39 protein-coding genes are annotated in these 47,921 nt (G+C 73.8%); 23 read left to right on the top strand and 16 right to left on the bottom strand.

From position 1 onward, the window contains the following. A partial coding sequence (locus tag ABD317_RS06305) for an AAA family ATPase (RefSeq protein ID WP_344288652.1) occupies positions 1 to 1,665 on the bottom strand: 1,665 nt, incomplete at its 3' end. Positions 1,666 to 1,912: 247 nt separating this feature from the next. On the opposite strand from ABD317_RS06305, the gene ABD317_RS06300 reads away from it, so the two are divergent. After that, positions 1,913 to 2,803: an aromatic prenyltransferase gene (locus ABD317_RS06300; RefSeq protein WP_027752515.1), complete on the top strand. Its 891-nt coding sequence runs from the start codon at positions 1,913 to 1,915 to the stop codon at positions 2,801 to 2,803. A gap of 24 nt (positions 2,804 to 2,827) precedes the next feature. Here ABD317_RS06300 and ABD317_RS06295 read toward each other — a convergent pair whose 3' ends face one another. Together ABD317_RS06295 and ABD317_RS06290 are read right to left on the bottom strand one after the other, a co-directional pair. Next, positions 2,828 to 3,493: a response regulator gene (locus ABD317_RS06295; protein ID WP_344288650.1), complete on the bottom strand. Its 666-nt coding sequence runs from the start codon at positions 3,491 to 3,493 to the stop codon at positions 2,828 to 2,830. Then, positions 3,490 to 4,617 (bottom strand): sensor histidine kinase, encoded by a 1,128-nt coding sequence (locus ABD317_RS06290; RefSeq protein ID WP_344288649.1) that lies wholly within the window; start codon positions 4,615 to 4,617, stop codon positions 3,490 to 3,492. Before ABD317_RS06290 ends, ABD317_RS06295 begins: the two co-directional genes overlap by 4 nt. A gap of 288 nt (positions 4,618 to 4,905) precedes the next feature. Between ABD317_RS06290 and ABD317_RS06285 the strand changes: the two genes are divergently transcribed. The 11 genes from ABD317_RS06285 to ABD317_RS06235 all read left to right on the top strand — a co-directional run bounded on the left by ABD317_RS06285 (position 4,906) and on the right by ABD317_RS06235 (position 17,021). Beyond that, positions 4,906 to 6,177 carry an aspartate kinase gene (locus ABD317_RS06285; RefSeq protein ID WP_344288648.1) on the top strand — a complete coding sequence of 424 codons (1,272 nt, stop codon included), beginning with the start codon at positions 4,906 to 4,908 and terminating at the stop codon, positions 6,175 to 6,177. A 16-nt stretch (positions 6,178 to 6,193) separates the two neighbouring features. After that, positions 6,194 to 7,084 (top strand): 2-amino-3,7-dideoxy-D-threo-hept-6-ulosonate synthase, encoded by an 891-nt coding sequence (locus ABD317_RS06280; protein WP_234019836.1) that lies wholly within the window; start codon positions 6,194 to 6,196, stop codon positions 7,082 to 7,084. Positions 7,085 to 7,138: 54 nt separating this feature from the next. After that, a complete protein-coding gene (locus ABD317_RS06275; protein ID WP_027752511.1) occupies positions 7,139 to 8,242 on the top strand; it encodes a 3-dehydroquinate synthase II family protein in 1,104 nt (367 codons plus the stop codon). 11 nt (positions 8,243 to 8,253) lie between these two features. Then, on the top strand, positions 8,254 to 9,048 hold the full coding sequence (locus ABD317_RS06270) for an amidohydrolase family protein (RefSeq protein ID WP_344288646.1): 795 nt from the start codon (positions 8,254 to 8,256) through the stop codon (positions 9,046 to 9,048). Further along, positions 9,045 to 10,364, top strand: a complete 1,320-nt coding sequence (locus ABD317_RS06265; protein ID WP_344288645.1) for a phenylacetate--CoA ligase family protein — start codon at positions 9,045 to 9,047, stop codon at positions 10,362 to 10,364. The genes ABD317_RS06270 and ABD317_RS06265 overlap by 4 nt, the downstream gene beginning before the upstream one ends. Positions 10,365 to 10,374: 10 nt before the next feature. Next, on the top strand, positions 10,375 to 11,580 hold the full coding sequence (locus ABD317_RS06260) for an FAD-dependent monooxygenase (protein ID WP_344288644.1): 1,206 nt from the start codon (positions 10,375 to 10,377) through the stop codon (positions 11,578 to 11,580). Further along, positions 11,580 to 12,365 carry a 2,3-dihydro-2,3-dihydroxybenzoate dehydrogenase gene (locus ABD317_RS06255; RefSeq protein WP_027752507.1) on the top strand — a complete coding sequence of 262 codons (786 nt, stop codon included), beginning with the start codon at positions 11,580 to 11,582 and terminating at the stop codon, positions 12,363 to 12,365. Before ABD317_RS06260 ends, ABD317_RS06255 begins: the two co-directional genes overlap by 1 nt. A 49-nt stretch (positions 12,366 to 12,414) precedes the next feature. Beyond that, positions 12,415 to 13,116, top strand: a complete 702-nt coding sequence (locus ABD317_RS06250) for an SDR family oxidoreductase (protein ID WP_027752506.1) — start codon at positions 12,415 to 12,417, stop codon at positions 13,114 to 13,116. A 221-nt stretch (positions 13,117 to 13,337) separates the two neighbouring features. Next, the gene (locus ABD317_RS06245; protein ID WP_027752505.1) at positions 13,338 to 13,673 is read left to right on the top strand and encodes a DUF485 domain-containing protein; all 336 of its coding nucleotides are present in this window, start codon (positions 13,338 to 13,340) and stop codon (positions 13,671 to 13,673) included. Then, positions 13,670 to 15,334: a solute symporter family protein gene (locus tag ABD317_RS06240; RefSeq protein WP_344288643.1), complete on the top strand. Its 1,665-nt coding sequence runs from the start codon at positions 13,670 to 13,672 to the stop codon at positions 15,332 to 15,334. Before ABD317_RS06245 ends, ABD317_RS06240 begins: the two co-directional genes overlap by 4 nt. Positions 15,335 to 15,404: 70 nt before the next feature. Beyond that, positions 15,405 to 17,021: an FAD-dependent monooxygenase gene (locus tag ABD317_RS06235; RefSeq protein ID WP_344288642.1), complete on the top strand. Its 1,617-nt coding sequence runs from the start codon at positions 15,405 to 15,407 to the stop codon at positions 17,019 to 17,021. A gap of 98 nt (positions 17,022 to 17,119) precedes the next feature. Here the strand turns inward: ABD317_RS06235 and ABD317_RS06230 are convergent, their stop codons facing one another. After that, complete coding sequence (locus ABD317_RS06230; RefSeq protein ID WP_344288641.1) at positions 17,120 to 18,607, bottom strand: vanadium-dependent haloperoxidase; 1,488 nt, start codon at positions 18,605 to 18,607, stop codon at positions 17,120 to 17,122. Positions 18,608 to 18,853: 246 nt separating this feature from the next. Between ABD317_RS06230 and ABD317_RS06225 the strand changes: the two genes are divergently transcribed. Beyond that, positions 18,854 to 19,819 (top strand): ParB/RepB/Spo0J family partition protein, encoded by a 966-nt coding sequence (locus ABD317_RS06225; protein WP_344288640.1) that lies wholly within the window; start codon positions 18,854 to 18,856, stop codon positions 19,817 to 19,819. An 85-nt stretch (positions 19,820 to 19,904) separates the two neighbouring features. Here ABD317_RS06225 and ABD317_RS06220 read toward each other — a convergent pair whose 3' ends face one another. Both ABD317_RS06220 and ABD317_RS06215 read right to left on the bottom strand, forming a co-directional pair. Further along, on the bottom strand, positions 19,905 to 21,410 hold the full coding sequence (locus ABD317_RS06220; RefSeq protein WP_344288639.1) for a PQQ-dependent sugar dehydrogenase: 1,506 nt from the start codon (positions 21,408 to 21,410) through the stop codon (positions 19,905 to 19,907). A 154-nt stretch (positions 21,411 to 21,564) separates the two neighbouring features. After that, positions 21,565 to 22,560: a hypothetical protein gene (locus ABD317_RS06215; protein WP_344288637.1), complete on the bottom strand. Its 996-nt coding sequence runs from the start codon at positions 22,558 to 22,560 to the stop codon at positions 21,565 to 21,567. Between the two features lie 266 nt (positions 22,561 to 22,826). Between ABD317_RS06215 and ABD317_RS06210 the strand changes: the two genes are divergently transcribed. Next, on the top strand, positions 22,827 to 23,300 hold the full coding sequence (locus ABD317_RS06210) for a TIGR02611 family protein (RefSeq protein WP_425582285.1): 474 nt from the start codon (positions 22,827 to 22,829) through the stop codon (positions 23,298 to 23,300). Between the two features lie 67 nt (positions 23,301 to 23,367). Here the strand turns inward: ABD317_RS06210 and recQ are convergent, their stop codons facing one another. Further along, entirely contained in the window at positions 23,368 to 25,218 is a 1,851-nt protein-coding gene (recQ, locus tag ABD317_RS06205) for a DNA helicase RecQ (protein ID WP_344288636.1), read from the bottom strand. Between the two features lie 377 nt (positions 25,219 to 25,595). Here recQ and ABD317_RS06200 point away from each other — a divergent pair, with 377 nt between their 5' ends. Beyond that, on the top strand, positions 25,596 to 26,705 hold the full coding sequence (locus ABD317_RS06200) for a peptidoglycan recognition protein family protein (RefSeq protein ID WP_344288635.1): 1,110 nt from the start codon (positions 25,596 to 25,598) through the stop codon (positions 26,703 to 26,705). 143 nt (positions 26,706 to 26,848) lie between these two features. On the opposite strand, the gene ABD317_RS06195 is transcribed toward ABD317_RS06200, so the two are convergent. Continuing rightward, a complete protein-coding gene (locus tag ABD317_RS06195; RefSeq protein WP_344288634.1) occupies positions 26,849 to 27,553 on the bottom strand; it encodes a hypothetical protein in 705 nt (234 codons plus the stop codon). 185 nt (positions 27,554 to 27,738) lie between these two features. Between ABD317_RS06195 and ABD317_RS06190 the strand changes: the two genes are divergently transcribed. The 5 genes from ABD317_RS06190 (at position 27,739) to ABD317_RS06170 (ending at position 35,349) form a co-directional block, all read left to right on the top strand. Further along, positions 27,739 to 30,330 (top strand): serine/threonine-protein kinase, encoded by a 2,592-nt coding sequence (locus ABD317_RS06190; protein WP_344288633.1) that lies wholly within the window; start codon positions 27,739 to 27,741, stop codon positions 30,328 to 30,330. 552 nt (positions 30,331 to 30,882) lie between these two features. Beyond that, positions 30,883 to 32,343, top strand: a complete 1,461-nt coding sequence (locus tag ABD317_RS06185; protein ID WP_344288632.1) for a multicopper oxidase family protein — start codon at positions 30,883 to 30,885, stop codon at positions 32,341 to 32,343. Between the two features lie 324 nt (positions 32,344 to 32,667). Next, positions 32,668 to 33,561 (top strand): universal stress protein, encoded by an 894-nt coding sequence (locus ABD317_RS06180; protein ID WP_344288630.1) that lies wholly within the window; start codon positions 32,668 to 32,670, stop codon positions 33,559 to 33,561. A gap of 15 nt (positions 33,562 to 33,576) precedes the next feature. After that, on the top strand, positions 33,577 to 34,674 hold the full coding sequence (locus ABD317_RS06175; protein WP_344288628.1) for a baeRF3 domain-containing protein: 1,098 nt from the start codon (positions 33,577 to 33,579) through the stop codon (positions 34,672 to 34,674). A gap of 102 nt (positions 34,675 to 34,776) precedes the next feature. Beyond that, positions 34,777 to 35,349: a dihydrofolate reductase family protein gene (locus ABD317_RS06170; protein WP_344288626.1), complete on the top strand. Its 573-nt coding sequence runs from the start codon at positions 34,777 to 34,779 to the stop codon at positions 35,347 to 35,349. Positions 35,350 to 35,368: 19 nt separating this feature from the next. Here ABD317_RS06170 and ABD317_RS06165 read toward each other — a convergent pair whose 3' ends face one another. Then, positions 35,369 to 36,379, bottom strand: coding sequence for a DUF5937 family protein (locus ABD317_RS06165; protein ID WP_344288623.1), 1,011 nt, complete (start codon positions 36,377 to 36,379; stop codon positions 35,369 to 35,371). Between the two features lie 63 nt (positions 36,380 to 36,442). Between ABD317_RS06165 and ABD317_RS06160 the strand changes: the two genes are divergently transcribed. Next, positions 36,443 to 37,732: an MFS transporter gene (locus ABD317_RS06160; protein ID WP_344288621.1), complete on the top strand. Its 1,290-nt coding sequence runs from the start codon at positions 36,443 to 36,445 to the stop codon at positions 37,730 to 37,732. A gap of 15 nt (positions 37,733 to 37,747) precedes the next feature. Here the strand turns inward: ABD317_RS06160 and ABD317_RS06155 are convergent, their stop codons facing one another. The 3 genes from ABD317_RS06155 to ABD317_RS06145 all read right to left on the bottom strand — a co-directional run bounded on the left by ABD317_RS06155 (position 37,748) and on the right by ABD317_RS06145 (position 39,896). Continuing rightward, positions 37,748 to 37,939 carry a DUF397 domain-containing protein gene (locus ABD317_RS06155; protein WP_344288619.1) on the bottom strand — a complete coding sequence of 64 codons (192 nt, stop codon included), beginning with the start codon at positions 37,937 to 37,939 and terminating at the stop codon, positions 37,748 to 37,750. After that, the gene (locus ABD317_RS06150) at positions 37,936 to 38,784 is read right to left on the bottom strand and encodes a helix-turn-helix domain-containing protein (RefSeq protein ID WP_344288656.1); all 849 of its coding nucleotides are present in this window, start codon (positions 38,782 to 38,784) and stop codon (positions 37,936 to 37,938) included. Before ABD317_RS06150 ends, ABD317_RS06155 begins: the two co-directional genes overlap by 4 nt. A gap of 203 nt (positions 38,785 to 38,987) precedes the next feature. Then, positions 38,988 to 39,896 carry a LysR family transcriptional regulator gene (locus ABD317_RS06145; protein ID WP_344288617.1) on the bottom strand — a complete coding sequence of 303 codons (909 nt, stop codon included), beginning with the start codon at positions 39,894 to 39,896 and terminating at the stop codon, positions 38,988 to 38,990. A 73-nt stretch (positions 39,897 to 39,969) separates the two neighbouring features. Here ABD317_RS06145 and ABD317_RS06140 point away from each other — a divergent pair, with 73 nt between their 5' ends. Both ABD317_RS06140 and ABD317_RS06135 read left to right on the top strand, forming a co-directional pair. Then, positions 39,970 to 40,860 carry an EamA family transporter gene (locus ABD317_RS06140; protein ID WP_344288615.1) on the top strand — a complete coding sequence of 297 codons (891 nt, stop codon included), beginning with the start codon at positions 39,970 to 39,972 and terminating at the stop codon, positions 40,858 to 40,860. Positions 40,861 to 41,047: 187 nt separating this feature from the next. After that, complete coding sequence (locus tag ABD317_RS06135; protein ID WP_344288613.1) at positions 41,048 to 41,506, top strand: GtrA domain-containing protein; 459 nt, start codon at positions 41,048 to 41,050, stop codon at positions 41,504 to 41,506. 9 nt (positions 41,507 to 41,515) lie between these two features. On the opposite strand, the gene ABD317_RS06130 is transcribed toward ABD317_RS06135, so the two are convergent. The 4 genes from ABD317_RS06130 to ABD317_RS06115 form a co-directional block, all read right to left on the bottom strand. After that, positions 41,516 to 42,742, bottom strand: coding sequence for an MFS transporter (locus tag ABD317_RS06130; protein ID WP_344288611.1), 1,227 nt, complete (start codon positions 42,740 to 42,742; stop codon positions 41,516 to 41,518). A gap of 228 nt (positions 42,743 to 42,970) precedes the next feature. After that, positions 42,971 to 45,202, bottom strand: a complete 2,232-nt coding sequence (katG, locus tag ABD317_RS06125; RefSeq protein ID WP_344288609.1) for a catalase/peroxidase HPI — start codon at positions 45,200 to 45,202, stop codon at positions 42,971 to 42,973. Between the two features lie 351 nt (positions 45,203 to 45,553). Then, a complete protein-coding gene (locus ABD317_RS06120; protein WP_344288654.1) occupies positions 45,554 to 46,639 on the bottom strand; it encodes a magnesium and cobalt transport protein CorA in 1,086 nt (361 codons plus the stop codon). A gap of 129 nt (positions 46,640 to 46,768) precedes the next feature. Continuing rightward, the coding region (locus ABD317_RS06115; RefSeq protein ID WP_344288607.1) for a family 43 glycosylhydrolase at positions 46,769 to 47,921 on the bottom strand (1,153 nt) is incomplete at its 5' end.

The following is a 47,921-nucleotide window of genomic DNA, read 5'->3' as shown; positions in this document are numbered from 1 at the left end:
CAGGGCCCGCGCCAGGGCGCGCGGCGCCGCGCCGGAACGGTCCGCCAGCGCCGCCACGGCGGCGGCCACCGTGCCCTCGCAACCGCACACGGCCGCCGGCGGCGGCACGGCGGGGGAGTCCTCCGGCGGCAGGGGGCGCGGCTGTCGGCGGTACGCGTCCGGTACGCGGTCCGGCGCGGCGCCGGATGCCGACGCCTGAGCGTAGGCCGGTGCCGGGCCGGTCGCCTGCGGGGTGCCGGATGCCGCTGCCGGGCCGGCGGTGGGTACCGGGCCGGAGGCTTGCGCGGGGCCGGGGGTCGGTACGGGGTCGTGTGTCTGCGGGGAGCCGGATGCCGCTGCCGCGCCGGAGGTTGGCACCGGGCCGGACGGTTGCGCAAGGCCGTAGGCCGGCAGCGGTCCGGTCGCCTGCCGGGTGCCGGGTGCCGCTGCCGGGGCGGCGGTCGGTACCGGGGCGGACGCTTGCGCAAGGTCGTAGGCCGGTGTCGGTCCGGTCGCCTGCGGGGCGCCGGATGCCGCCGCCGGGCCGTTGGCCGGCACCTGGCCGGGGGCCATGACCGGGCCGGGCGGCTGCGCGGAGCCGCCCGTCTCTGGCGTGCCGGACGCCTGCGCCGGACCCGGGAGCGCCTCCCCGGCCGCCGTCGGCCGGCCGGGCACCGGGCCGGTCCGCCGGAGTGCCGGGTGGCGCAACGCCTCCGCGACCACCCCGTGAGCGAACGCCAGCTCCTCGCCGTGCCGTTGCAGCAGCCCCGTCCGTACGGCCTCGTCCGCACTCGCGGCCGGGGCCGCCGCCTGCGCGGCGGTGAACGCCTCCCCGATGCCCGCGCCGGCGACGAGCAGCCGCGCCATCGCGGTCGGCAACCCGTCCACCAGCTTCCGCACGGTGTCGAGCACGGCGTCGGGAAGCTGCTCGCCCAGCACCGCGGCCGTACCGTCCACGAACACCACCCGGCCCGCCGTGACCAGCGCGTCGAACACCCTCGTCAGCAGCCACGGGTTGCCCCCGCAGCGGGCCGCCCAGCCGAGCACGGACGAGTCCGGCTTCGCGCCGAGCAGGCCCGTGCACAGCTCGGCCACCGCCTCGTTGTCCAGCGCGCCGAGGTGGAGCCGCACCGCCGCGCCGTCGATCAGCCGGTCGACGGCGTGCTGGGTGAGCGACCGCGTCGGCACCGGCCTGCGGGTGAGCAGCCACAGCACCGGGGACCCGGCGAGCGACTGCACCAGCCCGCGCAGCGCCAGCCCGCCCATGTCGTCGACCCGGTGCACGTCGTCCAGGAGGACCACGAGCGGATGCCGGCGCGCCGCGGTCTCCACCAGCTCGCCGACCCGGTCCATCAGCCGGAAGGGGTTGCCGTCCGGCCGGACCAGGTCGTCCACGTCCGTCGCCAGCACCCGGCGCAGGTAGTTCGTCAACAGGTCTACGGGCAACGGCCGTCCCCCACCGGCTACGCCCTCACTGGCGGGGGTACCCCTATTCCCGCCGGCGCGTCCCCCGACCACGGTCAGGCCGCGCTCGGCGCCCTCCCGGGCGGTCGCCCGCAGCAGCCGGCTGCGGCCGATGCCCAGCGGGCCCTCGACGACGACGCAGCCGCCGCGGCCCTGCGCCGCGGCGTCCAGATGCCCGCCCAGCACGGACAGCGTGCCCGCACGCCCTACGAGTGGTGCCATGATCGCCCCCGCGTTGCCGTGGAGAATTCTCGAACACGTGCCATGAGCCCTGCCGTTAATGGTCATCGAGCGGCAATGGCCGGTCAATGAAAGCGGTCGCGACAACTCGGGTAGCCGCCACTACTCGGCCGGGTAGTAGGCAGGGCCGGGCGGCGGGATTACTTTTTTACGTACCCGATAAACCGTGCATTCGCAGCAGCCCCCGACACGTACCGCAACACATTCCTCGCCGAACAAGGGGTTTCGCATGTCCGCAACCGCCGAGATGGACGAGCTGTACGCAGTCATCGAGCAGTCGGCCCGGACGCTGGGCGTGCCGTGCGCGCCCGAGAAGGTCCGCCCCGTCCTGGCCGCGTACGAGGACGCCTTCGGACACGCCGCGACCGTCGTCGCCTTCCGGGTGGCGACCAGCATCCGGCACGCGGGGGAGCTGGACTGCCGCTTCACCACGCACCCGGACGAGCGCGACCCGTACGCCACCGCGCTCGCGGCCGGCCTCGCCGGGCGGACGGACCATCCCGTCGGTGCGGTGCTCGCACAGCTGCAGGGGCGCTGCCACGTCGACAGCCACGGCATCGACTTCGGCGTCGTCGGCGGCTTCAAGAAGGTCTACGCCTTCTTCACCCCCGACGACCTGCAGGAGGTCGCGAAGTTCGCCGACCTGCCGGCCATGCCCCGCGCCCTCGCCGAGCACACCGGCTTCTTCGCCCGCCACGGTCTCGCCGACCGCGTGGGCGTCGTCGGCGTCGACTACGGCCACCGCACCCTCAACGTCTACTTCAACGACGTGCCCGCGCAGCTCTTCGAGCCCGGTACCATCACCGCGACGCTCCGCGAGCTGGGGATGGCGCGGCCGAGCGAGCAGATGCTGAAGCTCGGCCGCGAGGCGTTCGGCCTGTACGTCACGCTCGGCTGGGACTCGCCGCGGATCGAGCGGATCTGCTACGCCGTGACCACCGCGGACCTGGCCGCGCTGCCGGTGCCGGTGGAGCCGGAGATCGAGCGGTTCGTCCGCGGCGTCCCCGCCGACGACGGCGACCGCAAGTTCGTCTACGGCGTCGCGGTGGCGCCCGAGGGCGAGTACTACAAGCTCGAATCGCACTACCGCTGGAAGCCCGGCACGATGGACTTCATCTGACGGACCGCGTCCGGCGGGCTCTCCTCACCGGCCGCGCGGGGTCACCAGCCCGGACTCGTAGGCGATGACCACCAGCTGGGCGCGGTCGCGCGCGTGCAGCTTGAACATGGCCCGGTTGATGTGGGTCTTCGCGGTCAGCGGGCTGATCACCATGCGGCCGGCGATCTGGTCGTTGGACAGCCCCTGCGCGGCCAGCGCCACCGCCTCGCGCTCGCGGTTGGTCAGCTCCTCCAGACCGCTGACTGCCGACGGGTCGAGCGGCGGCTGCGACACGTACTTGTTGATCAGCCTGCGGGTGATCGACGGCGCCAGCAGCGCGTCGCCGCGCGCGGCGACGCGCACCGCGTGCAGCAGGTCCTCCGGCAGGATGTCCTTGACCAGGAACCCGGCGGCGCCGGCGCGCAGCGCGTTGAACACGTTCTCGTCCAGGCCGTAGTTGGTCAGGATCACCACGTGGATGTGGGTCAGCGCCGGGTCCGCGGCGATGTGCCGCGTCGTCTCGATGCCGTCCATCACCGGCATCGACAGGTCCACGAGCGCGAGGTCCGGCAGGTGCTCCCGGGCCAGGGCCAGCCCTTCTTTGCCGTCGCCCGCCTCGGCCACGACCTCGATGTCGTCCTCGGCGTCGAGCAGCGCGCGGAACCCGCTGCGCAGCAGCGGCTGGTCGTCGAGCATCAGCACACGGATCACGGGATCCTCGCCACCGGGAGTTCGGCCTGGACGGTGAAGCCGCCCTCGGTGCGCGGCTCCGCGCGGAGGCTGCCGCCGAGTGCGGTGACGCGCTCGCGCATCCCCAGCAGGCCGACGCCGGGCTTGGCCGCCGCGCCGGGCAGGGCCTTCCCGTTGTCGTCGATGCGGATGCCGAGGGCGCCGGGGAGGTAGGAGATGCGGATCGACGCGGTGGAGGCCGCGGCGTGCCGGGCGGTGTTGGTGAGCGACTCCTGCACGATCCGGTAGGCGGTGCGGTCCACCGCCTCGGGCACGTCGTGGCGCTGCCCCTCGATCGTCAGCGTCGTGTGCAGCCCTATGCCGTGGGTCCGCTCCACCAGCTCGGGCACGTGGTCGAGCCCGTGCGCCGGGGCGTCCTCGCCCTCGTCGCGCAGCGTCTCCAGCGTCGCCCGCAGCTCCCGGGTGGCCTCCCGGCCGGCCTCCTGGATCGCGAGCAGCGACTCGGGGACGTCCTGGCCGCGCTTGCGGGCCAGATGGACGGCGACCTCGGACTGCACCTTGATGATCGAGATCTGGTGGGTGAGCGAGTCGTGCAGCTCCCGCGCTATGTGCAGCCGTTCCTCGCTGGCGCGCAGCCGCGCGGTCTCCTCGCGGGTGCGCTCGGCCTCGTCCGCCCGCCGCTCGGCCTGCCGCAGCGCCTCGCCGGCGGCGCCGGCGGCGATCAGCCAGGCCAGTTCGAGCACGCCGCGGGCCTGCGCGAAGGCGTCCGCGGGGCCGTCGGGGGAGGCCATCACGGCGTACGGGAGGGTGAGCACCAGCACCACGCTCACGCCGACCGCGACGATCCGGTGCCCGGAGCGTACGGCGGCGTAGACGGCGAACAGGTAGGCGACGGCGGGCACGTCGAAGCCGGCGGCGTTGTAGCCGACGACGCACAGCCCCGTCACGGCGAGGATCGGGACGGGGGCCCGCGCGCTGCCGGCCAGCGCCAGGCCGCTGGTCACCAGCAGCCCGTAGCCGAGCAGGTCGAGACCCGAGGCGGTGTGCTCCCCGGCCAGGCCGGTGATCAGCAGCACGGCCGCCACGCAGACAGCGATCACCAAAGTCTTGACCCGGGCCCAGACCTGGGACAGCCGTGTGCTCATACGAGCACCATAACGGCAGTCCCGGGTATCCGAGTACCACTTGCGGAGGAGTATCCGACTACCGCGCCCACAGTAGTCCGGCCGCGACTACGGTGGCCGCGGCGCTCCCGGGGAATTGCGGGGCCGGAATTCCGAACGGCCCGGCGCCCCATCGCGTGTTCGCGGTAACGCCCGCCGCGATGGCGTGTCCCACTGAATTCGGCCCACTACCCGGGCGAGTAGTGGGCCGGGCAGAAAGCCGCGCCTACTGTCGAGCCGTAGCTGGTCGACGAAGGCGGTGAAACGACTGTGGCTGTGCTCGTCCAGAAATACGGCGGTACCTCGTTGCAGACGCTCGACCGCGTGCGTCGCGCCGCCCTGCGTATCGAGGCGGCGTGGCGGCGCAGCCCGTCGGTGGCCGTGGTCGTCTCCGCCCGCGGCGGCCGGACCGACGAACTGCTGCGGCTGGCGGCCGACGTCGGCGCCAGCGGGCAGTCCCGGGAGCTGGACCAGCTGCTGGCCGTCGGCGAGGGGGAGTCGGCGGCGCTGATGGCCCTGACGCTGAACGCCATGGGCGTGCCGGCGGTCTCGTTCACCGGCCGGCAGGCGGGCATCCGCACCACCGACCGGCACGGCGACGCCCTCGTCTCGGGCATCGGCGCCGAGCGGGTGCGGGCCGCGCTGGCCGCCGGGCAGGTGGCCGTGGTCACCGGGTTCCAGGGCGTCGACCGCGCCGGGGACGTCGCCACCCTCGGCCGCGGCGGCTCCGACACCAGCGCCGTGGCGCTCGCGGCGCGGCTGCGCGCGGCGACCTGCGAGATCTACACCGACGTGGACGGCGTGTTCACCGCCGACCCCCGCGTGCTGCCCGCCGCCCGCTGCCTGCCGTGGGTCGACCCCGGCGTGATGGCGGAGATGGCGTTCGCGGGCGCCCGCGTCCTGCACACCCGCTGCATCGAGCTGGCCGCCATGGAAGGGGTCGAAGTGCGCGTGAGGAACGTGTCGTCGCAGGCACCGGGTACGACGGTCGCCGAGCGGCAGGACGACCGCCCGCTGGAGACCCGGCGGGCGGTCGTGGCGGTGACCCACGACACCGACGTCGCGCGGGTGCTCGTGCACTGCCGGGACAGCCGCCGGGACCTCGCTCCCGACGTGTTCGACGTGATGGCCGCCCGGGGGACCGTGGTCGACCTGGTGGCCAGGTCGGGACCGTACGAGAACGAGTTCCGCATGGGCTTCACGATCCGCCGCAGCGAGGCGGACCGGGTCCGCGAGGCGCTGCACGAGGTCGCGGCCTCCTTCGGCGGCGGCGTGCACTTCGACACGGACGTCGGCAAGGTCTCCGTGGTCGGCATGGGCCTGCTCAGCCGCCCGGAGTACGCCGCGCGGCTGATGGGGGCGCTGGCCGCCGCCGGGATCCCGACGAGCTGGATCTCCACCTCCCAGATGCGGCTGTCCGTGATCGTGCCGCGGGAGCGCACGGCCGACGCGGTGGAGACCCTGCACCGCGAGTTCTCGCTCGCGGCGGCGCCGCCCGGCGACGCCGTGCCGCCGGCCCCCGGCCGCTCCGCCACCGTTTGAGAGAGGCAGGACACAAGTGGCTGTACTCAACGCTTCGTTCGGCCGCGGGCTGCGCCTGCGACGCCTCTTCCGGGAGGGCGACGGGCGGCTGCTCGTCGTCCCCCTCGACCACTCGGTCACCGACGGGCCGCTGCGCCCCGGCGAGCTGGACCCGCTGCTGGGCGAGCTGGCCGGCACCGGCGTCGACGCCGTCGTCCTGCACAAGGGCACGCTGCGCCACGTTGACCACGGCTGGTTCGGCGGCATGTCGCTGATCCTGCACCTGAACGCGAGCACCCGGCACGCCCCGGACCCGGACGCCAAGTACCTGGTGGCGCACGTCGAGGAGGCGGTGCGGGCGGGTGCCGACGCCGTCAGCGTGCACGTCAACCTGGGCTCCCGCCAGGAGGCCCGGCAGGTGGCCGACCTGGCCGCCGTGGCCGGGGAGTGCGACCGCTGGAACGTGCCGCTGCTGGCCATGGTCTACGCCCGCGGGCCGGGGATCGCGGACTCGCACGCGGCCGAACTGGTGGCGCACGCCGCGCTGCTCGCCGCCGACCTCGGCGCCGACGTCGTCAAGACCGACTACGCGGGCACCCCCGAGGAGATGGCCGACGTCGTACGGGCCTGCCCCATCCCCGTGATCGTCGCCGGCGGTCCGCGTGCGGCCGACCCCGAGGCCGTGCTGTCGTTCGTCTCCGACGCGCTGCGCGGCGGCGCGGCCGGGGTGGCGATGGGCCGCAACGTCTTCCAGGCCGAGAAGCCCGGGCGCACGGCCGCGGCGATCGCCCGGCTGGTCCACCCGCCCGGGCACCCCCCGGGCCGAAATGGGGGCACCCCCGCCAATGAGGGCGTAGCCGGTGGGGGAGGGGGCACCGCCAACGGGGGTGTGGCCGGTGGGGGAGACCGGCTCGCCCTCACCTCGTGACGCCCGTTCCGCCACGACCCCGTCCCTACCGTCATCCGCTCTGAGGAGTGATCCGTGAAGCTGTGCTGGCTGGACATCCGAAACGCTGACGGGGCCAAGGAGGCCATCGTCGAAGAAGCCATCCACCAGCGGGTCGACGCCATCGTGGCCGCCGACCCGGCCGACCTGGCGCCGCTGCCCCCGACGGTGAAGAAAGTGCTCTTCCCGCAGGGCCGGCCGCTGCCGGAGCAGCTGGAGCCCGCCGACCTCGTCATCGTCGACCCCGTCCGGCACGGCGACCCGGCCGAGCTGGCGCTCGCGCACGCCGGCGTGGAGTTCGGCCGCTACGTCGAGATCACCGACGCCGACAGCCTGGACGACGCCTGCCGCGCCGCCCGCTACGACCGGTGGAGCCTGCTGGACTTCCGCGACCCCACCAAGATCCCGCTGGAGATCGTGCTCGCCGCCGCGGCCGGCGCCGACGGCAGCATCGTCACCCGGGTCGCCGACGTGGAGGAGGCGGAGATCGTCTTCGGCGTCCTCGAACACGGCTCGGACGGCGTGATGCTCGCCCCCCGGGCACCCGGCGAGGCCACGGACCTGCGGGCCGCCGCGGTCAGCCGCGCCGCGGACCTGTCGCTGGTGGAGCTGGAGGTCACCGGCATCCGCCGGGTCGGCATGGGCGAGCGGGCGTGCGTGGACACGTGCACCAACTTCGGCCTGGACGAGGGCATCCTCGTCGGCTCGCACTCCACCGGCATGATCCTGTGCTGCAGCGAGACCCACCCGCTGCCGTACATGCCGACCCGCCCGTTCCGCGTCAACGCCGGCGCGCTGCACTCGTACACGCTCTCCGCCGAGGGCCGCACCAACTACCTCAGCGAGCTGACCTCCGGTGGCAAGGTGCTCGCCGTCGACTCCGCGGGCAAGTCCCGTGTCGTCACCGTGGGCCGGGTCAAGATCGAGACCCGGCCGCTGCTCGCGATCGACGCGGTCGCGCCGTCCGGGGTGACGGTCAACCTCATCGTCCAGGACGACTGGCACGTACGGGTCCTCGGGCCCGGTGGCGAGGTGCTCAACGTCACGGACCTGAAGGCCGGGACGAAGGTCCTCGGCTACCTGCCCGTCGAGCAGCGGCACGTCGGCTACCCCATCGACGAGTTCTGCATCGAGAAGTGAGCGGTGGCCCGATGACCGCGCCGACCGCGCCGACCATGCCGACCGCGCAGCCCGTGCTGGACTTCCACGTGCGCCTCGCGCCCCGGCCCGGCGCCGCCGGACGGCTGCTCGCGGCGATGGACGAGCACGGCCTGACGCGCGCGGTGGTGTGCGCGGGCGGCACGGTCGACCTCGACACCCTCGCCCGGCAGCTCGTCGAGGGCGGGCACGTCGAGACCGACGCCGACAACGACGCCGTGCTGGCGGCCTGTTCGGGTCCGGACGGCAAGGGGCGGCTGGTGCCGTTCTGGTTCGCCAACCCGCACCGCCCGCCCGGGGTGTACCGCGAGCGGGCCGCGGAGTTCCGCGGCCTGGAGGTCTCGCCGGCGGTGCACGGCGTCGCGCTGACCGACCCGCGCGTCGCCGCGCTCGTCGAGGTGGCCGCGGACTTCGGCCACCCCGTCTACACCGTGTGCCTCGACCGCCCCGGCGCGGGCGTGGCCGACCTCGTCGCCCTGGCCCGCCGGTTCCCCCGGACGGACTTCGTGCTCGGGCACAGCGGCATCGGCAACATCGACTTCCACGCCCTCGCACTGATCCGCGACGAGCCCCGCATCCGGCTGGAGACCTCCGGGGGCTACACCTGCGTGGCCGAGGCGGCGATCGACCGCCTCGGCGCCGCGCGGGTGGTGTTCGGCACCGAGTTCCCGCTGCAGCACCCGGCCGTGGAGCTCGCCAAGTTCGCCGCGATCGGCACTCCGCCCGAGCAGTGGCGGCAGATCGCCTGGGAGAACGCCCACCGACTACTGGGGGAGGAGAAACCGTGACCGACGCCACGTCGGCCCTGCCGCACATCGGCCAGTGGAACGGCCCCGAGGAGCTGCGCGGCCTGCAGGAGAAGCAACTCCCGCAGACCGTCGCCTGGGCCGCCCGCTCGCCCTTCTACCGGCACCGGCTGACCACGTCTGCCGCCCTGCCCACGACCCCCGCCGACCTCGCCGGCCTGCCGCTGACGACCAAGCAGGACCTGCGGGACAACTACCCGTTCGGCATGCTCGGCGTCCCGCGGGAACGCCTGGCCACCTACCACGAGTCCAGCGGCACCGCGGGCCGCCCCACGCCCTCGTACTACACCCAGGAGGACTGGCTCGACCTCGCCGAGCGCTTCGCCCGCAAGTGGATCGGCATCTCCGCCGCGGACGTCTTCCTGGTCCGCACCCCGTACGCGCTGCTCCTCACCGGCCACCTCGCGCACGCCGCCGCCCGGCTGCACGGCGCCACCGTCGTGCCCGGCGACAACCGGTCGCTGGCCATGCCGTACGCGCGCGTGGTGCGCACCCTGCACGACCTCGGCGTCACCCTCACCTGGTCGGTGCCGACCGAGTGCCTCATCTGGGCCGCCGCGGCCACCGCCGCAGGACACCGCCCCGGGGCCGACTTCCCCGCGCTGCGCGCGCTGTTCGTCGGCGGCGAGCCGCTGACGACCGCGCGCCGCCAGCGGATCAGCCGGCTGTGGGGCGTGCCGGTCATCGAGGAGTACGGGTCCACGGAGACCGGCAGCCTCGCCGGGGAGTGCGCGTACGGGCGGATGCACCTGTGGGCCGACCGGGCGCTGTTCGAGGTGTACGACCCGCAGACCGGGAACGTCGCCGCGGAGGGGTCGGGGCAGCTGGTCGTCACCCCGCTGTACCGCGAGGCCATGCCGCTGCTGCGCTACAACCTGGAGGACGACGTCGAGGTCGCCTACGACGACTGCGACTGCGGCTGGCAGCTGCCCACGGTCCGGGTGCTGGGCCGGGCGGCGTTCGGCCACCGCGTCGGCGACGCGCAGGTCACCCAGCACCGGCTGGAGGAGGTCGTCTTCTCCCTCCCCGACGCCTACCAGGTGTACTTCTGGCGCGCCCGCGCCGAGCCGGTGTCGCTGCGCGTCGAGGTCGAGGTCCCCCCGGAGCACCGCGCGGACGCCGAGGCGGCGCTCGCCGCGGGCGTACGCGCCGAGTTCGGCGTCGACGCCGACGTCACCGGGCTGCCGCCGGGGGCCCTGGTCCCGCGCGACGCGCTCACGAACATGCCCGACGTGGTCAAGCCGCGCAGCCTGTTCGGCCCCGACGAGGACTGGAGCAAAGCGCTCCTCTACTACTGAGGAGGAAGGCATGTCGCAGATGAGGGTCGCCGTCGTCGGCGCCGGGATCGCCGGCCTCGCCTTCGCCGCCGCCCTGCGGCGCGGCGGGGCGGACTGCCACGTCTACGAGCAGGCGGAGAAGCTGGCCGAGGTCGGGGCGGGGGTGCAGGTGGCGCCCAACGCGACCCGGCTGCTCCACCGCCTCGGTCTGCGCGGCCGGCTGCGCGGTGCCGCCGTCGCGCCGGAGGCGATCGAGATGCGGCGCTGGGACGACGGCCTGATGCTGCAGCACACCCCGCTGGGCGACAGGTGCCTGCGCCGCTTCGGGGCCCCGTACTACACCGTGCACCGGGCGGACCTGCACGCCGCGCTGCTGTCGCAGCTGCCGCCGGACCGGCTGCACCTCGGCGCCCGCCTCGTCGCCGTCACCCAGGACGAGGGGGAGGCCCGGCTGCACCTGGCCGACGGGCGGACCGTCGCCGCGGACGTGGCGGTGGGCGCGGACGGCATCCACTCGGCGGTCCGCGAGTGGTTCGTGGCCGACTGGCCGCGCTACTCCGGGCAGACGATCTACCGCGGCCTGGTGCCCGTCGAGCGGGTGCCGCACCTGCCGGCCGAGCCGCGGGTGCGGCTGTGGTTCGGACCGGACCAGCACTGCGTGTGCTACCCGGTCTCCGGCGGCCGGCTGCTGAGCTTTGGCGCCACCGTGCCCGCGGCCTCCTGGGAGGTGGAGTCCTGGTCGGCCCGGGGCGACGTCCTCGGGCTGCAGGCGGCGTACAAGGGCTGGCACGAGGACGTCACGCGGCTGCTCGACGCGGCGCAGACGGTGAGCAGGTGGGCCCTGCACGACCGCGACAGCATCGAACGGCTCAGCTGGGGCCGGGTGGCCGTCATCGGGGACGCCGCCCACCCGATGCTCCCGTTCCAGGCGCAGGGAGCGAACCAGGCGATCGAGGACGCCGTCGTCCTCGCGCGCTGCCTCGCCGGGGCCGGCGCGGACGCCGGCCGGGACCGGCTGCGCGCGGCGCTGCACCGCTACGAGCGCATCCGCCTGCCCCGCACCACCCGGATCCAGCGCCAGTCCCGCGCCAACGCCGACACCTTCCACCTGGCCGACGGCGCCGCGCAGCGGCGCCGCGACGCCGGCGCCCTGGCCGGGCCGGGGCTGGACCGGCACCAGTGGCTGTTCGGGTACGACGCCGAGCAGGCAGTCGCCACGACCAGCAGGAGTTCATGATGGAACTGACCGGAATCGAGTCGACCGTCGCCCTGGTCACCGGCGCGGCCCAGGGCATCGGCGCCGCGGTGGCCAGGACCCTGGCCGACGCCGGAGCGCACGTCGCCGCCGCCGACCGCAACCCGGAGAAGCTCGCCACGGTCGTCGCCAAGCTGGAGGCGGACGGCACGCCGGCGCGCGGGTACGCCGTCGACGTGTGCGACAGCGCGGCGGTCGACGCGGCCGTCGCGCGCGTCGAGGAGGAGCTGGGGCCGGTCGGCATCCTCGTCAACGCCGCCGGCGTGATGCACACCGGCCGCGTGGTCGAGCTGCGGGACCGGCAGTGGGCCGAGACCCTCGCGGTGAACGCCGGCGGCGTGTTCCACGTCTCGCGCGCGGTGGCGCGGCGCATGGTGCGCCGCGGGCGCGGCGCGATCGTGACCGTGGCGTCGAACGCCGCCGGCGTGCCGCGTACGGAGATGGCCGCGTACGCCGCCTCCAAGGCCGCCTCCGCCCAGTTCACCCGCTGTCTGGGCCTGGAGCTGGCCGACCACGGCATCCGCTGCAACGTCGTCTCGCCCGGCTCGACGGACACCCCCATGCTGCGCGCCATGCACGTCGGCGACCCGGAGCTGCGGGAGGTGGTCGAGGGCATGCCCGCGGAATACCGGGTGGGCATCCCGCTGCACAAGCTCGCCCAGCCGCGGGACGTGGCGGAGGCCGTCGCCTACCTGGTGTCCGACCAGGCGGGCCACGTCACCATGCACGACCTCTACGTCGACGGCGGCGCCTCCCTGCACGTATGACGCCGCCGGCCCCCGGGCCTCCGGGCCCTTGAGGAAGGGAAACACCACCGTGTCGGAACGCACTCACGTCGTCGTGGTCGGCGGAACGTCGGGGATCGGGCGGCACTTCGCCCAGACCTGCGCGGACCGCGGCAGCGACGTCGTCATCACCGGCCGCGCCGAGGGCCGCACCAAGGCCGCCGCCGACGAGATCGGCGGCCGGACCCGCGCGGTCGCGCTGGACCTGGCCGACACCGCGGGCGTCGCCGCCGCGCTGGCCGGCGTCGAGCGCGTCGACCACCTGGTGCTCACGGCGCTCGACCGGGACTTCAACACCGTGCGCGACTACCGCCCGGACGACGCCGCCCGGCTGCTGACCGTGAAGCTCGTCGGCTACACCGCGGTCTTGCACGCGCTCGCCCCGAAGATGTCCGGGCACGGGGCCGTCGTCCTGCTCGGCGGCCTGGCCAGCCACCGCCCGTACCCCGGGTCGACCACGGTGACCACCGCCAACGGGGGGATCGGCGCGCTGGTGCGGACCCTGGCGGTCGAGCTGTCGCCGGTCCGCGTCAACGCCCTGCACCCGAGCATCGTCGCCGACACCCCGTTCTGGAGCGACAAGCCGGCCGCGCGGGCGGCGGCGGAGGAGAAGGCCCTGACCAAACGGCCGGTGACGATGCGGGACTGTACCCACGCGATCTCGTTCCTGCTGGAGAACCGCGCCATCAACGGCGTCAACCTCAACATCGACGGCGGCGACGTCCTCATCTGACCGCGCGGCACCGCCCCCTCGCATCCGTGCCCTTCCGGCCGTGCCGCCACGGAGAGGGAAAGCGCCGGGCCACGTGAATCCCGGGGCGGTCACGCCAATCCCCCGCCGCGCCCCGAGATCGCGCGAATGGGTCATGTCCACGCCGAGGCGATCCCCCAACACTGCAGTGATGACCGCACGTCCGGACGTCCTCGTCCCGACGTCCCTGCCAAGGAGGTGTCATGAGTTCGACGGACTCGTCGGCGGACGGCGACCGCTACGTCGCCGTGCACGGCAGCGCCGGGTTCAAGTCCCTGCAGCGCCAGACGAATTCCTTCCTCATCCGGGCGAGCGTGCTGTTCTTCGGCTGGTGGTTCGCCGGGACGGCGCTGGCCGCCTTCGCCCCCGGCTTCTTCCGGCAGGAGATAGGCGGCCCCGTCAACGTCGGCCTGCTGTTCATGTTCCTGACGTTCGCCGTCGTCGTGACGGTCTGCGCGACGTACCTGCGCTACGCCGCCAACCGGCTTGACCCCTTGACCGACCAGGTCCGGGCGGAACTGGAAGGAGAGCCGCGATGAGCACGACCCTCGCCGACCCGCCGCCGCCCATCGACAACACCTGGGCGGTGCCCGAGATCGCGATACCCGCGACGATAGCGGCCGCCGTCGCCGTGTACTTCGTCGTCAAGGCGGTGCGCGACAGCGTGCGCACCTCCGACGACTTCCTCGTCGCCGGCCGCCGGATCGGGCCCGTGCAGAACGCCGTCGCGCTGGCGTCCGCACCGCTCATGTACTCCACCCTGTTCATCATCACCGGGCACATCGCGCTCAACGGCTACGACGCCGCGATGCTGCTGACCGCGTTCACGACCTCGATGGTGCTCGGGGTGCTGCTCTTCGCCTCGCCCGTGCGCAACCTCGGCGGATACACGCTCGGCGACATCTTCGCGATGCGCGCCGAGGAACGTCAGGCGCGCAAGGCCGCGGCGGTCGTCACACTGCTGATCTACGGGATGTTCACGATCATCAGCCTCGCGGCGATCGCCTTCATCTTCAACCGCTGGTTCGGCCTGGACAACGTCGCGGGACTGGGCCTCTCGGTCCTCGTCGTCGGCCTCGTCACCGTCTTCTACGCGTACACGGCCGGCATGGCGGGCGTCACCCGGCTGCTGGTGTTCAAGGCGATCCTCACGCTCACCGTCGTGCTGGTGCTGACGCTCCTGGTGCTCGCGGAGTTCAACCTGAACGTCTTCGACATCCTCGACAAGGCCGAGCAGAACCGCAAGGACGTCCCCGCCGGCTACGACCTGCTCGGCCCGGGACGCGAGTTCGGCGAGGGCCAGCACCGGCTGGTCCACCTCTCCAAGCTCTTCTGCGTCGCCGTCGGCGTGGCCGCCATCCCGTTCCTGTTCCTGCGCAACTTCGCCACGACCAGCGGCCGGGACGCCCGCCGCTCCGCCGGCTGGGCGTCGATGATCGTCGTCGGCGTCTACCTGTGCATGGCGATCGTCGGCTTCGCCTCCGTGGCGGTCCTCGGCTCCGAGCGGATCGGCGTGATCAAGGCCCACCGCGACATCAGCCTGCCCAAGCTCGTGGACGAGCTGGGCGGACCGGTGATGATCGGCGTGCTCGCGCCGATCGCCCTGCTGACGATCGTCGGCGTCTACGCCGCCCTGCTCATCAACGCGGTCACCTGCGTCACCAAGGACCTCAACGTCGTACGCGGCCGCAAGCCGGACCCGGCCGGCGAACTGCGGGACATCCGGCGCAACACCCTGCGGATCGGCATCGCCTCGGTGCTCGTCGGCGTCGCGATGCTGCCGGTGCGCACCCACATCTTCATCCCGACCTCGATCGACCTGGCCGGCACCGCGGTACTCCCGGCCGTCGTCTACGCCCTGTTCTGGCGCCGGTTCAACACCGCCGGGCTGAAGTGGATCGTCTACGGCGGCACCGCGCTCCTGATGTTCCTGGTGGTGTTCTCCAACGGGGTCTCGGGGCCGGACGACGCGATCCTCGCCGGCGCCAACTTCAAGTTCATCGACATCGAACCCGGGCTGATCACCATCCCGGCCGGCTTCCTGCTCGGCTACTTCGGCTCCCTCAGCAGCAAGGAGCGCGACGACAAGGCCTTCGCCGAGATGCAGGTCCGGGCCCTGACCGGCGGCCGCGCGCCCGCGGCGGCCCGCACGGGCGCGGACGGCGACGACAGGCCCCGTACGCCCAGCGAAGCCCGCTGAAGACAACCGCAGACTGCGACGGGGTGTGGGGCGGCCGGGTGCCGCCCCACACCCCTGAGGGGAGGCAACCGTGGAACCCGCACCCGTACTCGTCGTGGGCGCCGGCCCGGTCGGCATGGCGACCGCGCTGGCGCTCGCCCGCCAGGGCGTCCGGTGCATACTCGCCGACCAGAGCTCCGAGACCTCCGCGCACCCCAAACTCGACTTCGTCAACGCCCGCAGCATGGAGTTCCTCAGGCAGCTCGGCGTCGCCGACGACGTCCGCGCCGCCGGCGTCGCGCCCGGGCACCCGGCCGACGTCGTCTGGTCCACCGGGCTCGCCGGCACGCCGATCACCACCTGGGCGCTGCCCTCCGTCGACGAGGAGCGGCGCCGCTTCGCCGCGCACAACGACGGCACCGGCTCCGCCGAGCCCGGCCAGCGGATATCCCAGACGGAGCTGGAGCCGGTGCTGCGCGCCCACTGCCGGCGCCACCACCGCGTCGACCTGCGCACCGGCCTGCGGTTCGACTCCCTCACCCAGGACGACCAGGGCGTGACCAGCCACCTGGTGGACGTCCTGACCGGCGACCGGATCCGGCTGCGGTCCCGGTACGTGATCGGCTGCGACGGCGCGTCGAGCCGCGTCCGCGCCGTCCTCGGCATCGGCGAGGACACCTTCGGCGTCCCCGGGCTGCCCGGCGCGTTCATGGTGCACTTCAAGAGCCGCGACCGCGGCTCCCTGCACCGGCACGGCCCGTTCTGGCACTACTTCGCCTTCCGCTACGTCCTCATCGCCCAGGACGAGGTCGACACCTGGACCGCGCACGTCAACGGCGTGCGCCCGGACGAGTTCGACACCCCGCCCACCGACCCCGCGGGCTTCCTGCTGGACGTCCTGGGCACCGGGCTGAAGATCGAGAAGGTGCTGCTGACCTCCCGCTGGCGCCCCGGCTTCATGCTCGCCGACCGCTACCGCGCCGGCCGCGTCCTGCTCGCCGGCGACGCCGCGCACCGCATGTTCCCGACCGGCGCGTACGGGATGAACACCGGCATCGGCGACGCGATGGACGCGGCCTGGAAGGTCGCCCTGATGGTCCGGCACCACGGCGGCCCCGCGCTGCTCGACAGCTACGAGACCGACCGCCGCCCGGTCGGCCTGCGCAACATGCGCACCTCGCACCGGCACATCGGCGTGCACATGAAGGCCGGCGCCCTGCTGCGCGACGGCGCCCCGCCGGCCGCCGTCGCGGCCTTCCTCGGCGAGGAGCGCGGCGAGAACGAGTACCGCGGCGTCGAACTGGGCTACCGCTACGACGACTCGCCCGTCGTCTGCCCCGACGACGGCGCCGCCCCCGGCTGGAGCCCGCGGGCGTACACGCCGACCACCTGGCCCGGCAGCCGCCCGCCCAGCCTGCTGCTGGGGGACGGCACCCCGCTGTACGACCTCTTCGGCCCGTCGTTCACGCTCGTCGACTTCGCCGGCGGCGGGCGCGCCGCCCCGCTGCTGAACGCCGCCGCCGCGCAGGGCGTGGCCGTCCGCCACGCGGTGGTGCCCGACGCGGCCGCGCGCGAGCTGTGGGAGCGCGACCTCGTCCTGCTCCGGCCGGACCACCATGTGGCCTGGCGCGGCAACGCCCCGCCCGCGGACCCGGACGCGGTGGTCCGGCGGGTCCGGGGCGCCGCCGGGGTGGCGGCGCGGGTGTGACGGGGCCGCGCACACCGCGGCGCCGCCCGCCGACGGGGTGGACCTCACCCGCCGGCGCCCGGCGCCGGACTGCGCGGTGCTCCCGTACCCGCCGCGGGTCAGCCGCCGTTCAGCTTGCGCTGGACGAACTCGTAGCTCCGGTCGCCGATCTCGGGCGCGTACTGCTTCGCGGCCTCGACGGAGGACCGGAAGTTCTCGCCGGCCCAGATCCGGCTCTCGCCGCAGGCGTCGGCGAACTCCGTCCAGCTGTTCCACTGCAGCGTGACGTCGTTGGCCGGGGTGACGCCCGGCTCGACCAGCGACGACCCCCGGGGGAACTCGGCCTTCACCTTGATCTGGTCGGTGCCGGTGAACTGCCGCACCTGCGCGGCGAAGGCGAGGCAGAGCGCGGAGCTGGCGGAGGGGTACTCGGGGTGGTCGGCGGAGACGGAGTCCAGGTAGCCCTCCCACTCCTCGCCCGTGATGTCGTTGACGGTGCCCTGCCCGGGGCCGCCCCAGGCGGTCAGCTTCCGGTCGCCGTACAGGTAGTCGACGGCGGTCTCCGGCCGCACCGAGTCGTACTTGCGCTTGTAGTGCCAGGTGGCGATGGTGACGTCGACGAACGCCACGTCGGACATGGTGATGTAGTGGACCGTCTGCTCGGTGTTCAGGTTGCCCGCCAGCACCACCGGGGTGCCCGCGTACTGGCCGAAGGTGAGCACCTTGTCGTTGAACAGCTCGGCGGTCATCTTCTGCTCGTCGGTCAGGTTCGCCGACGCCCTCAGCACCTCGTTCGCCTGCTGCCGGTAGGCGCGCCGGTGCCAGTGGTTGCTCTTCACCGGCGGGCGGACCCGGAACTCGGCGGGGCTGTCGTACGTGAACGGCCGTACCCGGCCGTAGTACGGCGTCGCGAACTGCTGGTCCTTGTAGACGTTCCGCACCGACGACGTGTTCGGCTGCCAGCGTGACGGGTTGCGCAGGTCGTAGACGGTGTTGACCGGCTTGTAGCCGGTGTAGTCGTAGTAGGGCCGCTTGTTGTACTTGCGGCCGCCCCGGGAGCCGTCCCGGTTGCTGCCGTCGCCCTTCCGCGCCTCCATCGCGCTCTTGGCCGCGATGATGCCGATGCCGCTCGGCGTGGTCGGGTCCTCCGCGGTGGCGTCCGGATCGAGGCCGGCCGCCTCCATCATCTCGATCCACCGGCTCTTGTACTCCGGCAGCACGGCGTTCAGAGAGGTGAACGCGGCATAGGTCACGGCGATGTTCTGGTTGCGTGTCGTGTGCTCGGATTCCGGGCGCCGCGGTATTTCAGAGAAGATTCCCTTCGCCGTGGGGTGGTAGGGCGCGATGGCGTCGAACCACGGCATTTCGATGAGCATGGCGTGGTCCACCGTCAGCGACACCGCGCGGCCCGAACTCTCGTCGCGCGACACCCGCTGGAACTTGGGATAGACGACTTCCATCAGCACGTTGTCATGGTCGATGTCGAAGCCGTCTTCCTGCGACGACGCCGGCACCGCACTGGTCAGGGTCCCCGTCAGCGCCGCCGCGGTGGCGATGGCCACCGCGTATCCCAGGCGCCGGTTCCGCAGCCGTGTCACTTTCGCCACCGGACAGTCTCCTTGTTCGTGCGTAGGGTGGATCCGCGTTGTGGCGCGCCTTATTCCGCAAGGGGGTTGCACACTGCTGAAGGACGCTAGACCTGCCGTCACAACCCGGTCCACTGCTCGATCGGGTAGTGGGCACTACCCATGCTGGAGCATTTGCGGCTGTTGCCCGCGCGGGTGCCGCCGGGAAGAATTCCGCCGGTAATACGTTTCGCTCTGGCCGCTACGGGCCGACGGGTGGGTGCACGCATGCGGGGCAGCGGGGAGAGAACGGATCCGGAGCGGCACCCGCCGGCGCGGACCCCGGCCCCGGCCGTCGCGGTGCCGGTGGCGTCGCTGCGGCCCGGCGACTCGCCCCGGCTCGCCGGGATCGACCCCGAGCACGTGCGGCTGCTCGCCGCGCTGCCCGGCCTGCCCCCGGTGCTCGTGCACCGCCGCACGATGCGCGTCGTGGACGGCATGCACCGGCTGCACGCCGCGCGGCTGCGCGGCGACACGACCATCCCCGCCGTGTTCTTCGACGGCGACGAGACGGCGGCCTTCCTGCGCGCCGTCGAGCGCAACCTCACCGGCGGGCTGCCGCTCTCCCTGCACGACCGCGAGGCGGCGGCCGTCCGCGTCCTCGCGGCGCACCGGCGCTGGTCGGACCGTGCCGTCGCCGCGGCCACCGGCCTGTCCCCGACGACGGTGGGCGCGATCCGGCGGCGCTCCTTCGCCCCGTCCGAGCGCGACGGCGGCGGGGCCCGCGCCGCGGACGGGGCCGACGCCGGGCGGCTGGGGCGGGACGGCCGGGTCCGCCCCCTGGACGCCTCCGCCGGCCGGCTGCGGGCGAGCCGGGTGATCGCCCGGCATCCCGAGGCGTCGCTGCGCGCCATCGCGCGGGCGGCCGGCGTCTCGGTGGGCACGGCCCACGACGTACGCGAACGTCTGCGCACCGGCCGCGACCCCCTCCCGCCGAGGCCGGGGCGGGCGGCGGGCGCGGGGCCCGGTGGCACGCGGTGCGGGACGGCCTGGGCCGGGACCCGTCCGTGCGGTACGCGCCGAGCGGCCGGGCCTTCCTGGCCTGGGCCGACGAGCACGTGCTGGAACCGGACGACCTGGCCGGACGGGTCGACGCGGTGCCGCCGCACTGGCGCGGCCCGGTGGCCGAGGTGGCCCGGTCGTGCGCCGCGGCGTGGCTGGAGTTCGGGCGGGTGCTGGAGCGGCGGGCGCTGACGCAGCGCGGCCCCGCGGACTGACCCCCGTCCGCGCGGCCCGGCCGCACCCCCGGCGCCGCCCGCGCCGGGGGTGCGGTCTCCGGCTACGGCAGCGCGGGGCCGCGGGTGCCGGTGACCTTCCAGACCTTGCCGTTCGCCTTCGCCAGCAGGTACAGCTCGCCCGCCGCGTCCTGCCCGAAGCGCAGGTCGACGCGGGTGTCGCCGGCCAGGTCGCGGGCCGTGACCCGCTTGCCGGTGGCCTCGTCGTAGAGCCTGAGCTGGTGGATCGTCGCCATCTGCGGGGCGCCGCGGACCATGTCGCGGGCGCGGCTGGCGAACACGCGGCCGTCGACGAGGTCGCCGAAGACGTATGTGCCGCGCAGCTTGCGCAGGTCGTCGCCGCGGTAGACGAAGCCGCCGGAGACGGCGCGGCCGATGTCGGAGGTGCAGTTCCAGTCCGGCGGCGGGTCGTGGTCGTAGGCGGCCACGGGGTAGGTGTAGCCGTACTTGTCGTCGTCGGGCGGCAGCGGCTTGTACGCGTCGCAGGGGTCGCCCGGGCTCTTGTCGAAGACGAACGGGCCCTCGCGCTCGCTCCAGCCGGAGTTGTCCCCGGCCCGCACCTCGTAGACGGACTCCACGGCGTGCTGGCCGATGTGGCCGAGGTACATCCGGTGCTCGCCGCCGCTGTCCCAGCTGAACCGGTGCGGGTCGCGGTAGCCGTAGGCGTGGATCTCGCCGAGGGCGCCCGGGCGGTCGGCGAAGGGGTTGTCGGCGGGGACGCCGTACGCGCCGTTGGCGCTGTCGTCGCCGCGGGGGTCGATCCGCAGCAGCTTGCCATGCGGCAGCGCGAGGTTCTGCGGCTCGGTGGTGCGTACGCCCGTGCCGCCGTCGCCCACGGCGATGTAGAGCTTGCCGTACTCGGCGCTGCCCCGGCGGGCGGTGGGGTTGAACGCGATCTGCTGGATGCCGTGGATCCGGCCCTGGAAGCCGAGGCGCAGCACCTCGCGGCGGGTGCCGGAGAACGTGTCGGCGGCCGGGTCGTCGGCCGTCCATTCGGTGATGATGCCGTGGTAGCCGGTGTTGGGCTGCGGGGTGAGGTCGGGCTCCTCGTCGGTGGTGGAGGCCAGTTCGGTGTGGACGGTGTAGAAGATACCGTTGCGGGCGAAGCCGGGGTGGAAGGCGGCGTAGCCGAAGCCCTGGCCGAGGCCCTGGCCGGAGAAGAACTGCGGCGCGAAGGCGGCGCCGACGTCGAGGTACGGGCGGGGCTGCCCGCCGTCCTCGACCAGGTAGAGCTTGCCGTTGAGGTCGGGCACCGCCTTGCGGCCGGAGCCGTCGGGGAGTTCGGCGAGGGCGTTGATGCGGGCGTGCCGCATCAGCCGCGGGTCGGTCGGCGGCGGCGTCGGCTCCGACTCCGGGAGCTGCGCGTACTCCGCCACGACGAGACCGAGCTGCACCGGCACCGGCTTGGGCAGGATCGCGTCCCCGGGGGCCGCGGCCGGCTCGGTGCGGGCCGCGGCGGGGGCGGTCAGGAAGGCGGTCGCGGCCACGGCCGCGGCGAGCACGGGCGCGAGGAGGCGGGGCCGGGGCTTTCGGCGGGTGGGTGTGGGCACTGCCGGGCTCCGTTTCTGGGGTGGTGCCGGTGCGCTGCGGGCCGGGGCGGCGCGGGAGCGCGGGCCGGGCGGAGGGGGCGGACGGGGACGGAAGCGGACGGACGCGGACGGACGCGGGAGGACGCGGGAGGAGGGGGACGGACGGGGGTGCGGCTCAGGGGCGCGGCCAGGCCATCAGCCGGTACTGCGCCCGCACCTGCCCGGGGGACAGCTCGCGGTCGAGGAACATCAGGCCGTCCATACGGCAGTTGCAGGGATTGCGCTCCCGCGTGTTCTGCGGGAAGCTCCCGCCGATCTTGATGCCGGCCGGGTCGGTCGGCGACGCGCGGTGCTCACCGGGCCCGCCGACCTGCCACGGGTCGCCGGGGACGGTGTAGAAGCCGTCGAGGCGTTCGCCGTTGCGGTACAGCGCCATGGAGCCGTCGGTGTAGTCGAACGTCGCGGCCAGGAACACCCACCTGTCGCGCGGCAGCAGCCGGCGCCAGTCCGCGGCGGCGGCGAACGTCTGCGAGGCACCCCCGTCGAGCCGGCGGCCCAGCGCCACGAGCCGCAGCTCGCCGTCCACCTCGATCAGCTCCAGCAGCGCCCGTACGCCGTGGCCGTCGGAGTCGCCGGAGAGCACGCCGGCCAGCCCGACGGCGTTGTAGCGGTCGTCCGGGGCCGGGGTGCCGGAGTCGGGGGCGGGGTTGTCGCCCGTCACCTTGAACCAGCCCATGACGGTGGCGGCGGCCGCCCCGTTGAACGCGCCCAGCTCCGGCACGCCCCCGGGGGCGTGGACGCCGGCCTTCCAGTCGTCGTTCCCGGCGGTGCCGGGGGAGACCTGGGCGGTCTGCAGCGCGGTGCCGGCACCCGGGTACGCGCGGTCGGGCACGCGCATCGCGGCGCCGCCGTTGACGAGGTCGATGTCGGTGCCGGAGCGGCCCCGGTCCCGCTCGCGGGCGGGGTCGCCGGGGACCGGGTGGGCGAAGTCGTAGTACGCGACGAGGTCCGGCAGCACGGCGGGGAGCACGTCGGGCGCGTCCCGCCCGGCTGCCCCCGGCCCGTCTCCGGCCCGGGCCGCCTGCACCGGCCCGGCCGCCAGCGCGGTCAGGGCCAGCGCCGCGGCGACCGCGGCCACGCGCGTGGCCGCGCTTCCTCTGTGCTTCGGCATCGCGTCGTCTCCCTGCCCGAAGAGGATCGCCAACAGGAGGTAAGCGCTTGCTATACCCGTTGCGGACCGTATCCGCGCGACGTGTGCGCGTCAAGGAAGCCGGCGCCGGTACGTGCGCCTCCCGGCCCGGCGGCCGGCCCCGGGCACCGGCCCGGCCGGCGTACTCGGGGCCGTGCGGGTGGCGTACGACCAGGGGAGGAGGCGATCCCGGCAGGACCGGCCACCGGGTGGACGGCACGGGGTGCCGCACGCCGTAACGTGTGTCCATGAATGTCGAGCGTGGCGATCAGGGGGACGGGACGATGGAGCAGACCGACACCGACGCTCCGGTGGCGAAGCTGGACGAGCCGGAGAAGCCGGAGGCGCCGGAGCACCAGACGTGGGGGTCGAGGGCACCGGGCTTCATCCAGCGCTCCCGCGCGCTGCACCTGAGCTGGCAGGTCGGGGTCTTCATCGTGGGCCTGGCCATCGTCACCGGGGGCGTCATCCTGCTGCCCCTGCCCGGCCCCGGCTGGCTGGTGATCTTCGCCGGCATGGCCGTGTGGGCGACGGAGTTCGTGTGGGCGCAGATAGTCCTGCGCTGGACCAAGCGCAAGGTCACCGAGGCCGCACAGCGCGCGCTCGACCCGAAGGTCCGCCGCCGCAACGCCATCCTGACCGCCGCGGGCCTGGTGATCTGCGGCGTGCTGCTCGGCGTCTACCTGTACAAGTTCGGTCTGGAGATGCCCTGGAACGTCTGACGGCCGCGGTCCCGGCGGTCCCGGCGGACGGCCACGCGCCGTCCGCCGGGAGGCGGGCGCGCCCTCCTCAGCCCGCGTCGTCCTCCGCGACCGTCTGCAGGATCTGCTCGCCGTACTTCGCGAGCTTGTTCTCGCCGACCCCGCTCACCGACCCCAGCGCGGCCAGCGACCCCGGCCGCTCGGTGGCGATCTGCCGCAGCGTCGCGTCGTGGAAGATCACGTACGCGGGCACCCCCTGCTCCTTCGCGGTCGCGCCCCGCCACGCGCGCAGCCGGTCGAACAGCGACGCCGCCTCCGCGGGCAGGTCGGCCGCCTCGGCGTGCCGGTCCCCGGCCCCCTTGGCCTTCGCAGCCTTCGCAGCCTTCGCGGCCTTCGCCGGCCGCTTGGGCTCGGTGCGCAGCGGCACCTTGCGGCCCCGGTACAGCACCTCGTCGGCGTCCTCGGTGAGCACCAGGGTGCCGTAGTCGCCCTCGACGGCGAGCAGTCCCTTGGCCAGCAACTGCCGGACGACGCCGCGCCACTCGTGCTCCGTGAGGTCGGCGCCGACGCCGAAGACGGACAGCGTGTCGTGGTCGTGCTGGATGACCTTGGCCGTCTTCCGGCCCAGCAGGATGTCGACGATCTGGCCGGCGCCGAACTTCTGCCGCCGCTCGCGCCGCAGCCGGACGACCGTCGACAGGAGCTTCTGCGCCGCCACCGTGCCGTCCCACGACTCCGGCGGCGTCAGGCACGTGTCGCAGTTGCCGCAGGGCGAGCCGCTCTGGCCGAAGTAGGCGAGGAGCTGCGCGCGCCGGCAGTCGACGCTCTCGCAGAGCGCGAGCATCGCGTCGAGGTGCGCGCTCACCCGCCGCCGGTGCGCGTCGTCGCCCTCGGAGCCGTCGATCAGCTTGCGCTGCTGCACCACGTCCTGCAGCCCGTACGCCAGCCACGCGGTGGACGGCAGGCCGTCGCGGCCGGCGCGGCCGGTCTCCTGGTAGTAGCCCTCGACGGACTTCGGCAGGTCGAGGTGGGCGACGTAGCGCACGTCGGGCTTGTCGATGCCCATGCCGAACGCGATCGTGGCGACGATCGCCACCCCCTCCTCGCGCAGGAAGCGCGACTGGTGCTCCGCGCGGGTCGCCGCCGGCAGCCCGGCGTGGTACGGCAGCGCCTCGATCCCGTTCTTCACGAGGAAGTCCGCGGTGTCCTCGACGGACCTGCGCGACAGGCAGTAGACGATGCCCGCGTCGCCCGCGTGCTCGGTGCGCAGCAGGTCGAGGAGCTGCTTCTTCGGCTCCCGCTTGGGCACGATGCGGTACTGGATGTTGGGCCGGTCGAAGCTGGCCACGAAGTGGCGGGCCTGCTCCAGCCGCAGCCGGCTCGCGATCTCCGCGTGCGTGGCCTTGGTCGCCGTCGCGGTCAGCGCGATGCGCGGCACGTCCGGCCAGCGCTCGGACAGCGCGGACAGCGCCAGGTAGTCGGGCCGGAAGTCGTGGCCCCACTGCGAGACGCAGTGCGCCTCGTCGATGGCGAACAGCGCGATCGTGCCGCGGTCGAGCAGCCGCAGCGTGGACTCCACCCGCAGCCGCTCGGGGGCGAGGTAGAGCAGGTCGATCTCGCCGGCGACGAACTCGGCCTCCACCATCCGGCGCTCGTCGGGGTCCTGTGTGGAGTTGAGGAAGCCGGCGCGCACGCCGAGGGCGCGCAGCGCGTCGACCTGGTCCTGCATGAGCGCGATCAGCGGGGAGATCACCACGCCCGTGCCGGGGCGTACGAGCGCGGGGATCTGGTAGCACAGGGACTTGCCGCCGCCCGTGGGCATCAGTACGAGGGCGTCGCCGCCGCCCACGACGTGGTCGATGATCTCCTGCTGGCCCTCGCGGAACGACTCGTAGCCGAAGACCTTGCTGAGGACTTCAAGCGCCTCGGTGGAACTCATCGGTCGAGTTTATGCCCCGCCGCCGACATCCCGCCGGGCGGTCGCCAGGACCGGCCGGAGTCCGTCCGGCCGCCTGGCCGCCTGGCCGCCCGGCCGTCCGGCTGTCCGGTCGCCCGGCCGTCCGGCCGCCGCCGCGTGGGGCCGGACGGGGACCGGGGGCCGCGGGTGTGAGGCCGCCCCGGCGCCCGGCGAGGCGGCGCCGGGCGTATTCCCTATTCGCGTATCGTCCCTTTCATTGGTCGGCCCATTGACGCGGTGAGCTGTTCCCCAATTCCCCGCGAATAAGGGGTCGTCGGTGTGACCAGGGGTTGTCGTGCGCATGTCCCGACCCCGTAGAATTTCCCCCATCCACCCCCCACTTGAAGAAGGAGACCAGGATGGCAGCACATCCGGGTTTCGACCGCCGCGCCCTGCTGCGCGGCGGGCTGACCGCCACCGCGGCCGGAGCGCTCGGGCTCGGCGCGGCGGGGCTCGCGAACGCGGCGCCCACGCCCGCGGCCGCGGCGGCCGCGGCCCCCGCCGCGCTCGGCACCGCCCGTTCGCTCGCGGCCCCCGAGCCGCGTATCTACAGCACCGCGGAATGGGGCGCCCGGTCGCCGCAAACCGACATCGTCATCCTCGACCACGTGCCGACGTACATCGTCGTCCACCACACCGTGGAACCCGGCAACACCGAGGATTACTCGCTGGAACACGCCATGGAAATCTGCCGGGCCATCCAGGACTTCCACATGGACGAGCGCGGCTGGGGCGACACCGGCCAGCAGTTCACCATCAGCCGCGGCGGCTACCACCTCGAAGGCCGGCACGAGAGCCTGGACGTCGTGCGCGGCGGCACCCGGCACGTGCAGGGCGCCAACGTCGGCGGCCACAACAGCGAGGTCATCGGCATCGAGAACGAGGGCCTGTACACCGACGTCGACGTCCCCGACGCGCTGTGGGACTCGCTCGTCGCGATGGTCGCCTGGATCGCCGGGCAGTACGGGCGGCCGGTGGAGAACATCATGGGCCACCGCGACTTCAACTCCACCGAGTGCCCCGGCGACGTGCTGTACGGCCGGCTGCCGGAGCTGCGCGAGGCGCTGGCCGCCCCGCTCGGCGAGCCGGCGCCGGCCCGGACCGCCTCGTGGCCGCTGCTGCGCCCCGGCGACAGCGGCCCGGCGGTGCGCGCCGCGCAGCACCTGCTGCGCGCCCACGGGTTCACGGGGCTGCCGGCCGACGGGCTGTTCGGCCCGTCGACGCGGGCGGCCGTCGCCCGGCTCGCCGAACAGAGCGGCGTCGAGCGGCACGCGTGCTCGGCGGAGTTCCACAAGCGCGCCGACGAGACCGGCTACCTGGGCGCGGACGTCTGGCCGCTGATCACCCCGCGCGGGCGCGTCGCGGACGTCGAGGTCGCGAAGGCGGTGGAGGCGCTGCTCGGCCGCGGCAAGCGGGCACCGGCGGGCCGGGAGCTGGACGCGGCGGAGTGGAAGCGGCTGCTGTCCTGACGGCCTGACCGATCCCGTACGGACCGGGCCCCGCCCGCGCGGCACGGCTCGCGCCCGCGTACGGGTGGACGGCACCGCGTACGGCGGACGGCACGCGACCGCCGCGTACGCCCCCGGAGGGCGGCGCGGCGGTCGCGCCGGCGTCAGCGGCGGCCCGTGACGAGCGGCCGGAGCTTGTCGGCGAGGGCCTCGTCGGTGACGAGCTGGAAGTCGTCGGCGATGTAGAGGGCCGAGTCCGGGCACGTCTCCTCGGGGCTCGTCGTGCCGTCGAGGGCGAACTTCGTCACCAGCTCGCCGGTGCGGGCCTCGAAGACCCGGTAGACGTAGCGCGCGCTGTGCACGTCGACCTCGCCGTCGCCGGTGTTGTTCGCGCCGCCGAGGTAGGTGCAGGTGCCGACCTTGCGGCTCGGGTGGTCCCAGTCGTCGTACTGGCAGACCACCAGCTGGGCGTCGGCGTCCGCGTAGTCCGCCGTCCACGCGCCGGGCAGCTGGGGCGGCTCGCTCTCGTCGACGGCGAGGTCGTCCTTGAACAGGACGGCCGGGTGCGGTCCGGGGCCCTGGTAGGCCGGCCCGCCGGGAAGGTACGCCTTCACCTTGCCGGCCTCGAAGGGCTCGGCGAAGTCGCAGACCTCCTCGGCGCTCCGCACGACCTGCGGCTCCGGCGCCGGCGGCGTGCGCGGCAGCGGATCGGACGACGGGGACGGGCTCGGCGCCGCCGCGTCCCCGCCCGCGCTCCCGTCCCCGCGCCTGTACACGTCCCCGTCGCCCCCGCCGCAGGCGACGGGCCCCGCCAGTCCCGCGACGGCGGCCAGCACGACCCCGGCGACGCCGCGCCGCACACGTCCCACGATGCCCGCTCCTTCCCCCGCACGCCCCGGGCTCCGCCCGCACCGTACCGCCACCGCCCGGGGACGGGTCCCCCGGCGGTACGGTGCCTGTCGCGCCGAGGCCAACCGCCGACGTCCTCGCGGTGGTTGGGTAGGTGACGAGCAGTGCCGGCGGGGAGGTGCCCCGGCACGGGAGGAGGAGCGCTGTGGAGCCGCTGGCGGCTGGAGATCCCGCGCGGGTGGGCGACTTCGTGCTACGCGGCCGCCTGGGCGCGGGCGGGATGGGCGAGGTGTTCCTCGGACGGTCGCCCGGCGGGCGGGCGGCGGCGGTGAAGGTGGTGCACGCCCACCTGGCGCGGCAGCCGCAGTTCCGGCACCGGTTCCGGCGCGAGGTGGCCGCCGCGCGGTCGGTCAGCGGCGCGTACACCGCGCCGGTGATGGCGGCGGGCCCGGAGGACGATCCGCCGTGGATCGCCACGCTCTACGTGCCCGGCCCCTCCCTGGCCGACGCGGTGGCCGCGGCCGGGGCGCTCCCGGAGGACTCGGTGTGGCCGCTGGCGGCCGGGCTGGCCGAGGCGCTGCAGGCCATCCACGCCGAGGGGTTGCTCCACCGCGACCTCACGCCGTCGAACGTGCTGCTGGCCGCGGACGGCCCGCGGGTGATCGACTTCGGGATCTCCCGGGCCCTGGACGGCACCGTGCTGACCGGGACCGGCGCGACCATCGGCACGCCGGGCTTCATGTCCCCGGAGCAGGCCGAGGACGGCGACGTCCGGCAGGCCGGCGACGTCTTCTCCTGCGGCGCCGTGCTGGCCTACGCCGCCGGCGGCGTCGAACCCTTCGGCGGCGGCGCACCGCTGGGCATCCTGCACCGGGTGGTCACGGCCGAGCCGCGGCTGGACGCGGTGCCGCGGCGGATACGCGCCCTGGTGGCCGCCTGTCTGGCCAAGAACCCGGACGACCGGCCCACCCCCGCGGAACTCCTCGGCCTGATCGCCGCGGACTGGGACCCGGGCGCCGACTTCCCCGCCGGGTCGCCGTGGCCCGAGGCCGTGGCCGACCTCATCCAGGCCCGCGCGACACCGGCCGCCGCGCGCGGCGGCGCGCCCGGCACGGGGCCCGAGACCGAGCCCGGCGGCGCCCCGCCGCCGCACGCCGCGCCCACGAGGACCGCACCCCGGCCGTACACCCCCACGCAGCCGGTGGCGCAGGAACCGCCGCCGGACCCGCCCCCGCAGCCGGCCCCCGCCTCCGGCCGCCGCGTGCCGAGGGCCGACCGCCCCCGCGCGCTGAACCGCCGCCACCGGCACGCGCTCAGGGTCCACAAGTCGGGCGACTTCGCGGAGGCCGAGCGGCTGCTGGCCGCACTCGTCGCGGACCGCACCCGGGTGCAGGGGCCCGACCACCCCGACGTCACCTACAGCCGCCAGCACCACGCGTCGGCGCTGATGGACGCTGAACGGTGGGAGGAGGCCGCGCGGATACTTGCCGACGTCGTCCCGGCCATGCTGCGACTGCGCGGCCCCGACAACCCCGGCGTCCTGCTCGCCCACCAGCAGTACGCCGAGTCCCTCGGGAACGCGGGAGAGCCGGAGGAGGCCCTGCGGCTGCTGGCCGACATCGTCCCGGACTCCGTACGCCTCCGGGGCCCCGACGACCCCGAAACGCTGCTCGCCCGGCACCTCCACGCCACCAACCTCGCCGACACGGGGGACTACGCCCAGGCCGCGCGCCTCTTCGCCGTCCTCGTCGACGACCGGATCCGCGTGCACGGCCCCGACCACGTCAAAACCCTGACCGCCCGGATGCTCCACGCGCACTACCTCGGCGAGGCGGGCGACCCCGCGGAGGCCGCGCGTCTGCTGGCCGCGCTCATCCCCAACCAGGCCCGGCTGCGGAGCCCCGACCACTCCGAGACCCTGGCCGCCCGCGGCGCCCGCGCCCGCCACCTCGGAGCGGCCGGGGAGTACGAAGAGGCCGCCCGCGCGTACGGGGAACTGGCCGCCGACCGCGCGCGTGTCCTGGGCCCGGACCACGGCGACACCCTCAACGCGCGCCACCACCATGCCCATTACGTCGGGGAGGCCGGGAGGCACGAGGAGGCCGCGCGGGCACACGCCGGGCTGGCCGCCGACCGCGCGCGCGTCCAGGGCCCCGACCACCGCGACACCCTCAACGAGCGTGACTACCACGCCTATCACCTCGGGGAGGCCGGGAGGCGCGACGAGGCGGCGCGCGCGTACGCGGAGCTGGCCGCGGACCGCGCCCGCGTCGAGGGCCCCGACCACCTCGACACCCTGAGCGCGCGCGAACGCCACGCCAGCCATCTCGGCGGGTCGGGACGGCACCTGGAGGCGGCCCGGCTGCACGCCGGGCTGGCCGCCGACCGCGCGCGCGTCCAGGGCCCCGACCACCGCGACACCGTGCTCGCCCGCCACTTCCACGGGTGGGAGCTGGGCGAAGGGGGCGAGTGCGCCGAGGCGGCGCGGTTGCTGGGCGAGGTCGCGGACGACTGGGCGCGCGTCGTGGGGCCCGACACCCCCGACACCCTGAAGGCGCGCCACTCCAGCGCCCGCTACCTCGGTGCGGCGGGGCAGCATGCCGAGGCGGCCCGGCTGCTGGCCGGCATCGCGGCCGACTGGGCCAGGGTCGGGGGTCCGGACCACCCCGAAACCCTCGCCGCGCGCGACCACCACGCCTACTACCTCGGGGAGGCGGGGGAGCACGAGGAGGCGGAGCGCCTGCGGGCCGGGCTGGCCGCCGACCGGACCCGGTTCGAGCGGGACTCCGCGGCCTGACCACCGCGGCACGCACCCGGGCCGCCCGGCGGGCTACGGGGCGGCCGGAATGCGGCGGCGGACGTCCGCGAACAAATTGCGCATCGCCACGCGGAACAGCTACGCGCGGTGCCCGCCGAGGAACGAGGTCTGCCCGAACACCTCCAGCACCACCCGCCCGCTGCATGGTCGGGCCCTCCAGCGCGCGTCGTGCCGGCCCGTTCCCGCGTACACATTGTTGAAGAATAAATCAGTCTGCTTCGGACTTTGCCGCCATCCCCCCTACAGGAAATCAAGTCAGTACCAACCGCGCCGTTCCATACTCCAGCCGAGAGGTGCGAGTCGCTCACACCTCCCTGTCGATCCGTCAAGGATCCCGCTGAACCCGTTGCGGGCCGTGGCCAACGGCTCCCGGCCCCGGCCCGCCACGGTGACCCGCAGGGACCGTCCACGGACCGGGTGACAGGGCCCCGGGCCGTCCGGACGCCACGCCCCTCATCCTCGGTCTCCCCTGCCACACCGCGGTGGCACGGCGCCGGGGGACAAGTTCACAGTTCGTTGGAGGAAAATTTCATGGTGAGTCGGCGCAGGGTGCTCGCCGCCGGTATGGCGACGGCGTGCACGGGGGTTACGGGGGCGGCGCTGGTGCCGCTGGCGACGACGCCGGCCGGGGCGCAGCCGGCCGCCGCGGAGCCGGCGAAGGCCGGCGCGTCAGCCGTCACTCCCTTCACCCAGCCCATGCCGCGACCCAGGGTGCTGTCGCCGGTGTCGTCCGTCGGCGGCATCGACGTCTACGTGATGACCATGCGCCCGGCGACCGCGGAGATACTCCCCGGCATACAGACCCGGGTGCTCACGTTCAACGGCAGCTTCCCCGGACCGCTGATCAAGGCGCGCCGCGGCCGGCCCGTCGTGATCCACCAGCGCAACCGGCTCGACGTGCCCACCTCGGTGCACCTGCACGGCGGGGAGGTGGACCCGCAGCACGACGGCCAGCCGATGGCGACCATCGCCCCCGGTGAGGACCGTACGTACTACTACCCCAACGCGCAGCCGCACGCCTCGCTCTGGTACCACGACCACGCGCACCACCTGGAGTCCGAGAACGTCTACCGCGGCCTGTCCGGCCAGTACCTCCTCACCGACGAGGTCGAGGAGGCGCTGCCGCTGCCCTCCGGGGAGTACGACCTGCCCATCGCCATCCGCGACGCCAACGTGGACGACACCGGTCTGCACTACACGATGAGCGACCGGAACCGCTCCACGATGATCGCCAACGGCAAGGCGTACCCGTACGTCGAGGTCGCCGCCCGCAAGTACCGCATCCGCTTCCTCAACTGCTCCAACCAGCGCTTCATGGAGCTGGGTCTGGAGGACGGCGGCGAGATGATCCAGATCGGCTCCGACGGCGGGCTGCTGCCCGGCCCGCACCCCACGACGTCGATCCCGCTGTCCGCCGCCGAGCGCGCCGACGTCGTCATCGACTTCTCCCGCTACCCCGTCGGCAGCAGCGTCGTACTCAGGAACAGCGGCGGCTTCGGCAACCCCGAACTCGTCGGCCAGGTCCTGCGCTTCGACATCGTCCGCACCGCCGAGGACGACAGCAGCGTCCCGTCCGTGCTGCGCGAGCTGCCCCCGCTGCCCCAGCCGACCGCCGAGCGCACCGTCACCCTGCGGATGGACGAGGACGGCCGGCCCGACCCGCAGGCGTACATCGACGAGAAGCTCTACGACCCGGACCGGGTGGACCAGCAGATACGGTTCGGCGCCAGCGAGGTCTGGACGGTCAAGAACCTCAACCAGATCGCCTGGCACAACTTCCACATGCACCTGGTCCAGTTCCGCGTCCTGGAGCGCGACGGCCGGCCCCCGGGCCCGGCCGAGGCCGGGCTCAAGGACACCGTCAACCTCCGCCCGAACGAGACGATCAAGGTCCAGGCGACGTTCGACACCCACCGGGGCTCGTACGTGTACCACTGCCACATGCTGGACCACTCCGCGATGGGCATGATGGCCACGATGCGGATCAGCTGAAGCCGGCCGGCGCCGGCCGGGTTCCGCGCCCCCGGCCGGCGCCGGCCCCTGCCGCCTCAGGACGTCCGGGGGCGGCAGCCAGCCGGTCACATTGACGCATCCATGACATGCGCGGCACCGTCCGCTGCCTCGCCGGCGACGCCGCCACCCGGCCCCGCGCCCCGGCGCGCCCGGCCCCCGGCCCGCCCGGAAGGTGCCGCCTTCTCACCCGACTGCGCGCGCAGCGCTGGTGCGCCCCGCGGGCCTGGCCCAGGCTCGGATACGGACCCCGGGCGCGGCCCGCCCGCGGGAGGTGTGCGGCTCGCGGGAACGGAAGGTGGCGGGATGGAGACTGCGCCGGTCGTCGCGGGTGTGGACGGCTCCGCGGAAAGCCTCGACGCGGTCGCGTCCGCCGCGCGCGAGGCGCGGCTGCGCGGGTGCCGGCTGCGGGTGGTGCACGCGTTCGTCTGGCCGGCCCTCGGCGCCTACCCCGCCGTCGCCGCACTGCTGCCGGGGGACGACGAGCTGCGCCGGGAGGCGGACAGGATCGTCGACGACGCCGTGGCGCACGCCCGCACGGCGGAGCCGGACGTCACGGCCGACGGGGTCGTCGTGACCGGCGAGATCATGCCGGTCCTGCTCAAGGAGACCGAGACCGCGCAGCTGGCGGTGGTCGCCACCCGCGGACTCGGCGCCTTCGCGCGGCTGCTCGCGGGCTCCACGGCGGTCCGCCTGTGCGCGTACGGCCACTGCCCCGTGCTGGTCGTACGGGCCGGCGGGCGCGGTACCGGCGGTCCGGTGCTGCTGGCGGTCGACGGCTCCCCGGCCGGCGCCGCCGCCGTCGACTTCGCCTTCGCCGAGGCGGCCCGCCGGGACGTCGGCCTCGTCGCCGTCCACGTGTGGAGCGCCTGGACCACCCTGCGCCCGCGCCCCGAGGACCCGGCCCGGCCCGCCGCGGAACGGCCCGGCACGCCGGCCGAGGAGGGCGACCGCGTCCTCAGCGCGGCGCTGGCGCCGGCCGCGCGGAAGTACCCGGACGTGCCGGTCGAACGCACCCCCGTCGAGGGGCCGGTCCGGGAGCTGCTCATCGAGGCCAGCAAGGACGCCGGCCTGCTCGTCACCGGCGCCCGCGGCCACGGCGGCTTCGCCGGGCTGCTGCTCGGCTCGGTCAGCCACGCACTCCTGCAGCACGCACACTGCCCGGTCGCCGTCGTGCGCGCCCCCGACGAGCGCCCCTGACCCGGAAAGGGCACCATGCACACCTCGCTCACCCCCACGGCGCTCGCGGAGCTGCGCGAGCGGCGCCCGTACCCGGCCGTGTCCCTCACGCTGCCCACGCACCGCCGCTCGCCCGACAACGCCCAGGACGCCGTACGGCTGCGCAACGTGCTGGCCGAGGCCGAGCGGCAGCTCGAACAGGACCCCGGCGTGACCCGCGCGGCCCGCGAGGAGATCCGCGGGCAGCTCGCCGCCGCGGTCGACGAGACCGACCTCGTCCACGCGCTGGACGGCCTCGTCATCTTCGCCACCGTGGGCGAGCACCACGTGTACGCGCTCCCGCGCGCCGTCCCCGAACGGGTCGTGCTGGCCGACTCCTTCCTCACCCGCAACCTGGTCGCGGCCTACGCCGCGCAGCGCCCGTACTGGGTGCTGTCCCTCGCCGCCGACCGCGTCACCCTGTGGAGCGGCTCCGGCCGGCACGTCACCGAGTCCGCCGCCGACGGCTTCCCGATGACCCGCAGCCCGGCGAACCCGGACGTGGAGCGGGAGGAGCGGATCGGGGACACGCCCAGCACGTTCAACGACGAGGAGGTCCGCCACTTCCTGCGGGACGCCGACGCGGCGCTGCGCGACGTCCTCGCCGAGGACCCGCGGCCCCTCTACGCCACCGGCGAGGACGCCGCCCTCGCGCTGCTCGCCGACGCCGGCACCGCCGCCGCGACCGCCCTGCACATCCGCCACGGCGGCCTGGCCCAGGGCCCCCCGGACGCGGTCGTACGGGCCGTGGCCCCCGCCCTGGCGGCGGAGGCGCGCCGGGAGACCGGCGCGGCGATCGAGGCGCTGGACGAAGCCCGGGGCCGCCGGGCCTTCGCGGGCGGCGTGGACGAGGTGTGGGCGAAGGTCTCCGACGCCCGCATCCACCGCCTGGTCGTCGAGGAGAACTACCGCGTCACCGTGCGGTCGACGGACGACGACCACCTCGTCCCCGCCGAGGACGACGACCCGCGGGCGCGCGCCGACATCGTCGACGAGATCGTCGAGAAGGCCCTCGACACCGGCGCGGAGGTCACCTTCGTCCCCGACGACGCCCTCGCGGACAACGGCCGCATCGCCGCCGTTCTGCGCTACTGAGCCGCCGAGCGATGACTTCCGGTGCGCCGCGCCGTCGTACAGGATGACCGCACACGGCGGGGCACACCCAGCCGGATACCGACGTACCAGGAGATTTCCATCATGCGTACTCTGATCAGCACCGCCTTCGTCTCCCTCGACGGCGTCGTGGAGGCCCCGGGCGGCGAGCCCGGCTACCGCAACTCCGGCTGGACCTTCAAGGAGGTCGAGTTCCTCCCCGAGGCGTACGAGATCAAGGGCCGGGAGCAGGAGGAGGCCGGCGCGCTGATGATGGGCCGGGTCAGCTACGAGGCCTTCAGCCCCGTGTGGCCGGGCATGGAGGAGTTCGCCAGGTACAAGGTCATGCCGAAGTACGTCGTCTCCACCACCCTCGCCGAGGACGACCTCGTCGACGACTGGGGCGACATCACCATCCTGCGCTCGATGGACGACGTCGCCGCGCTGAAGGAGACCGACGGCGACCCGATCATCGTGCACGGCAGCGCCGACCTGAACCACAGCCTCTCCGACGCCGGCCTGATCGACCGCTACCACCTGCTGGTCTTCCCGCTGCTGCTGGGCGCCGGCAAGCGGCTGTTCAGCGACACCTCCAAGGACACCCAGAAGCTGAAGCTGGTCGAGCACGAGGTGTACCCCAACGGCCTGCAGAAGAACGTCTTCGACGTGGTCCGCTGACACGCTCGTCACACCCCTGCTACGCCAGCAGCGCGTCGCCCCGGCCCGTCCGCGCGTACAGCACGCTGCGCCCGGTGCGGTGGCCGCGTACCAGCCCCGCGGCGGCGAGCTTGTGGAGCTGGACCGAGACCCCGCCCGCGGCGAGCCCGGTGCGCCGGGACAGCTCGTCGGTGGTGGCGGGGGTGTCGAGGAGCAGCAGCAGCCGCGCCCGGGTCGCGCCGAGCGCGGCGGCCAGGTCCGGCCGGGCGCCGGCCTCCGCCCCCCACAGCGCGGCGACGCCGCGGACCGGGTAGCGGAGGACCGGCGTCCAGGGCTCGCTGGTCTTCACCCAGACGCGCGGCCAGGCGAACGCCGACGGTACGAGCACGAGCCCGCGGCCGTCGAGCACCCGCCGGCGCGGTCCTGCGGGGCCCGCCCGGTTCGCGACGCTGAGGGTGCCGGAGCCGGCGTGCGCCTGCCAGGTCAGGTCGCCGTGGATGCCGCCGAACATCGCGGCGGGCCCCCGCTCCGTGAGCGTACGGGCCCGGTGGTGGATGTCGGACTCCAGCAGCCCGCGGATCCGGGGCCACGCGGGCGCCAGCGCCCGCTCCCAGTACGCCCGCAGGTCCCGTACGGCCGCCGTCAGCTCGCGCCGCGGCGCCCGCAGCATCGGCGCCAGCGCCCGCGGCACGCCGTCCGGGAACACCCCGCGCAGATCCCGCCGCACCACGTCCGCACGCGTGCCCGCGACCAGCCTCAGCTCGTCGTCGACGGTCGCCAGCGGCGAGGCGGGGGTGGGCGCGAGGAAGCCGGGCAGGTGGTCGCGGGGTCCGGCGGTCAGCGCCCGGGTGCGGACCGCCTCCGGCCCGGTGGAGCGCAGCAGCGGGTCGTCGCGGTGCTCGGTGAGCCAGGGCATGTGGATGCCGCCGTACGCGGCCGGCGCGTGCAGCGCGCGGATGCTCGCCAGCAGCTCCCAGGCAGGGGAGATCGCCCAGCGCAGCAGGCCGAGGTCGGCGGCGCCGAGGGTGAGGACGATCGTCGTACGGGGCACGGTGGATTCACTCTAGCGTGAATCCGTTGTGATCCCCGGAGCCGCGTGCCGAAGCTGTCCGCCGTGACGAGCGATGACGTGGTGACGAGCACAGACGCGGCGGCGGGCGTCGACGACAGCGGGCGGCGCGACCGGCGCCGGTACCTGACGGCGTCGGGAGTGGCCCTGTGGGGCGCCCAGTTCGGGCAGATCGCGATCCCGCTGGCGGCGGTGACGACGCTGCACGCGGGCACGACGGGCACGTCCGTCCTCAAGACGACGCTGACGCTGCCGTTCGTCGTGCTCGGCCTGCCGGTCGGCGCCTGGCTGGACCGCGTACGCCGCCGCCCGGTGATGATCCGCGCGGACCTCGTACGGGCCCTGGCGCTGGCCACCGTACCGGCGGCGCACTGGGCCGGCCGGCTGACGATGCCGCACCTGTGGGCGGTGGTGCTCGTCGTCGGGGTGGCGACCGTGTTCTTCGACCTCGGCACCCAGAGCTACGTCAAGGACCTCGTCCCCCCGGCCCGGCTCGCCGCGGTCAACGGCCGGCTGGCCACCGTCACCCAGACCGCACTGGTCTGCGGCCCGCCCCTGGCCGGCTGGGCCGCCGGACTCCTCTCCGCCCCGACCGTCCTCGCGGCCACGGCCGCGGGCTACGCCTGGTCCGCACTCTGGCTCTCCCGCATCCGCGGCGCCGAGCACGCCGGGGGCGCCGAGCGCGCGGTGTCCGCCGCGCCGCCGCCGCGGCGCCGGCTGCGGCACGAGATCGCCGAGGGCGCCCGGTTCGTCTGGGGGCAACCGGTGCTGCGCGCGGTGCTGCTGGCGGGCTGCCTGGTCAACGTCGGCGTCGCCGCGACGACCACGCTGCTCCCCGTACTCACCCTCACGACCCTGCACTGGACCGAAGCCGAACTCGGCCTCTTCCTCGGCACCGGCGGACTGGGCGGCCTCGCCGGCGCCCTCACGGCGGTCCCCCTCACCCGCCGCCTCCACGCCGGCCGCGCGGTCCTGCTCATCGGCGCGGCCGTGGCCCCCCTGGCCCTCACCTTCCCCTTCCTCGGCGCCCCGGTCCCGGGCTGGCTGGCAGCGGCGGGCTGGGCGCTGGTGATGTACAAGGTCGGCTTCGACTCCGTCGTGATGATGACCTTCCGCCAACAGGTCACCCCGCCCCACCTGATGGGCCGCGTCAACGGCACGATGCGCGTCCTCTTCACGGCAGCGGTGGCCCTCGGCGGCGCCACGGCGGGCCTGGGCGCGGCGGTCGGCACCCGCTGGATCCTCACCACCGCGGCCCTGGCCCTGGCAGCCGTCTGGATCCCGATCGCGTTCTCCCCCGTACGCGCCGCAGCGTCCTTGGACGCTGCGGCGTGACGCGCGACGGGTGTGTCAGAGTTCGACGGCCCGGGCGTAGGCGACGAAGTCCGCCCAGGCGGCGGGGGACAGGGTGAGCTGACCGCCGTCCCTGTCCTTGGAGTCACGGACGTGGACGGCGTGCGGCATGATCGCCACCTCGACGCAGTTGTCGCCCTGGGTTCCGCTGTAGCTGCTCTTGAACCACTCCGGCTCAGTACTGCTCATAGCTCTCCTCGCATCTGCTCCAGCAGCTCCACGCTGGCCTCCCGGCTGAGTGCCTGAGAACTCAGCCTTGAGTAGCGCTGCTGCAGCATACCCACGTCAACCGGCCTGCTGATCAGGTTGCTTGACAGCTGCCCCTCGGAGTACCCGAGCCAACGGTGGTCTCTGGTTTCGGCGAGGTAGAGAGGGCCGTCGGGCCCAGCGTGATTCTCCTTGCGCAGCGGCATCACCAGGATCTCGATGTTGCGGCGTCGACCCCGTGAGAGCAGGTGGTCGAGGAGAGTCCGGGTGACCTCCACCCCGCCCATCCGCCGTTCCAGCAGCGCCTGTTCCAGAACGAAGCCGAAGTACGTGTTCGGCCGCTCGTCAAGGACGACTTGCCGGTCCAGCCGCCCGGCCACCTGACGCTCGATCTGCTCTTCGGTCAGGGGCGGCAGCCCGGTGTCGAGGAGCGCCCGGATGTACGGCTCAGGCTGCAGAAGCCCCGGGATGGTCCGGCATTCGTAGGCGTACAGAGTAAGAGCGTCCTCCTCGATCGACGCCCAGTGCTGGAACTTCGATGACAGGCCCACCTTCCTCGTCAGGCTCCTGCGCGTCGTCTTCAGCATCCTCGCGGCGAACTCCCCCAGAACCTCCTCCGACAGGGCGACGAGCTGCTGCGACGGAAACCGCCGTCCCTGCTCGACCCCCGCGATGGTGTACTGGGAGTACCTCATCTGCTCCGCCAACTGCTCCTGCGTCAGCCCCGCCTCTTCCCGGAGCACCTTCAGCACCGCCCCGAACGTCTTCAGGGAGTCCGACATCTCCGGTTCGCTCCCGTACAGCCCGCCGTTGCCCGCGTTCCCCATGCCCGGCCACCTCTCCTGTGCCACTGCCGGAACTCCAACCCCACAAAGAATCACGTTGAGTCACTGATTAAGTCCAGTCCGTAACCCGCCACAAGGCAGTTGTACGGGTCGCGTACGAGTCAGGAGGAAGTCGGTCGGATCAGAGTCGGGGCGTTCAATCTCCAGACCAGCGCACACCAGCCCACACAGTTACGTGACAGTCCTCAGGGCTCGCCGACGGTGCGCGCCGCGGTGCGGACCGCCTCCAGTCCCGCCGTGACGAGGGGGTGCGCGGCGCTGCCGCGGCGGACGACGGTGAGGAACCGGCGGGCGGGGGCCGGGTCGCCGAGGAGCGGGACCCGGGCGATGGGGTGCCGGGGCAGCGGCACCATGCGGGGTATGAGGCAGACGCCGAGGCCCTCGGCGACGAGGGCGGAGACCGCGTACCACTCCTTCACCTGGTGCGCGATGCGGGGTGTGAAGCCGGCGGCGGCGCAGGCGGCCGTGGTCAGGGGGTAGGTGTCGTTGCCGTGCTTTTTGACGATCCAGGGCTGGTCGGCGGCTTCCGCGAGGTGGACCCCCGCGGGGCGGGCGAGGGCGTGGTCCGCGGGGACGAGGAGGTCCTGGCGATCGGTCAGCAGCGGGGTCTGCTCGAAGCGGGGGTCGGTGACGGGCGGGGCGCTGGGGCCGGGGAGGACGAGGGTGAGGTCGACCTCGTCGGCGAGGAGCAGGCGGTAGCAGTCGGCGCTCTCCTCCTCAAGGATCAGCGGCTCCGTCAGCGGGTGCGACTCCCGCAGCCGGGCGACGGCCGGGGCGGCGAGGGCCGCCAGCGCGGAGGAGACCCCGCACAGGCGCAGGGTGCCGGTGAGGTCGGCGCGCTGCTGGGCCAGCTCCGCCTGGGCCGCCTCCCACTGCGTACGCAACGTGTCGGCGTGCCGGAGGACGACGTGTGCTGCCGGGGTCAGCCGCACCCGTCGGCCCTCCGGTCGCAGCAGCTCCACGTCCAGGTCGCGGGCGAGCATGCGGAGTTGCTGGGAGACGGCCGAGGGGGTGAGGTGCAGGGCGGCGGCGGTCGCGGTCACCGTGCCGTACTCGGCGAACGCCTGCAGGACGTGCAGCCGGTGGTCAATCATGTAGTGCAGACTAAACGTTTTCATGCAGGAACATTTGCTGGACGCGAACGGTCAGGGTGCCGAGCCTGGAGGCATGACCAAGGTTCCGGCGCCGACGCTGATGCTCGGCAGCGTGCTGAGCATCCAGTTCGGGCAGGCCCTCGGCAAGGAGCTGTCCGGCACGGTCGGCGCCGCCGGCACGGTGGCGCTGCGGCTGGGGCTGGCGGCGGTGCTCCTGCTGCTCGTGCACCGGCCGTCGCTGCCGCGCGGCCGGGCGGACGTGGCGGTCGTCCTCGGCTTCGGAACGGCCATCGCCGGGATGAACCTGATCTACCCCGCGCTGCTCCTCCTCCCTCTGGGCCTGGCCAGCGCCCTGCAACTCCTTGGCCCGATCACCCTCGCCCTGCTCGCCTCCCGCCGCCTCCGCGACGCGGGCTTCGCGGTCCTGGCGGCCTGCGGGGTCTGGCTCTTCCACATCCCGCAGGGCACGCGCTTCCCGCTCACCGGCGTGCTGCTCGCGCTGGCGGCGGGGGCGTGTATGGCCGCGTACCTGCTGCTGAGCAAGAAGGCGGGAGCCGGCGGCCCGGGCGGGGGCACGCTGGCCCTCGCGGTGACGTGGGCCGCGGTGCTGACGGTGCCCCTGGGCGTGGCGCGCGAGGGCACGCACCTGCTCGATGCCCGGGTGCTGCTCACGGGGGCGGTGGTCGCGGTGCTCTCGGCGGTCCTCCCGTACTCCCTGGAGCTGGCGGCGCTACGCCGGCTGCCGACCCGCACCGTGGGGGTTTTGACCAGCCTGGAACCGGCGAGCGCGGGCCTGGCGGGAGTGCTGGTGCTGGACGAGCACTTGGTGGCGGTGCAGTGGGCGGCCCTGGCGTGTGTGGGTGCGGCCAGCGCGGGCGCCGTGGCGGGGTCGGCCCGAAGCAAGGCGGAGGAGTCCGTGGCGCCCGGGGCGTCCCCACCACGTCCCGCTCCTCGACCAACTTGATGATCCGCACGTCGGGCGCGTCGAGCGCCGTGGGCAGCGGGACCTCAGGGGGAGGCTGGCCCTCAGGGGTGGAGGGGGGGTAACCCCTACCAAGGGCGGGGGGAACCCGGATCGTTTCGGGGCCCGGTGATCCGTAGGTTCGTGGGTGCCGCCGCAGCAGCGGTGCACACCGACCTCGGAGGACCCCGTGATTCAGCTTCCCAGCCGCCCGGCCGTCGCGGCGTTCGCCCGGTTCGTGGTCTGCGGCGGGGGTGTCGGGCTGGCCTCCAGTGGTGCGCTCGTGCTGCTCGACGGGGCCATGCCGATGGTGGTCGCCAACGCGCTGATCACGGTGGTCTCGACACTGCTGGCCACCGAGCTGCACGGGCGGGTGTCGTTCCGCAGCGAGCGCGGCGGGTGGCGCGTGCACCTGCAGTCCGCGCTGACGGTCGCCGTCTGCTACGCCTTCACCACCGCCGCCCTCCTGGCGCTGCACACGGTGCGGGCCGACCCCTCGGTCGTCGCCGAGCAGGCCGTCTACCTCGCCGCCTCGGCCCTGGCGGGCGTCGGCCGCTTCGCGGTGCTCCGCGCGGTGGTCTTCGCCGACGCCCGCCGCGCCTACCGCGTCCCGGGGCTGCCCAGGACGTCGGTGGCGATGGCCGCGTAGCGGGAGGGCTCAGCCGGCGGTGGGGGCCAGGTCTTCCTCGGGTGCGGGGTTCGGGGTCTGCTTCCCCCGGCCCGTGCCCAGGCGCAACAGCAGCGAGGCCGTCGCCAGGGCCGCCCCGAACCAGATGACGCTCGTGACTCCGACGTGGTCCGCGAACAGGCCGCCGAACAGGGCGCCGAGCGCGATGCAGGTGTTGTACGCCATGGTGTTGAGCGACATGGCGGCCTCGAAGGTCCGGGGCGCGGCGGCGAGCGTCATGTTGATCTGAGACAGCTGCACGGCACCGAAGGAGAGCCCCCACAGGACGAGCGCGAGCACGGCGCCCTGTTCCGTGCTTCCGACGCCGCGCAACAGCAGCAGGGCCGCCAGCAGACCCGTGAGCCCGACGACGAACGTGCCTCGCAGGCTCCTGTTCACCGTGTGTCCGGCGACGAAGTTCCCGACGGCGCCGCCCACGCCGAAGATGATCAGGACGGTGGTGATGAAGGCGGACGACGCGTCCGCGGTGTCCTCCAGGTACGGGCGCACGAAGGTGTACGCGCCGAAGTGCCCGAGGACGAAGAAGACGACCATGAACAGCACCGTGCGCAGCTGCCCGTTCCTGACCGGCAGGCTGAACACCTCCCGGACGGACACGGCGTTCTGCGACGGCATCGACGGGACGAGGGCCGCGACCGCGAGGAAGACCAGCACGCTGAGGCCGGCCCAGATGCCGAAGGTGGTCCGCCAGTCGGTCTGCGCCTCGATGACGGTGCCGAGGGGGATGCCGACGACCGTGGCGATGGAGATGCCGGACATCACCACCGCGGCGGCCCGGTTCGCGTGCCGTTCGGGCACGATCCGCATGGCCATGCTCACGCCGATGGCCCAGAAGACGCCGCTGGCGAACCCCATGCAGAGCCGCGTGCCCAGGATCAGGGGATAGTTCGGCGAGACGGCGGTGACCAGGTTGCCGACGGCGAGGACCGCGAGCAGCGTGGTCAGCAGCGCACGCCGGTCGACGCGCCTGGTCCAGGCGACGATGAACGGCACACCGAGGCCGGCGGCGACGCCCTGGGCGGTGACCATGAGGCCGGCGGCGCCCACGGAGATGTCCAGGCTCTCGCTCAGCGGCGTGAGCAGGCCCACGGGCATCAGCTCGGTGGTGAGGAAGACGAAGAGGCTGGCCGTGATGGCGGCGACTCCCAGCCATCCCCTGGCGGACGAGGGCGGACTCTCGGTGACCTGTGCAGGCATGGCGAAGCTCCAGCGCGGTGTGCGGGGAAGGCCTGCCGCCGCGGGAAGGCGCGTGGCCGGCGGGCCGGTGAATTCCACACCCGATACTGGTTCTCACCGATCAATGAGTCCAACACATGCTTGTCATCATATTCATCTTGATGCGAGATGGATCTTCCCCGCACAGCACAACCGCCGGGCCGCTCCCCTGCTCGGGGACCGGCCCGGCGGCTCCGGGTCAGGCGGGGGTCAGCGCAGGTCGAAGCGGTCGAGGGTCATGACCTTGTCCCACGCCGCGACGAAGTCGCGCACGAACTTCTCCTTCGCGTCGTCGCTCGCGTACACCTCCGCCAGCGCGCGCAGCTCGGAGTTGGAGCCGAAGACCAGGTCCGCCCGGGTGCCGGTCCACTTGACCGCGCCGGTGGCCGCGTCGCGGCCCTCGAAGAGCTGGCCGTCGCCGTTGGCCGAGGTCCAGGTGACGCCCATGTCGAGCAGGTTGACGAAGAAGTCGTTCGTCAGCGTGCCCGGGGCCTCGGTGAGGACGCCGTGCGGGGACTGCCGGTGGTTGGCGCCCAGGACGCGCAGGCCGCCGACGAGGACGGTCATCTCCGGGGCGCTGAGGGTGAGCAGGTTCGCGCGGTCGAGCAGCAGGTACTCGGCGGGCAGCCGGCCGTCCTTGCCCAGGTAGTTGCGGAAGCCGTCCGCGGCCGGCTCCAGCGCGGCGAACGACTCGGTGTCCGTCTGCTCCTCGGTGGCGTCCGTGCGGCCCGGGGTGAACGGGACCTCGATCTCGACGCCGGCGTCCTTGGCGGCCTTCTCGACGCCCGCGGCGCCGGCAAGGACGATCAGGTCGGCCAGCGAGATCCGCTTGCCGCCGGACTGCGCCGAGTTGAACGCCTCCTGGACGCCCTCCAGCGTGCGCAGCACGCCCGCCAGGCGGTCGGGGTCGTTGACCTCCCAGCCGCTCTGCGGCTGCAGGCGGATGCGGGCGCCGTTGGCGCCGCCGCGCTTGTCGCTGCCGCGGAACGTCGACGCGGACGCCCACGCCGTGGAGACCAGGTCGGAGACCGACAGGCCGGAGTCCAGCAGCCGGGCCTTGAGCGCCGCGACGTCCGCCGCGTCGACCAGCTCGTGGTCGACGGCCGGCACCGGGTCCTGCCAGATCAGGGTCTCGGCCGGGACCTCCGGGCCGAGGTAGCGCACCTTGGGGCCCATGTCGCGGTGGGTGAGCTTGAACCAGGCGCGGGCGAAGGCGTCCGCGAACTCCTGCGGGTTGTCCTTGAAGCGCCGCGAGATCTGCTCGTACGCCGGGTCGAAGCGCAGCGACAGGTCCGTCGTCAGCATCCGCGGCTCGTGCCGCTTGGCGGGGTCGTGGGCGTCGGGGACGGTGCCCGCGCCGGCGCCGTCCTTCGGCCGCCACTGGTTCGCGCCCGCGGGGCTCTGGAACAGCTCCCACTCGTAGCCGAAGAGGATCTCGAAGAAGCTGTTGTCCCAGGTGGTCGGGGTGCCGGTCCAGGTGACCTCAAGCCCGCTGGTGATCGCGTCGCCGCCCTTGCCGGTGCCGTGGCTGTTGGCCCAGCCCAGGCCCATGGCCTCGATCGGGGCGCCCTCGGGGTCGGGGCCGACGGCGTCGGCGGGGCCGTTGCCGTGGGTCTTGCCGAAGGTGTGGCCGCCGGCGATCAGGGCGACGGTCTCCTCGTCGTTCATCGCCATCCGGCGGAACGTCTCGCGGATGTCGCGGGCCGCGGCGACCGGGTCGGGGGTGCCGTTGGGGCCCTCGGGGTTGACGTAGATGAGGCCCATCTGGACGGCGCCGAGCGGGTTCTCCAGGTCGCGGTCGCCCGTGTAGCGGTTGTCGCCGAGCCACTCGGTCTCGGGGCCCCAGTAGACGTCCTCCTCGGCCTCCCAGACGTCGGCGCGGCCGCCGGCGAAGCCGAAGGTCTCAAAGCCCATCGACTCCAGCGCGACGTTGCCGGAGAGGATCATCAGGTCGGCCCAGGACAGGTTCTGGCCGTACTTCTGCTTCACCGGCCAGAGCAGCCGGCGGGCCTTGTCGAGGTTGCCGTTGTCCGGCCAGCTGTTCAGCGGCGCGAAGCGCTGCTGGCCGGAGCCGGCGCCGCCGCGGCCGTCGTGGATGCGGTAGGTGCCGGCGCTGTGCCAGGCCATCCGGATGATCAGCGGGCCGTAGTGGCCGAAGTCGGCCGGCCACCAGTCCTGCGAGGTCGTCAGCACCTCGGCGATGTCCCGCTTGACCGCGGCCAGGTCCAGGCTCTGGAACGCCTCGGCGTAGTCGAAGTCCTCGTCGAGGGGGTTGGAGACGTCCGGGTTCTTGGCCAGGATCTTCACGTTCAGGCGCTCGGGCCACCACTGGCGGTTGCCGCCGCCCTGCGTCGGGTGCGGCGCGCGGGTGTGCACGACGGGGCAGCCCTCCGCCCCGTCCGGGTTGGTGTCGGTGACGTGTGCATCAGGCTTGTCGGCCATGAAAATCCTTCCGGACCATGCGGTTGAGGGTGCGGTGCTCGGAGGCCGCGGGGCGGGGGAAGCGGGGAAGCGCCGGGGCAGGCGCAGGCGACCGGTGCGGTATGACCGGCTGACGCCTGGACGCGACCCTCGAACCGGGCTCCGGGCAGCCCCGGGGTTCGAAACGGCGGCGTACGCGCATGTCGGAGTCTTCGTCTCCTGCCGTACGTGGTCTTCCTGTCTCCTGTGGCTTTCGCCGACTCCGATCCTACGGTGGACACATTCTAAGTCAAGAAGCCCGCCAAGTTCGTATCGGATCGGAGTGCGGGCGAGGGCGGTATTCGGACGGCCGTCCGGCGGGCGGTTCCGCGGTCAGAGCCAGCCGTTCCGGCGGAAGCCCCGGTGGACGGCGACGCAGGCCGCCACGATGACCAGCAGGACGGCCGGGTAGCCGTACGTCCAGCGCAGCTCGGGCATGTGGTCGAAGTTCATCCCGTACACCCCGCACACCATGGTCGGGATCGCGATGATCGCCGCCCACGCCGTGATCTTCCGCATGTCCTCGTTCTGCGCGACGGTCACCTGCGCCAGATGCGCCTGGAGAATGGAGTCCAGCAGCGCGTCGTACGACGCGACCTGGTCGGTCACCCGCTGCAGGTGGTCGGCGACGTCCCGGAAGTACGCCCGTATCCCGGGCTCGATGTGCGGCAGGGAGCCGCCGGCGAGCCGCTGCAGCGGCCGGTCCAGCGGCGTGACGGCCCGCCGCAGCTCCAGCAGCTCGCGCTTGAGCTGGTAGATCCGGCCGGCGTCGCCGCCGCGGACGTTCTCGCTGAAGACGGCGGACTCCGCGTCGTCGATGTCGCGCTGCACCGCGTCGGTCACCGCGAGGTAGTCGTCGACGACGTGGTCCGCGATCGCGTGCAGCACGGCCGCCGGGCCCTGCGCCAGCTGCTCCGGCGCCGACTCCAGCGACTCGCGCAGCGGGCCGAGCGAGCCGTGCGGCCCGTGCCGGATGGTGATCACGAAGTCGGCGCCGGTGAAGACCATCAGCTCGCCGGTCCCGACCACCTCGCTGGTGGCGGTCAGCTCCGCGTGCTCGACGTAGCGGACGGTCTTGAAGACCGCGAACAGCGTGTCGTCGTACCGCTCCAGCTTGGGCCGCTGGTGCGCGTGGACGGCGTCCTCGACCGCCAGCGGATGCAGTCCGAAGAGGTCGGCGAGCCCGGCGAACTCCTCCTGCCGCGGCTCGTGCAGCCCGATCCACACGAAGCCGTCGCCGCGCCTGCGCACCTGCCGCAGCGCCTCGGCGGCCGGGCGGTTGCCCTGCTGCAGCCGGGCGCCGTCGAGGTACGACACGCAGTTCACCACCGCGCTGCCGAGCGGCGAGCGGGCGGGGTGGCTCAGGTCCACCGTGCGCCGGGGTGCCCTGCGCACCGCGTGGCGGAGGTTTCTGATCATCGACACGGCGGGCTCCTTCGGCGGACCGGGGCCAGTCTGCCACCGGTCCGCCGCGTACCCCACCGCCCGGGGCGGCGCCCGACCCGCGGGCGGGAGGGGAGCGAGGGCGCGGGTCGCGGGGGAGCGGGGTCAGTCCCCGGCCGCGCGCCCCCGGCGGCGCTGTACGTAGAGGCGGCCGTCGGGCCCGCCGGTCCACTCCAGGCGTACGACGCCGGGGACGGCGGCGTCGGCGACGCGGTCGGGGTCGGCCCAGTGGCCGACGTTGGGGTTGCGGAAGAAGGTGGCCCAGAGCCGTCCGCCGGCGTCGGCGAAGATGTTGTTGTGGCCGGCGCCGACGCCCGCGGTCCAGCGCCGGGAGTAGGGGCCCTCGAAGCGGTCGGCGACGGCGACGACGGCGTCGTACTGGTACTGCACGCGGCCGTCGCCGCGGGGCTCGTAGGCGTACCGCGTGCTGCCGTACGGGTCGAGCGAGGCCCGGTTCCAGACGGCGTGCGTCAGGAAGTACTTCCCGCGGTGCTTGAAGACGTAGGCGCCCTCCAGGTACGGCTCGGGGGAGTAGCGCGTCTGCTCGAAGCGCGGCAGGTCCGTGGCCGGGACGATGTCCTCCATGTCGTCGCGGAACCTCGCGTACAGGTCGTTGTGCAGGACCAGCCAGGCGTCGTCGCCCTCGCTGTACAGACTGCCGTCGATGTGGTGGTACGCGCCGGGCTCGATGAACGCCGGGCCGCCCCGGAACGGGTCGCCGAAGGGCTTGTCGAGGTTGCCCTCGACCAGCCGGTGCGGGCCCTCCACCCCGCCCTCGCTGACCAGCATGAACGAACCGACCAGGCGGGAGTGGTCGCCCATGCAGGCGACGATGTACCAGCGCCCGCGGAAGTAGTGCACCTCCGGCGCCCAGGCGTTGCCGCGCTTGCCGAACATGTTGTCGTGCCAGTACTCCTGCCAGGGCGCGACGACGGTGCGCCCGGGCCGGTTCTCGCCGGCGAACTCCGGCGACCACACCTTGCCGCGTTCGGCGCCGGGGCGGATGCCGGTGGTGTCCGCCAGCCGCCACGGGCCGCGCAGGGAGCGGGCCGTCCACACGAAGATCCCGTCGTTCCACGGGCTCGCGGTCTCCAGCCCGGGTACGCGGCTGGTGCCGGTGGCGACGTAGAGCGCACGGCCGCCGACGTCGAAGCAGTTGACGTAGGTGTCGCGCATCCACACACGGCCGAGCTCCTCGTCCCGGGGGCGCAACTCCAGCGGCAGCACGAAGGAGTTGTCCGCGCGCGGCCACAGGGCG

It is taken from the genome of Streptomyces synnematoformans, assembly GCF_039531005.1.
Lineage (GTDB): Bacteria > Actinomycetota > Actinomycetes > Streptomycetales > Streptomycetaceae > Streptomyces > Streptomyces synnematoformans.
Note: the sequence above shows the minus strand (reverse complement) of the source record. Positions and strands in the feature narration are given on the sequence as shown.

Excerpts from the sequence above, each read along its gene's own strand:
- ABD317_RS06290 (WP_344288649.1), bottom strand. The coding sequence starts at position 4,617 with ATGAGCACACGGCTGTCCCAGGTCTGGGCCCGGGTCAAGACTTTGGTG.
- ABD317_RS06155 (WP_344288619.1), bottom strand. The coding sequence starts at position 37,939 with ATGAGCAGTACTGAGCCGGAGTGGTTCAAGAGCAGCTACAGCGGAACC.
- ABD317_RS06185 (WP_344288632.1), top strand. The coding sequence starts at position 30,883 with ATGGTGAGTCGGCGCAGGGTGCTCGCCGCCGGTATGGCGACGGCGTGC.
- ABD317_RS06180 (WP_344288630.1), top strand. The coding sequence starts at position 32,668 with ATGGAGACTGCGCCGGTCGTCGCGGGTGTGGACGGCTCCGCGGAAAGC.
- ABD317_RS06140 (WP_344288615.1), top strand. The coding sequence starts at position 39,970 with ATGACCAAGGTTCCGGCGCCGACGCTGATGCTCGGCAGCGTGCTGAGC.
- ABD317_RS06210 (WP_425582285.1), top strand. The coding sequence starts at position 22,827 with ATGAATGTCGAGCGTGGCGATCAGGGGGACGGGACGATGGAGCAGACC.
- ABD317_RS06170 (WP_344288626.1), top strand. The coding sequence starts at position 34,777 with ATGCGTACTCTGATCAGCACCGCCTTCGTCTCCCTCGACGGCGTCGTG.
- ABD317_RS06245 (WP_027752505.1), top strand. The coding sequence starts at position 13,338 with ATGAGTTCGACGGACTCGTCGGCGGACGGCGACCGCTACGTCGCCGTG.
- ABD317_RS06200 (WP_344288635.1), top strand. The coding sequence starts at position 25,596 with ATGGCAGCACATCCGGGTTTCGACCGCCGCGCCCTGCTGCGCGGCGGG.
- ABD317_RS06240 (WP_344288643.1), top strand. The coding sequence starts at position 13,670 with ATGAGCACGACCCTCGCCGACCCGCCGCCGCCCATCGACAACACCTGG.
- ABD317_RS06270 (WP_344288646.1), top strand. The coding sequence starts at position 8,254 with ATGACCGCGCCGACCGCGCCGACCATGCCGACCGCGCAGCCCGTGCTG.
- katG (WP_344288609.1), bottom strand. The coding sequence starts at position 45,202 with ATGGCCGACAAGCCTGATGCACACGTCACCGACACCAACCCGGACGGG.
- ABD317_RS06120 (WP_344288654.1), bottom strand. The coding sequence starts at position 46,639 with ATGATCAGAAACCTCCGCCACGCGGTGCGCAGGGCACCCCGGCGCACG.
- ABD317_RS06130 (WP_344288611.1), bottom strand. The coding sequence starts at position 42,742 with ATGCCTGCACAGGTCACCGAGAGTCCGCCCTCGTCCGCCAGGGGATGG.
- ABD317_RS06175 (WP_344288628.1), top strand. The coding sequence starts at position 33,577 with ATGCACACCTCGCTCACCCCCACGGCGCTCGCGGAGCTGCGCGAGCGG.
- ABD317_RS06150 (WP_344288656.1), bottom strand. The coding sequence starts at position 38,784 with ATGGGGAACGCGGGCAACGGCGGGCTGTACGGGAGCGAACCGGAGATG.
- ABD317_RS06300 (WP_027752515.1), top strand. The coding sequence starts at position 1,913 with ATGTCCGCAACCGCCGAGATGGACGAGCTGTACGCAGTCATCGAGCAG.
- ABD317_RS06260 (WP_344288644.1), top strand. The coding sequence starts at position 10,375 with ATGTCGCAGATGAGGGTCGCCGTCGTCGGCGCCGGGATCGCCGGCCTC.
- recQ (WP_344288636.1), bottom strand. The coding sequence starts at position 25,218 with ATGAGTTCCACCGAGGCGCTTGAAGTCCTCAGCAAGGTCTTCGGCTAC.
- ABD317_RS06225 (WP_344288640.1), top strand. The coding sequence starts at position 18,854 with ATGCGGGGCAGCGGGGAGAGAACGGATCCGGAGCGGCACCCGCCGGCG.
- ABD317_RS06255 (WP_027752507.1), top strand. The coding sequence starts at position 11,580 with ATGGAACTGACCGGAATCGAGTCGACCGTCGCCCTGGTCACCGGCGCG.
- ABD317_RS06145 (WP_344288617.1), bottom strand. The coding sequence starts at position 39,896 with ATGATTGACCACCGGCTGCACGTCCTGCAGGCGTTCGCCGAGTACGGC.
- ABD317_RS06215 (WP_344288637.1), bottom strand. The coding sequence starts at position 22,560 with ATGCCGAAGCACAGAGGAAGCGCGGCCACGCGCGTGGCCGCGGTCGCC.